At 57.6% G+C, this 56,848-nt stretch carries 57 protein-coding genes (2 of these 57 only partly in view); 50 read left to right on the top strand and 7 right to left on the bottom strand.

The genetic code is table 11. From position 1 onward, the window contains the following. The 38 genes from ACYZT4_RS07130 to ACYZT4_RS06945 form a co-directional block, all read left to right on the top strand. On the top strand, window positions 1–197 hold the final stretch of the coding sequence (locus tag ACYZT4_RS07130) for an SDR family oxidoreductase (RefSeq protein WP_461986443.1). It extends 655 nt beyond the left edge of the window; the window shows 197 of its 852 coding nt (coding positions 656–852); the start codon falls outside the window, past its left edge; its stop codon occupies window positions 195–197. A 2-nt stretch (window positions 198–199) separates the two neighbouring features. Beyond that, window positions 200–1,345: a CaiB/BaiF CoA transferase family protein gene (locus tag ACYZT4_RS07125; protein WP_461986441.1), complete on the top strand. Its 1,146-nt coding sequence runs from the start codon at window positions 200–202 to the stop codon at window positions 1,343–1,345. A 14-nt stretch (window positions 1,346–1,359) separates the two neighbouring features. Next, complete coding sequence (locus tag ACYZT4_RS07120) at window positions 1,360–2,556, top strand: acyl-CoA dehydrogenase family protein (RefSeq protein ID WP_461986440.1); 1,197 nt, start codon at window positions 1,360–1,362, stop codon at window positions 2,554–2,556. 2 nt (window positions 2,557–2,558) lie between these two features. Then, entirely contained in the window at window positions 2,559–3,713 is a 1,155-nt protein-coding gene (locus tag ACYZT4_RS07115) for an acyl-CoA dehydrogenase family protein (protein WP_461986439.1), read from the top strand. 20 nt (window positions 3,714–3,733) lie between these two features. Continuing rightward, complete coding sequence (locus tag ACYZT4_RS07110; RefSeq protein ID WP_461986437.1) at window positions 3,734–4,897, top strand: acyl-CoA dehydrogenase family protein; 1,164 nt, start codon at window positions 3,734–3,736, stop codon at window positions 4,895–4,897. A gap of 12 nt (window positions 4,898–4,909) precedes the next feature. Further along, window positions 4,910–5,734 (top strand): enoyl-CoA hydratase, encoded by an 825-nt coding sequence (locus ACYZT4_RS07105; RefSeq protein ID WP_461986436.1) that lies wholly within the window; start codon window positions 4,910–4,912, stop codon window positions 5,732–5,734. Between the two features lie 91 nt (window positions 5,735–5,825). Beyond that, entirely contained in the window at window positions 5,826–6,743 is a 918-nt protein-coding gene (locus ACYZT4_RS07100) for an SDR family oxidoreductase (protein ID WP_461986435.1), read from the top strand. A gap of 48 nt (window positions 6,744–6,791) precedes the next feature. Further along, complete coding sequence (locus ACYZT4_RS07095; protein ID WP_461986434.1) at window positions 6,792–7,661, top strand: MaoC/PaaZ C-terminal domain-containing protein; 870 nt, start codon at window positions 6,792–6,794, stop codon at window positions 7,659–7,661. A gap of 9 nt (window positions 7,662–7,670) precedes the next feature. Further along, on the top strand, window positions 7,671–8,867 hold the full coding sequence (locus tag ACYZT4_RS07090; RefSeq protein ID WP_461986432.1) for an acyl-CoA dehydrogenase family protein: 1,197 nt from the start codon (window positions 7,671–7,673) through the stop codon (window positions 8,865–8,867). 80 nt (window positions 8,868–8,947) lie between these two features. After that, window positions 8,948–10,078, top strand: a complete 1,131-nt coding sequence (locus ACYZT4_RS07085; protein ID WP_461986430.1) for an acyl-CoA dehydrogenase family protein — start codon at window positions 8,948–8,950, stop codon at window positions 10,076–10,078. Between the two features lies 1 nt (window position 10,079). After that, complete coding sequence (locus ACYZT4_RS07080) at window positions 10,080–10,946, top strand: alpha/beta fold hydrolase (protein ID WP_461986428.1); 867 nt, start codon at window positions 10,080–10,082, stop codon at window positions 10,944–10,946. A 1,207-nt stretch (window positions 10,947–12,153) separates the two neighbouring features. Continuing rightward, window positions 12,154–12,903, top strand: coding sequence for an electron transfer flavoprotein subunit beta/FixA family protein (locus ACYZT4_RS07075; RefSeq protein WP_461986427.1), 750 nt, complete (start codon window positions 12,154–12,156; stop codon window positions 12,901–12,903). A 1-nt stretch (window position 12,904) separates the two neighbouring features. Continuing rightward, complete coding sequence (locus ACYZT4_RS07070) at window positions 12,905–13,834, top strand: electron transfer flavoprotein subunit alpha/FixB family protein (protein ID WP_461986425.1); 930 nt, start codon at window positions 12,905–12,907, stop codon at window positions 13,832–13,834. A gap of 97 nt (window positions 13,835–13,931) precedes the next feature. After that, the gene (locus tag ACYZT4_RS07065; protein WP_461986423.1) at window positions 13,932–14,714 is read left to right on the top strand and encodes an SDR family NAD(P)-dependent oxidoreductase; all 783 of its coding nucleotides are present in this window, start codon (window positions 13,932–13,934) and stop codon (window positions 14,712–14,714) included. Window positions 14,715–14,752: 38 nt separating this feature from the next. After that, window positions 14,753–16,303 (top strand): class I adenylate-forming enzyme family protein, encoded by a 1,551-nt coding sequence (locus tag ACYZT4_RS07060; protein ID WP_461986421.1) that lies wholly within the window; start codon window positions 14,753–14,755, stop codon window positions 16,301–16,303. A gap of 183 nt (window positions 16,304–16,486) precedes the next feature. Continuing rightward, window positions 16,487–17,848: an aromatic ring-hydroxylating oxygenase subunit alpha gene (locus tag ACYZT4_RS07055; protein ID WP_461986419.1), complete on the top strand. Its 1,362-nt coding sequence runs from the start codon at window positions 16,487–16,489 to the stop codon at window positions 17,846–17,848. After that, window positions 17,845–19,551, top strand: a complete 1,707-nt coding sequence (locus ACYZT4_RS07050; RefSeq protein ID WP_461986417.1) for an FAD-binding protein — start codon at window positions 17,845–17,847, stop codon at window positions 19,549–19,551. The genes ACYZT4_RS07055 and ACYZT4_RS07050 overlap by 4 nt, the downstream gene beginning before the upstream one ends. Window positions 19,552–19,593: 42 nt before the next feature. Next, window positions 19,594–20,577, top strand: a complete 984-nt coding sequence (locus tag ACYZT4_RS07045) for a thiamine pyrophosphate-dependent dehydrogenase E1 component subunit alpha (RefSeq protein WP_461986415.1) — start codon at window positions 19,594–19,596, stop codon at window positions 20,575–20,577. Next, window positions 20,574–21,569, top strand: a complete 996-nt coding sequence (locus tag ACYZT4_RS07040; RefSeq protein WP_461986413.1) for an alpha-ketoacid dehydrogenase subunit beta — start codon at window positions 20,574–20,576, stop codon at window positions 21,567–21,569. Before ACYZT4_RS07045 ends, ACYZT4_RS07040 begins: the two co-directional genes overlap by 4 nt. A 22-nt stretch (window positions 21,570–21,591) precedes the next feature. Next, the gene (locus tag ACYZT4_RS07035; RefSeq protein ID WP_461986411.1) at window positions 21,592–21,822 is read left to right on the top strand and encodes a biotin/lipoyl-containing protein; all 231 of its coding nucleotides are present in this window, start codon (window positions 21,592–21,594) and stop codon (window positions 21,820–21,822) included. 27 nt (window positions 21,823–21,849) lie between these two features. Beyond that, complete coding sequence (locus ACYZT4_RS07030) at window positions 21,850–22,647, top strand: 2-oxo acid dehydrogenase subunit E2 (protein WP_461986409.1); 798 nt, start codon at window positions 21,850–21,852, stop codon at window positions 22,645–22,647. A gap of 110 nt (window positions 22,648–22,757) precedes the next feature. After that, the gene (locus tag ACYZT4_RS07025; RefSeq protein ID WP_461986407.1) at window positions 22,758–24,293 is read left to right on the top strand and encodes a class I adenylate-forming enzyme family protein; all 1,536 of its coding nucleotides are present in this window, start codon (window positions 22,758–22,760) and stop codon (window positions 24,291–24,293) included. Between the two features lie 22 nt (window positions 24,294–24,315). After that, the gene (locus ACYZT4_RS07020; RefSeq protein ID WP_461986405.1) at window positions 24,316–25,206 is read left to right on the top strand and encodes a crotonase/enoyl-CoA hydratase family protein; all 891 of its coding nucleotides are present in this window, start codon (window positions 24,316–24,318) and stop codon (window positions 25,204–25,206) included. Further along, complete coding sequence (locus ACYZT4_RS07015; protein WP_461986404.1) at window positions 25,187–26,011, top strand: enoyl-CoA hydratase/isomerase family protein; 825 nt, start codon at window positions 25,187–25,189, stop codon at window positions 26,009–26,011. The genes ACYZT4_RS07020 and ACYZT4_RS07015 overlap by 20 nt, the downstream gene beginning before the upstream one ends. Before the next feature lie 40 nt (window positions 26,012–26,051). Then, a complete protein-coding gene (locus ACYZT4_RS07010; protein ID WP_461986402.1) occupies window positions 26,052–27,278 on the top strand; it encodes an acyl-CoA dehydrogenase family protein in 1,227 nt (408 codons plus the stop codon). A 9-nt stretch (window positions 27,279–27,287) separates the two neighbouring features. Then, window positions 27,288–28,406 carry an acyl-CoA dehydrogenase family protein gene (locus ACYZT4_RS07005; RefSeq protein WP_461986401.1) on the top strand — a complete coding sequence of 373 codons (1,119 nt, stop codon included), beginning with the start codon at window positions 27,288–27,290 and terminating at the stop codon, window positions 28,404–28,406. A 64-nt stretch (window positions 28,407–28,470) separates the two neighbouring features. After that, entirely contained in the window at window positions 28,471–29,013 is a 543-nt protein-coding gene (locus ACYZT4_RS07000) for a nuclear transport factor 2 family protein (RefSeq protein ID WP_461986399.1), read from the top strand. Window positions 29,014–29,046: 33 nt separating this feature from the next. After that, entirely contained in the window at window positions 29,047–30,057 is a 1,011-nt protein-coding gene (locus ACYZT4_RS06995; RefSeq protein WP_461986397.1) for a zinc-dependent alcohol dehydrogenase family protein, read from the top strand. A 368-nt stretch (window positions 30,058–30,425) separates the two neighbouring features. Continuing rightward, a complete protein-coding gene (locus ACYZT4_RS06990; protein ID WP_461986395.1) occupies window positions 30,426–31,178 on the top strand; it encodes an SDR family oxidoreductase in 753 nt (250 codons plus the stop codon). Then, window positions 31,175–31,957 (top strand): SDR family NAD(P)-dependent oxidoreductase, encoded by a 783-nt coding sequence (locus tag ACYZT4_RS06985; RefSeq protein ID WP_461986393.1) that lies wholly within the window; start codon window positions 31,175–31,177, stop codon window positions 31,955–31,957. The genes ACYZT4_RS06990 and ACYZT4_RS06985 overlap by 4 nt, the downstream gene beginning before the upstream one ends. Window positions 31,958–31,975: 18 nt before the next feature. Then, the gene (locus ACYZT4_RS06980; protein ID WP_461986391.1) at window positions 31,976–32,788 is read left to right on the top strand and encodes an SDR family NAD(P)-dependent oxidoreductase; all 813 of its coding nucleotides are present in this window, start codon (window positions 31,976–31,978) and stop codon (window positions 32,786–32,788) included. A gap of 7 nt (window positions 32,789–32,795) precedes the next feature. After that, complete coding sequence (locus ACYZT4_RS06975) at window positions 32,796–33,374, top strand: nuclear transport factor 2 family protein (protein ID WP_461986389.1); 579 nt, start codon at window positions 32,796–32,798, stop codon at window positions 33,372–33,374. Window positions 33,375–33,394: 20 nt separating this feature from the next. Next, a complete protein-coding gene (locus ACYZT4_RS06970) occupies window positions 33,395–34,567 on the top strand; it encodes an NADH:flavin oxidoreductase (protein ID WP_461988578.1) in 1,173 nt (390 codons plus the stop codon). Between the two features lie 59 nt (window positions 34,568–34,626). Beyond that, a complete protein-coding gene (gene folE / locus ACYZT4_RS06965; protein WP_461986388.1) occupies window positions 34,627–35,250 on the top strand; it encodes a GTP cyclohydrolase I FolE in 624 nt (207 codons plus the stop codon). Between the two features lie 14 nt (window positions 35,251–35,264). Then, the gene (locus tag ACYZT4_RS06960; protein ID WP_461986386.1) at window positions 35,265–36,017 is read left to right on the top strand and encodes a pteridine reductase; all 753 of its coding nucleotides are present in this window, start codon (window positions 35,265–35,267) and stop codon (window positions 36,015–36,017) included. 171 nt (window positions 36,018–36,188) lie between these two features. Continuing rightward, window positions 36,189–37,157 carry a phytanoyl-CoA dioxygenase family protein gene (locus ACYZT4_RS06955; protein ID WP_461986385.1) on the top strand — a complete coding sequence of 323 codons (969 nt, stop codon included), beginning with the start codon at window positions 36,189–36,191 and terminating at the stop codon, window positions 37,155–37,157. Window positions 37,158–37,167: 10 nt separating this feature from the next. Beyond that, window positions 37,168–37,992: an SDR family NAD(P)-dependent oxidoreductase gene (locus tag ACYZT4_RS06950; RefSeq protein WP_461986383.1), complete on the top strand. Its 825-nt coding sequence runs from the start codon at window positions 37,168–37,170 to the stop codon at window positions 37,990–37,992. A 29-nt stretch (window positions 37,993–38,021) separates the two neighbouring features. Then, the gene (locus ACYZT4_RS06945) at window positions 38,022–38,441 is read left to right on the top strand and encodes a carboxymuconolactone decarboxylase family protein (protein WP_461986381.1); all 420 of its coding nucleotides are present in this window, start codon (window positions 38,022–38,024) and stop codon (window positions 38,439–38,441) included. Between the two features lie 59 nt (window positions 38,442–38,500). On the opposite strand, the gene ACYZT4_RS06940 is transcribed toward ACYZT4_RS06945, so the two are convergent. The 3 genes from ACYZT4_RS06940 to ACYZT4_RS06930 form a co-directional block, all read right to left on the bottom strand. Then, entirely contained in the window at window positions 38,501–38,821 is a 321-nt protein-coding gene (locus ACYZT4_RS06940; protein ID WP_461986379.1) for a 2Fe-2S iron-sulfur cluster-binding protein, read from the bottom strand. 25 nt (window positions 38,822–38,846) lie between these two features. Continuing rightward, window positions 38,847–40,103, bottom strand: coding sequence for an NAD(P)/FAD-dependent oxidoreductase (locus ACYZT4_RS06935; RefSeq protein ID WP_461986377.1), 1,257 nt, complete (start codon window positions 40,101–40,103; stop codon window positions 38,847–38,849). A gap of 161 nt (window positions 40,104–40,264) precedes the next feature. Beyond that, window positions 40,265–41,170 (bottom strand): LysR family transcriptional regulator, encoded by a 906-nt coding sequence (locus tag ACYZT4_RS06930; protein ID WP_461986375.1) that lies wholly within the window; start codon window positions 41,168–41,170, stop codon window positions 40,265–40,267. 357 nt (window positions 41,171–41,527) lie between these two features. On the opposite strand from ACYZT4_RS06930, the gene ACYZT4_RS06925 reads away from it, so the two are divergent. The 6 genes from ACYZT4_RS06925 (at window position 41,528) to ACYZT4_RS06900 (ending at window position 48,063) form a co-directional block, all read left to right on the top strand. Further along, window positions 41,528–42,775 (top strand): cytochrome P450, encoded by a 1,248-nt coding sequence (locus ACYZT4_RS06925; RefSeq protein ID WP_461986373.1) that lies wholly within the window; start codon window positions 41,528–41,530, stop codon window positions 42,773–42,775. Between the two features lie 73 nt (window positions 42,776–42,848). Next, window positions 42,849–44,450, top strand: coding sequence for a GMC family oxidoreductase (locus tag ACYZT4_RS06920; protein WP_461986371.1), 1,602 nt, complete (start codon window positions 42,849–42,851; stop codon window positions 44,448–44,450). Then, window positions 44,447–45,208, top strand: a complete 762-nt coding sequence (locus ACYZT4_RS06915; RefSeq protein ID WP_461986369.1) for an enoyl-CoA hydratase/isomerase family protein — start codon at window positions 44,447–44,449, stop codon at window positions 45,206–45,208. Before ACYZT4_RS06920 ends, ACYZT4_RS06915 begins: the two co-directional genes overlap by 4 nt. A 22-nt stretch (window positions 45,209–45,230) precedes the next feature. Then, window positions 45,231–46,388, top strand: a complete 1,158-nt coding sequence (locus ACYZT4_RS06910; protein WP_461986368.1) for a serine hydrolase domain-containing protein — start codon at window positions 45,231–45,233, stop codon at window positions 46,386–46,388. Further along, window positions 46,389–47,243 carry an HTD2 family dehydratase gene (locus tag ACYZT4_RS06905; RefSeq protein ID WP_461986366.1) on the top strand — a complete coding sequence of 285 codons (855 nt, stop codon included), beginning with the start codon at window positions 46,389–46,391 and terminating at the stop codon, window positions 47,241–47,243. It begins immediately after the preceding gene. Window positions 47,244–47,271: 28 nt separating this feature from the next. Then, complete coding sequence (locus tag ACYZT4_RS06900; protein WP_461986364.1) at window positions 47,272–48,063, top strand: HpcH/HpaI aldolase/citrate lyase family protein; 792 nt, start codon at window positions 47,272–47,274, stop codon at window positions 48,061–48,063. A 54-nt stretch (window positions 48,064–48,117) separates the two neighbouring features. Here ACYZT4_RS06900 and ACYZT4_RS06895 read toward each other — a convergent pair whose 3' ends face one another. Next, the gene (locus tag ACYZT4_RS06895) at window positions 48,118–48,894 is read right to left on the bottom strand and encodes an IclR family transcriptional regulator (protein WP_461986362.1); all 777 of its coding nucleotides are present in this window, start codon (window positions 48,892–48,894) and stop codon (window positions 48,118–48,120) included. Window positions 48,895–49,259: 365 nt separating this feature from the next. On the opposite strand from ACYZT4_RS06895, the gene ACYZT4_RS06890 reads away from it, so the two are divergent. The 5 genes from ACYZT4_RS06890 (at window position 49,260) to ACYZT4_RS06870 (ending at window position 53,235) form a co-directional block, all read left to right on the top strand. Further along, the gene (locus tag ACYZT4_RS06890) at window positions 49,260–50,174 is read left to right on the top strand and encodes an SDR family NAD(P)-dependent oxidoreductase (RefSeq protein ID WP_461986360.1); all 915 of its coding nucleotides are present in this window, start codon (window positions 49,260–49,262) and stop codon (window positions 50,172–50,174) included. A 106-nt stretch (window positions 50,175–50,280) separates the two neighbouring features. After that, window positions 50,281–51,480, top strand: a complete 1,200-nt coding sequence (locus tag ACYZT4_RS06885; RefSeq protein WP_461986358.1) for a cytochrome P450 — start codon at window positions 50,281–50,283, stop codon at window positions 51,478–51,480. 9 nt (window positions 51,481–51,489) lie between these two features. After that, a complete protein-coding gene (locus tag ACYZT4_RS06880; protein WP_461986356.1) occupies window positions 51,490–51,654 on the top strand; it encodes a rubredoxin in 165 nt (54 codons plus the stop codon). A gap of 62 nt (window positions 51,655–51,716) precedes the next feature. Further along, window positions 51,717–52,514: an enoyl-CoA hydratase/isomerase family protein gene (locus ACYZT4_RS06875; RefSeq protein WP_461986355.1), complete on the top strand. Its 798-nt coding sequence runs from the start codon at window positions 51,717–51,719 to the stop codon at window positions 52,512–52,514. A gap of 28 nt (window positions 52,515–52,542) precedes the next feature. Next, a complete protein-coding gene (locus ACYZT4_RS06870) occupies window positions 52,543–53,235 on the top strand; it encodes an SDR family NAD(P)-dependent oxidoreductase (RefSeq protein ID WP_461986353.1) in 693 nt (230 codons plus the stop codon). Window positions 53,236–53,374: 139 nt separating this feature from the next. Here ACYZT4_RS06870 and ACYZT4_RS06865 read toward each other — a convergent pair whose 3' ends face one another. Both ACYZT4_RS06865 and ACYZT4_RS06860 read right to left on the bottom strand, forming a co-directional pair. Then, complete coding sequence (locus ACYZT4_RS06865) at window positions 53,375–54,178, bottom strand: SDR family NAD(P)-dependent oxidoreductase (protein WP_461986351.1); 804 nt, start codon at window positions 54,176–54,178, stop codon at window positions 53,375–53,377. A gap of 27 nt (window positions 54,179–54,205) precedes the next feature. Beyond that, a complete protein-coding gene (locus ACYZT4_RS06860) occupies window positions 54,206–55,015 on the bottom strand; it encodes an SDR family NAD(P)-dependent oxidoreductase (protein WP_461986349.1) in 810 nt (269 codons plus the stop codon). Window positions 55,016–55,144: 129 nt separating this feature from the next. On the opposite strand from ACYZT4_RS06860, the gene ACYZT4_RS06855 reads away from it, so the two are divergent. Continuing rightward, window positions 55,145–56,146, top strand: coding sequence for a LysR family transcriptional regulator (locus ACYZT4_RS06855; RefSeq protein WP_461986347.1), 1,002 nt, complete (start codon window positions 55,145–55,147; stop codon window positions 56,144–56,146). Window positions 56,147–56,158: 12 nt separating this feature from the next. Here the strand turns inward: ACYZT4_RS06855 and ACYZT4_RS06850 are convergent, their stop codons facing one another. Continuing rightward, a protein-coding gene (locus ACYZT4_RS06850) for an NAD(P)H-dependent flavin oxidoreductase (protein WP_461986346.1) crosses the window boundary here: on the bottom strand, window positions 56,159–56,848 show its 3' portion. 291 nt of this gene lie beyond the right edge of the window; only the last 690 of its 981 coding nucleotides appear in the window; its start codon lies beyond the right edge, outside the window; the stop codon is at window positions 56,159–56,161.

Genomic DNA, 56,848 nt, shown 5'->3' with positions numbered 1-56,848 from the left:
GGCGCTTTGGCGAACATCAAGAACTGGCGGATTTGTACAGCTACCTGGCCTGTGACGGCTCCGGTTATATCACTGGTGAAATGATTGTGATCGACGGCGGCCGCTGGATGCAGGGAGTGGGCGGACCGACTGCCCGAGCCATGCAGGACTGGTCGGACGAGCAGTGGAACTCCATGCGCAACAAGGGACGGAAATAACCATGGCCGGTCCGCTGACAGGATTCAAGGTGGTCGAACTTGCCGGCATCGGGCCAGGGCCGATGTGCGCGATGTTATTGGCAGATCTGGGCGCCACCGTGATTCGGGTCGACCGCAAGGAGCCGGTCAAGCTGGGTATCGAGCGCCCGCTGCAATACAACACACTTTTGCGTAACCGCTACGCCATTGCCGTGGACTTGAAGGACCCGATGGGCGTGGAGACCGTGCTCAAGTTGGTCGAGCAGGCCGATGCACTGATTGAAGGATTCCGCCCCGGCGTCACCGAGCGGCTGGGATTGGGTCCCGATGAATGCCTGGCGCGAAATCCTCAGTTGATCTATGGGCGCATGACTGGCTGGGGCCAGACCGGTCCGATGGCGCAGTACGCCGGCCATGACCTCAACTACCTGGCATTGACGGGGGTGCTCGATGCGATTGGTCGCGAAGGTCAGCCTCCGACGATTCCGCTCAACCTGTTGGGTGACTATGCCGGCGGGTCGTTGTACCTGGCACTGGGTATTTTGGCCGGTGTGCTTGAAGCACGACAATCTGGCAAAGGCCAGGTGGTGGACGCGGCCATCGTCGATGGCGCCGCGCACCTGGCAACCACCTTTTTCGGCATGCTCGCTGCGGGCATATGGAAAGAGGGGCGGGGCACCAACATCACTGACAGCGGTTCACCCTTCTATGACTGCTATCCCTGCAAAGATGGCAAGTTCATCAGCATCGGGCCGATCGAAAGCAAGTTCTACGATCAACTCTTGAGGCTGATGGACATTGACCCCGTCAGCCTTGGCGCACAGATGGACCGTAGCGCCTGGCCAAAAGCCAAGCAGATCATCACCGAGCGGTTCCTCAGCCGCAGCCGTGAAGAGTGGGTCAATCTGCTGGAAGCCAGTGACGCATGTGCGGCTGGCGTCCTGAGTTTCACTGAAGCTGCAGAGCACCCGCATCTCAAGGCGCGAGGCACGTTCGTCAAGGTCGATGGCGTGGTGCAGCCGTCTCCTGCACCGCGTTTTTCCCGCAGCGTGCCATCGACCCCGACTGCGCCAAAACCGATTACCCCTGAGAACACCAATGCCGCGCTCGCCGCGTGGTTCAGTGCCAGCGAAATTGCCGCGTTGCGTGGCGACGGCATCATCGACTGAGAAGGAATGTTTCCATGGATCTACGCTTTACGGCTGAGGAAGTTGCCTTTCGCGATGAAGTGCGGGCATTTCTCAAAAGTGCGCTCCCGGCGTCGTTGCGGCGCAAGGTTGAACTAGGCCAACGCATTTCCAAAGAAGAAATGGTCGGCTGGGTTCGTATTCTCAACGCCAAAGGCTGGGCGGCCCCGGCCTGGTCAGCGCAATGGGGTGGTCAGGGCTGGACCGCGATCCAGCAATACATCTTCAAGGAAGAACTGCACATGGCCCCGGCGCCAGAACCGATCTCGTTCAACATGAACATGATCGGTCCGGTGTTGATTGCCTTCGGCAGCGAGCAGCAGAAGCGCGAGTTCCTGCCCCGTGTGGCCAATATGGATTACTGGTTCTGCCAGGGCTTCTCGGAGCCGGGCGCGGGTTCAGACCTTGCGTCGTTGCGCACCAGCGCTATCCGTGACGGTGACGAATACGTGATCAACGGCCAGAAAATGTGGACCTCGACCGCGCACCATGCCGATTGGTGTTTCATGCTGGTTCGTACCGATGCCACGGCAAAGAAACAACAGGGCATCACCTTTCTGCTGATGGACATGCGCACGCCGGGTATCACGGTACGGCCGATCATTACTCTGGACGGGCATCACGAAACCAACGAGATGTTCCTTGACAACGTCCGGGTGCCAGTGGCCAACGTCATTGGCGAAGTGGACAAAGGCTGGGATGTCGCCAAGTTCCTGTTGGGCAGCGAGCGCGGTGGAATTGCCCGTGTGGGCCTGTCGAAGTTTCGCGTAAGGCGGGCCAAGCAACTGGCGCGCGGCGTGGTCATCGGCGATGGCTGCCTGGCGGATGAACCGCGCTTTCGCGAACGGGTAGCGTCCATCGAGGTGGAACTCAAAGCGCTGGAGATGACCCAGATGCGCGTCATTGCCGACAGTGACAAGTATGGGCACGTCCCGGATCCACGCAGCTCGATACTGAAGATGAAAGGCTCCGAACTGCAACAGGCGGCTACTGAATTGTTGATGGAGGTCGCCGGCTACAACGCTCTGGAGTTCGATCTGTCGTTCGTCACCGGAGAAAGTGATTCGCCCAGTGACCATGACTGGGCCCTGACCATCGCGCCGAATTACTACTGGGCCCGCCATGTGTCGATTGTCGGCGGTTCCAATGAGGTTCAGCACAATATCCTCGCCAAGACGTTGCTGGGGCTTTAAGCATGAATTTCGATCTCAACGAAGAACAACGCATGCTCAAGGACGCGGTCGAGCGTCTGGTGGCCGATCAATACAGCTTCGAGCAGCGTGCGCGCTACCAGGTCCAACCGGTTGGCTGGAGCCGGCGGTTGTGGGCGCAGTTTGCCGAGCTGGGGCTGCTCGGGTTGCCGTTTTCCGAGGCGGACGGCGGCTTCGACGGTGGCTCGGTGGAGACCATGATTGTCATGGAGTCCATGGGGCACGCATTGTTGCTCGAACCCTACTTGGCAACGGTGGTGCTGGCGGGCGGTCTGTTACGCGCAGCGGCCAGCCCTGCACAACGTGCGGACTTGCTGCCAGCGCTGATCGGCGGCGAGTTGCTGCTGGCCTTCGCCCACAGTGAGACCCAGTCCCGTTATGACCTGGCTGATGTAGCGACCACGGCTCAGCGTGACGGCGATGACTGGATACTCGACGGCGCCAAGCGTTTCGTGCTGCACGGTGACTGCGCCGACAAGCTGCTGGTATCAGCCCGTGTCAGCGGTGGCCGCTGTGAGCGTGAGGGAATCGCCTTGTTCCTGATCGACGCCGAAGCTGAGGGCGTTGCACGTCGCGGCTACAAGATGCAGGACCAGTTGCGCGCGGCCGACATCACCTTTAGCCAGGTTCGGGTCAGCTCGGCAGCGCTGGTGGGTGAAGCCGGGCAGGCACTGGTGTCGATTGAGCAGACGGTCGATGCCGCGATTGCGGCCCTGTGCGCCGAAGCGGTGGGTGCCATGGAGCAAGCGCAGACCCTGACCGTGGAATACCTCAAAGTGCGCAAACAGTTTGGGGTGGCCATCGGTTCATTCCAGAGCCTGCAGCACAAGGCGGTGGATATGCTGGTGATGACCGAACAGGCACGCAGCATGGCGCTTTATGCCAGCATGATGAGCAATGATCCGGACCCGCTGGAGCGCCGTCGGGCGATCTCCGCAGCGAAGGTGCAAATCGGCCGTTCGGCACGTTTCGTTTCGCAAACAGCGGTGCAGTTGCATGGCGGCATCGGTGTCACAGAAGAGTGCCAGGTCGGCCACTACATGCGTCGGTTGTCGATGCTCGAATTCATGTTCGGTGATACCGATCACCACCTGGCTCAGTTGGCCCGCGATGGCGGCCTGATCGCAGAGAACGCCTGATCTTTCCGGAGAATAACAAGATGAAACACGCAAACAACGATCCGTACCGCGATCTGCGCGACTCACTGCGCGACTTGTGTGCTGAGTACCCGAACGACTACTGGCGCAAGATCGACCACGAGCGCACCTATCCGGAAGCGTTTGTTGATGCCCTGACCCATGCGGGCTGGATGGCGGCGCTGATTCCGGAGCAATACGGTGGCTCAGGTCTTGGACTGACCGAAGCGTCGGTGATCATGGAAGAGATCAACCGTAATGGCGGCAACTCCGGCTTCTGTCACGGCCAGATGTACAACATGAACACCTTGCTGCGTAACGGCTCTGAAGCTCAAAAGCAGCGGTACCTACCGAAGATCGCCAGCGGTGAATTGCGCTTGCAGTCGATGGCGGTGACCGAGCCTTCGACCGGTACCGACACGACCAAGATGAAAACCATGGCCGTCAAGAAGGACGGTCGTTACGTGGTTAACGGGCAAAAAGTCTGGATCTCCCGGGTACAGCATTCAGACCTGATGATTCTTTTGGCCAGGACCACGCCGCTGGCCGATGTGAAGAAGAAGTCAGAGGGCTTGTCGTGCTTTCTGGTCGACCTGCATAGCGCCATCGGCAATGGCCTGACCGTGCAGCCCATTCCGAACATGGTTAACCACGAAACCAATGAGTTGTTCTTCGACAATTTGGAAATCCCCGAGGAAAACCTGATTGGCGAGGAGGGCATGGGCTTCAAGTATATCCTTGATGGCCTGAACGCCGAGCGGGCGCTGATTGCTGCCGAGTGCATCGGTGATGGTTACTGGTTCGTCGACCGTGCAACCCAGTATGCCAATGACCGCATCGTGTTTGACCGGCCAATCGGCAAGAACCAGGGCATCCAGTTCCCTATTGCCGAAGCCTACATGGACATCCGCGCCGCTGACCTGATGCGCTACCAGGCCTGCTCGCTGTTTGACAGCCATCAACCTTGCGGCGCCGAAGCAAACATGGCCAAGCACCTGGCGGCGACCTCGTCCTGGAAAGCCGCCAATGCCTGCCTGCAGACCCACGGCGGCTTTGGTTTCGCCTGCGAATATGACGTCGAGCGAAAGTTCCGGGAGACGCGTCTGTATCAAGTTGCGCCGATCTCCACCAACTTGATTCTTTCGTATGTGGCCGAGCACATCCTCGGCCTGCCACGTTCTTTTTGACAGGAGTCGCGCATGAGCATTGAAACCCCGCGCTACGAAACGATTCTGTATGACGTCAAGGATCGGATCGCGACCATCACCCTTAACCGTCCCGATCAGCTCAATACCTGGAACGACGCAGTTGCTACCGAAGTTTACGACGCGATGCAGAGGGCTGGGGCCGACAAAGGCGTGCGGGTCATCGTATTCACCGGTGCGGGAAAAGCCTTCTGTGCCGGGGGCGACATCAACAGTTTTGGCGGCGACCCCAATAAGCTGATGACCAAGTTGCCGCGCCCGTTCGACATGCGTCAGCGGCCGGATTGGCAAACGCGCTGTTCCTACTATCCGGCGATTCCGAAACCGGTGATTGCCATGCTCAATGGCGCCACCGTCGGGATCGGCTTGATCCACGCGCTGTTTTGCGACATTCGTTTCGTGGCCGAAGACGCCACCATCACCACCGCGTTCTCCCGTCGCGGGTTGACGGCGGAGTACGGCATGGCGTGGATCCTTCAACGCCACGTCGGCCATGCCCATGCCCTCGACCTGCTGTTGTCGGGGCGCAAGATCAAAGGCCGGGAAGCCGAGCGCATGGGGATGGTCAACCGGGCTATCCCGGCCGATCGGTTGGTCGAAGAGACGTACGCCTATGCCCGGGACCTGGCAGAGAATTGTTCCCCTCGTTCAATGCGGGTGATGAAGCTGCAACTGTGGGAAGTGCCATTCCAGACCTGTCATGAAGCGGTGATGAGTGCCGGGCTGGACATGCCGATTGCCAATCAGGGCCCCGACTACAAAGAAGGCATCGCCAGTTTCATGGAGAAACGCCAACCCCAATTTCCGGACGACCTGTAAGCGACTCCTTGGGGTTCAGGTGATACGTGTGACAGCGATAGCGTTGCGGGAACTGCTCCCGGCGCTCGAATAATGACAAGAGGACGCAGACATGAGTGCAATGCTGGAAGGGAAGGTCGTAGTGGTCAGTGGTGCCGGTAACGGTATCGGTCGTGCCATCGCTCTGGAAATGGCCGCTGAGGGCGCCCGCGTGGTGGTCAACGACCTCGGCTCTTCGGTGCACGGCGAGGGTGAGGATGCCGGTCCTGCGCAGCGCGTGGTTAATGAGATCAAGGCGCTTGGCGGTGAAGCCGTAGCCAGTATCGACAGCGTGGCGGGCTGGGATTCAGCACACCGCATCGTGCAGACCGCCATGGACACCTTTGGCCGCATTGATGTCGTGGTCAACAATGCGGGCATCCTGCGTGACCGCATGTTCCACAAGATGGACGAACAAGAGTGGTTGGCGGTGCTCAACGTTCACCTCAACGGTTCGTTCTTCCTGGCGCGTGCCGCTGCTCCGCACTTTCGCCAACAAAACGGCGGCTCATACATCCACATGACCTCCAACACCGGTCTGGTGGGTAACGTCGGACAGGTCAACTATGCCGCGGCCAAGCTGGGTATCGTTGGCATGTCCAAGGCCATTGCGCTGGACATGGCAGCCTTTGGCGTGCGGTCCAACTGCATCTCGCCGGCCGCCTGGAGCCGCATGATTGGAGCCGTTCCGACCGACACGCCGGAGAAGAAGCTGCAAGCCGAACGCATGGAAAAAATGATGCACCCGTCCAAGCAGGCGCCCTTGGCGGTGTTTCTGGCCAGCGACGCGGCCAAAGACGTATCAGGGCAGATTTTCTACGTGCGCTCCAACGAAATCATGTTGGTCAGCCAGCCACGGGTGGTTCGTTCGGTGCACCGCGATGCCGGCTGGACCGCGCAATCGGTCGCCGAACACGCCATTCCAGCTTTGCGCGCGAGTTTTCTGCCGCTGCAGCAGACCCATGAGGTCTACAGCTGGGACCCGATCTAAGCCGTCGGTTATTCCATCACTGCGTCTGGACACTCTGAGGATCGGAACATGCTGAACTACGACAAAGTCAAACACTGGCCCATTGAAGAAGTCACCCAGACCTGGACCGAGCGCGACAGCATCATCTATGCCCTCGGCTTGGGCGTGGGCGGCGATCCGATGGACGCCACTCAGTTGCGCTTCACCTACGAAAAAGACCTGCAGTCGGTGCCGACCCTTGCCGCGGCGATTGCCTGGCCAAAGTCCTGGATGCGCATCCCTGAGACCGGTATCGACTACCTCAAACTGGTTCACGGCGAGCAAGACACCCGGTTGTTCAAACCGATGCCTGCCAGTGGCACGGTGACCAGTCGAACCCGTGTCAGCCGGATCTGCGACAAAGGCGCCGGCAAAGGCGCTATTGTCGAACTGCTGCGCGACATCATCGATACCGCCAGCGGTGAACGGATTGCCGAAACCCGACAGATCTCGTTTCTACGGGGCGACGGCGGCTTTAGTGAGGCCTCGGGCGTCAGCGACGAGCCTCCGGCGGGGTTGCCAGCGGCACCGGAACGGGCCCCAGATGCAGAGTTCGAGTTGACCTCTCCTGTCCAGGCGGCGCTGATCTATCGATTGTCGGGGGACTCCAATCCGCTGCATGCCGACCCCGAGATAGCGGCTAAAGCCGGCTTCAGCAAGCCTATTTTGCACGGCCTAGCCACTTACGGCATGGCCGCGTTCGCGGCGATCAGTTGCCTGGCCGCTGGCGATGCCAGCCGCCTCACGCGTATTGCCTCGCGATTTACAGCACCGGTCTACCCCGGCGAAACCTTGCGTTTTCAGTTTTGGAAAGGTGACAACGGCCAGTGGCACTTACGCGCTCGGATCGATGCACGCGATGTCGTGGTGCTCAATAACGGCCTGATTGAACTGAATTGAGATAACCCCATGAATCTTAATGAAAGCTCGGAAGACAAAGCCTTTCGTCAGCAAGTGCGTGAGTTCGTTGCCGCCAAACTACCGACCGATATCCGCGACCGTGTGCTTAATTTCCAGCATCTGGTGCGCGAGGATTACGTCCGCTGGCAGCGTATCCTCGCGGCCCAGGGCTGGGGCGCCCCGGCATGGCCGCAGCCCTTTGGTGGTGCCGGCTGGAACTCGGCGCAACGCAATATCTTCGACGAAGAATGCTTCTGTGCCGGCGCGCCCAGACAAATGCCGTTCGGTCTGTCGATGGTCGCGCCGGTGCTGCAAAAATTTGGCACTGCAGCTCAGCAAGATCGCTTTCTGCCCCGCATTCTCAGCATGGAGGATTGGTGGTGTCAGGGTTATTCGGAGCCGGGCGCAGGTTCCGACCTGTCATCGCTGAGTTGCCGGGCCGAACGCGACGGCGATTTCTATCGCGTCACCGGGCAGAAAATCTGGACGTCGTTTGCCCAATGGGCGAACTGGATCTTCTGTCTGGTGCGAACCGATGCGTCGGGGCGCCAGCAGGAAGGTATCTCGTTCCTGTTAATCGAAATGAGTACGCCGGGCATCCAGGTACGCCCGATCAAGACCCTCGACGGAGGGCATGACGTCAATGAAGTGTTCTTCGATAACGTCAAGGTCCCGGTCGAAAATCTGGTGGGCGAAGAACACCGTGGCTGGAGCATCGCCAAATATTTGCTGGGCCATGAACGCACCAACATTGCCGGACTGGGTAACTGCAAGCGCTTCATGCGGCGCTTGAAGGAAATTGCCGCCAGCGTCAGCAAACACGGTAAGCCACTGATTGAAGACATGCGCTTTCGCGACAAAGTCGTGCGTATCGAAATGGAGCTACTGGCCCATGAATGGTCCTTGCTGCGTTTAATCGACCAGGAGCAAAAACAGCAGGGCAAGGGCATTGAAGCTTCACTGTTGAAGGTGCGTGGCTCTGAAATCCAGCAAACCCTGACCGAACTGATCATGGAATGTGCCGGTCCTTACGCGGTGCCGTTCTCCAGCGAGGCGATGGACGCCGATTCGCAGGTCGACACGGCCAATGGCGAGTTGCTCAACGCCTTGGCTCCACATTACCTCGACTGGCGCAAGATCTCGATCTATGGCGGTTCCAACGAGGTACAGAAGAACATCATCGCCAAGTTGACCCTTGGCCTCTGAATGTCGACGGATCAGCCGATTCGCTTGACCCGTGCGGGCGCAGAGCCTGCAAGGGGCGGGTTGGCCATGAGGGTACTGCCATGGATTTTTCGCTGAACGAAGAACAGAGAATGCTGACCGACCTGGTCAATCGCTTCATAGAGCGCGAGTACGCCTTTGAAAGCCGCCGCAAACTGGCGGAGACCGCACAGGGTTGGTCCACGGAAAACTGGACCGCGCTGGCCGACACTGGTTTGTTGGCTCTGAACGTTGCCGAAACCTGCGGTGGCTTGGGCGCCGGGCCCGCAGAAATAATGATGGTCATGGAAGCCTTTGGTCGGGGTTTGTTGCTCGAACCTTACCTGCCCACCGCCGTGGTCGGGGCAGGACTGATTGGTAGATCGGCAACCGACGCGCTTAAAAGCGATTTACTCGGCGAATTGGCATCTGGCTCGTTGCGAGTAGCACTGGCGGCACTTGAGCCACAAGCACGCTTCGACCTGAGCGATATTTTGACCGAGGCCAAGCGCTCAGGTGATTGTTTTATCCTCAACGGCCAGAAAGCGGTGGTGGCGCATGGTGACTCGGCTGACTGGCTCATCGTTTCTGCGCGTACCTCTGGCCAGCAGCGCGAACGGCAGGGTATCAGTCTGTTTCTAGTACCGACGGCGGCCACCGGTGTTGAGATCAGGGGCTTTTCCGGGCTCGACGGCCAACGTGTCGCCGAGATCAAATTGAGCAATGTGCAAGTAAATGCTGAGGCCTTGCTTGGCCAAGTTGATCTCGGTTTCGACGACCTGGAGTGGGCAGTCGATCGTGCGCTGTTTGCGCTGTGTGCCGAGGCAGTGGGCTGCATGGCCCGGCTGATTGAACTGACAGTCGACTACTTGCAGACCCGCAAGCAATTTGGCAAACCGATTGGCAGCTTTCAGGCGCTTCAGCACCGCCTCGTCGACATGCTGAGCTATGTCGAACAGTCACGGTCAATCACCCTGTACGCGGCATCCTGTCTCGACGGGCCGGCCGTGGAACGACGCAAGGCGGTGTCCGCGGCCAAAGCCTTGATCGGTCGGGCAGGGCGCTTCATCGGACAGCACGCGGTGCAACTGCACGGTGGGATGGGCATGACCGATGAACTGGCGGCAGGCTGGTATTTCAAACGCTTGACCTGCATTGACATGACCTGGGGTGATTCCGATCACCATGTCGAACGCTACAGCGAATGGCTTTGATATGACGGCCTTCACTGAACAAGCACCGGTCTGGTTCGACCAGGCTACCGGCTGCACCGCGCAATCCCATTACGCGTCGAGTGACGGGGTCGCGGTGCACTATCTGGCCTGGAATGAGGAGGATCGGCACAAGCCGGCGCTGCTGTTTGCCCATGGTTACCGTGGCCACGCACATTGGTGGGATTTTATCGCGCCGTTCTTTTGCGAACACTATCGTGTGTACGCCTTGGACTTCAGCGGCATGGGCGACAGTGCCTGGCGGCAAGACTACAGTGCAGAAATTTTTGTCGATGATCTGCGGGCGGTGATCGAGCACGCCGAAATGGGCGCGGCTACCCTGATCGGTCACAGCTATGGCGGCACCCGCGTACTTCGGGCGTGTTCGGTGTTTCCCGAGCTGATTGATCACGCCATCGTGGTCGACAGTTTCGTAGCCTTTATCAATACAGACACGCCGCCTATGCCGCGTCAGTACGGCGGCAATGTCTATCCGGATGCCGCAACGGCGATTCAACGCTTCCGTCTGCTACCTGAACAGCCCGCGCATGATTGGGCCCGCGAATACATTGCCGGTCACTCGCTACGCGAGACTGATCAGGGCTGGACCTGGAAGTTCGACCCCAGCCTGCCGTTTGCGATATTCGAGCGCGACGGTGAATCCGTGTTGAAAGGCATTACTGTGCCGCTGGATTTCGTCTGTGGCGAGCACAGTGAAGTTGTGAACGGCGTTCGGGCAAAAAGAATTGGCGAAGTCTTGGCGACGCTGCCCAATGCCAGAGGGCCGGTAATCATGCCGGATGGATATCACCACTTGATGCTGGATCAACCGCTGGCATTGATCAGTACCCTGCGCGCTCTTTTGTCGTGACCACCAAGCGAAGTCTTGGTGGTCCGGCTTGCATCGACTCTCCTTCAGAAATCCAACAATCCGTTGTTCGCGTAGTTGTGAGCGATGCGATTGGCTGTCCGCGTTTGTGTAGAGCTGAACTCCTGCGAGTACGGGTCACCTGCGCAGGTACCGTGCACGCAGCAACATAGCACACGAATGAAAATAATGTTCGCCAGTGAACCAAGCAAGGTGCTGGCCTGATGCGCATCGCCTATCACTTAGCTAACCCGCCAGCAAAGCTCTGTAGTCCGCAGAAAGAGTCAGGTGTAACGCGGTGAATGTCTCTGCCCATCGCGGGCTTCTGAACAAACCCGCCATTTTCAGGATCTATGGGTGGATCTGTAGGTGTCCGGAAATGCTCCACTGGGCAGAGCCATTCCGCTACTGGCGCCGTCGCATGCATAAGCGCCCAACACAGGCGCTCATGCATAGATACGCCACCAGGATCGGGAAGCGCACTTATCGTTTGTGAATAAGTCATTACTTATGTATGTTCTGACCACTGGACAGGGGCCCTGTGCTGCAGAATGGGTTCAGGGCATCCCTCAGTGAAGCGACGCAAAACTCATAGACGGGTTTGCACACTGGTAGAGGTTGACCCGGCAATCGGTCATTGCCGCCCGAAGGTCCGCGATCCGCATTTCATTAAGGGCGACCGCAAACACCATGATCGAGAGAAATAAAAAACACGCACTTATTATTATTTTCATGTCTTTACCTGCCTGTAAGCAGTGTTATCAGGGAGTCCAGCGCCTGTTCGAATTGCAACCGGCGCCAGTCTGGATGGAATCTTAAACGTGTTCATTCTGCCATCTTGTTTGTATATTGTGAACATCGTTTACAAATATAAATAGCATGCCGCAGATTTCACGCAAGGTTGGCCCGACATACGGCTGAAAGTGGCACAGGTGCTTGGTTGACATCAGTAAAAGGACGAGGTCCATCCCTCAGTGCTTAACCGATCTCCAAGTGCCTGGATCTGCACATCGATGTCAGTTCTACGGTCTCGCGCGCATGGCTCACAAGCTTCAATTTGCTTCAAATCGCGCCGTTCTGTGGGCATGGCTTCGGTATTGGGCGCGAAGATAGTGGCTGCTTGATTCGGACATAGGCTTTTCAGGATTGACAGATATCCTGAACGCAGTTCAGTATGGTGAACGACATTCAAGTATTTGGTGAGTCCGTTATGAAAGTGCTGGTCGCCGTTAAAAGGGTTCTCGATTACAACGCCAAACCCCGGGTCAAACCGGATGGTTCGGGGATCGACCTCAGCAATTTGAAAATGTCGATGAACCCTTTCGACGAAATCGCCATTGAAGAAGCGGTCAAGCTGAAAGAGGCTGGCATCGCAACGGAAATAGTTCTGGTGTCGATCGGCACCCAAGCGTGTCAGGACGTGCTGCGCACAGGGTTGGCCTTAGGTGCGGACAGGGCCATCCTGATGGATACCGACATCCAGGTGCAGCCGCTGGGTGTGGCTAAGGCGCTCAAGGCTATTTGCGAACGGGAGCAGCCGAAGTTATTGATTCTTGGCAAACAGGCCATTGACGACGATGCCTGCCAGACTGGGCAAATGGTCGCCGCGATTTTGGGGTGGCCTCAAGCGACGTTCGCCTCCAAGGTTGAGCTGTCGGGTGACACCGTAGTTGTCACACGAGAAGTCGATGGCGGCTTTGAAACCCGGGAGTTGTCCCTGCCCGCCGTGATCACCACCGACCTGCGCCTCAACACGCCCCGTTATGCCTCGTTGCCCAACATCATGAAAGCAAAGAAAAAGCCACTCGAAACGCTCTGTGCTGCCGAGCTTTCAGTCGATCTTGCTCCGCGTCTCAAGACCTTGAACGTTCGCGAACCAGCGGCGCGCAAAGGCGGTGTACGGGTACCCGATGTAAAAGCGTTGATCGATAAACTCCGTTTTGAAGCCAAGGTGATTTGATATGGCCGTTCTGGTAATTGCCGAACACGACAATACCGCGCTCAAGAGTGCTACGTTCAATACCGTGACCGCGGCCTTGCAGATGGGCAATGAGGTGCATGTGCTGGTGGCTGGGCACCAATGCTCGGCCGTAGCCAAAGAGGCGGCGAGCATTATTGGCGTCACCAAGGTATTGCAGGCCGATGACCCAGGCCATGGCTATGCGCAAGCGGAAAATCTCGCGGCTCAGGTGCTTGATCTGGCCCGGAATTACAGGCACATCGTCACCGCAGCCAGTGCGGTGGGCAAAAGCTTTATGCCGCGCGTAGCGGCCTTGCTTGATAGCTCACAGATTTCCGATGTCATCGAAGTGTTGGCGAGCGACACCTTCGTCCAGCCAATTTACGCCGGCAATGCGTTGGCCACTGTTCAGACCCTCGATCCTGTTATCGTCGTGACCATTCGCTCCACGGGATTTGATGCTGCCCCGCGTGGCGGACAAGCCTCCATCCAGCAAATTCCGGTGGCCGCGAGTTGTTCCTCCTCGCGGTTTATCAATCAGCAGCTGACGCGTTCGGATCGCCCGGAACTGACGGCCGCGGCCATTGTGGTCTCAGGTGGTCGCGGCATGGGCAGTGCGGACAGCTTCAAACTGCTGGAAAGACTCGCGGACAACTTGGGCGGCGCTGTCGGTGCCTCTCGGGCTGCCGTCGATGCGGGTTTTATGCCCAACGATTATCAGGTTGGGCAGACCGGAAAGATCGTCGCACCTGATCTCTATGTTGCCGTCGGAATCTCCGGAGCCATCCAGCATCTGGCCGGTATGAAAGACTCCAAAGTCATCGTTGCGATCAACAAGGACCCTGATGCGCCGATTTTTCAAGTGGCGGATTACGGGTTGGTCGCTGACCTGTTTGAAGCGGTGCCTGAGCTGACAGGTGCTTTAGGGTAAGTTTTTCTACGGCTGCGACGGTAAATAAAACGGGTGAGGTTTGCTGCCAGAGACCGGCGGTTTAGCGGGCTTATAACGATAAGAAGGTGGGCGTTCTATGCAGCTCTTTTCGCTGGAAGGCAAAGTGGCGCTGGTCACCGGAGCTTCACGTGGCTTGGGCAAAGCCATGGCCTATGGGCTGGCGGAAGCAGGTGCTCATGTGGTGCTGGCCGCCCGCGATCACGCTGCGCTATTGGCGGTTGTCGATGACATTCGCCATATAGGCGGCCAGGCGGATGCCCAGGCATTTGACCTCAGTGACGAAGTGGCCGTTATGGCCGCCATCCCATCGATCATCGCTCGACACGGCCGCCTGGATATTTTGATCAACAATGCCGGCATCTGTATTTGGCAACCGCTGCTCGACTCCTCGCTGGACGACTGGAAGAGGACGCTGGGCACCAACCTGACCGCTCCCTATCTGCTGGCTCGCGAAGCCGCCCGCCCCATGCTTCGCCAGGGCAGCGGTTCAATCATCAATATCGGTTCATACGTATCGCGCATCGGTCGAGAGAAATTGCAGGCCTATGTGGCCAGCAAGCACGGCGTTATTGGCCTGACCAAGTCCCTGGCCGGTGAGTTGGGCGCCAGCGGTGTCCGCTGCAATGCCATCTGCCCCGGCTACTTCCTGACTGACATGGCTGAGCCGGTGGTCGCCAACCCTGCGTTGATGGAGACGGTGCGCAGTCATATCTCGCTGGGGCGCTGGGGTGATCCGAAAGAACTTCAGGGCGCTGCGATTTTCCTTGCCAGTGAAGCCAGCTCTTATATCAATGGGCATGCCCTGATGGTAGATGGCGGCGTATCCGAGGTGCTTTGTTTGCCAATGTCCGTGACCTGAGGGCAGGTTAAACAGGTCGTTTTTTTGGGAGAGTCACTTTGAAAACGCTCGCAGAGCTGCTGGAACGCAACGCTCGTCTGTTTCCAACGCAGGAAGCAGTGGTTTATCAAGAACGCCGCATCACCTACGCCCAGTTACTGGAGCGCAGCCAGCGTCTGGCGTCGAGCCTGCATCGCTTGGGCATGCGTCATCAGGATCGCGTGGCAATTCTGGCAATGAACTGCAATGAGTACTTTGATGTATTTGCTGCATGCCAACTGACCGGGTTTGTTTGCGCCACCGTCAATTTTCGGCTGGCTGCACCGGAATTGCAGTACATCCTCAGTGACAGTTCGCCGTCGGTGCTGATCTTTGAAGACCAATACGCCGAATTGATCGATTCGTTGCGTCCCGGCTTGCCTGACATCGAGCATTACGTGTGCATCGGCCAATGCCCCGCGTGGGCGCAACCTTACGAACAATGTCTAATAAATGGGGACCCTGCCGGGCCTGGGTTGCGCGCACTACCGGAGGACATCGTTCATCTCGTCTATACGAGCGGCACCACAGGTCGGCCCAAAGGTGCGGCGCGCTCGCAACAGGGTGATTTAGCCTTGGCTCAGAACCAGTCTGCCACTATGGATATCCGCACTAACGGCCGAATGCTGGTGATGATGCCGATGTTCCACGCCGGTGGGATCTCGATGATGCTATCTGAGTTCTGGCACGCCGGCTGTGTGGTTTTGCATCGCAAGTTTGAGCCCGAGGAAGTCTTGCGGACCATCGAGCGTGAGCGCATCGAGACCGTCCATATGGCTCCGACCATTGTCCAGCAAGTAATGGACCTGCCGACGATCCGGGATTTCGATCTGTCGAGTCTGAAAACTATTCTCTACGCGGCAGCGCCTATGCCAGTGGCCGTCCTCAAGCGCGGCGTCGAGTTGCTTGGCCCGATATTTGTCAATTCATGGGGCATGACCGAGACCAGCGGTACGGTCCTGCACAGGCATTTGCATAAACTCGAAGGTAACGAGGAAGAGGTACGACGCCTGGGCTCGATTGGCCAGGCGATGCCCTATTGCGACATCCGCGTGGTGGACGAGCATGATCAGGATTGCCCCTGCGGTACGCCGGGCGAGATTTTGGTGCGTTCGCCCGCCAACATGGCGTACTACTGGAATAACAGCGCAGCGACTATCGAAACGCTTCGCGACGGCTGGTTGCGCACGGGAGATATGGCCTGGATGGATGAAGCCGGTTTTCTGTTCCTGGTAGACCGCAAGAAGGACATGATTATTTCCGGTGGCGAGAACATCTACTGCCAGGAGGTCGAGCAGGCGCTGATGCATCACCCTGCAGTGGCTGACGTCGCGGTCATCGGCGTAGCGCATGAAAAGTGGGGGGAGGCGGTAAAAGCCGTGGTCGTGCGCAAACCGGGCATGACTATCACCCAAGCCGAACTGATCGAGTTCTGCACCACCCGCATTGCCCGCTATAAGAAGCCGGCAAGTGTCGACTGGGTAGAAGAGCTGCCTAGGCTGCCTAGCGGAAAGGTGAACAAAATGCTGCTGCGTGAACTTTATCGTGGGGCGCCTGGTAAAGCGCTCTAATTCAGGGTTTTTCAGCCAATGCTTAGCTTGCGAAGTACGTTGACACTCATTTGTGCGCTGTTTATAGTTATGAACACCGTTCATAAAACAGCCAATTGCACCGTTCCGATGATGATTTAGATCGATAGTCCTGTACCGAAAACAATAAAAGGCAGTGAGCTGCCAGATACCGGAGGATTTCTGATGACTGTTCATGAAACGGCCCCTCAGCCGATTCGAGAAGATTTTGTCCCACGTGACGGGTACATCTCTCCCAAGTTCCTGCAGCTCGAAAACGAGCGTATGTGGCCGAAAGTCTGGCAGGTCGCCTGCCGGCTTGAGGAGATCCCGAATGTTGGCGATTACGTGACCTTTGATGTCATCGGTGACTCAATCATCATCACCCGCCTGACCGGCGATAAAATCAAGGCCTACTACAACGTTTGCCAGCACCGTGGCCGGCGGCTGACAGCGGGCTGTGGGCATGCCACCAAGTTCCATTGCAATTACCACGGCTGGCAGTGGAACCTGGATGGCAGTGTGCTGCGAATTCTTGATGAGAGTGATTGGGCGGGGTGCCCGAGCATGAACAAGGAAGACCTGGCGCTCAAAGAAGTGCTGGTCGATACCTGGGGCGGCTTCGTGTTTATTAACATGGACCCGCTGGCCGAGCCTTTGGCCCAGTACTTGGCGCCGGTCCCAGAGATTACCGATTGCTACGAATTCGAAAAAATGCGCTACCGCTGGTACAAGTCGGTGAAGCTGCCTTGCAACTGGAAAGTGGCGCAGGAAGCCTTTACCGAGGGCTACCACGTGGCCGCCACGCACCCGCAGATTCTCGATACCCAAGGTGACGACGTGACCCGCAGCTTTGCTTTTGGCAAGCACGGCATGTTCGGCTATTCCACCGCTACGCGTATGCCAGGTACGCCTTCTTCGCGTACTGGCAAGCCAATCCCGGACGACATCCGTCCCGGATTGGTGAAGTTCTATCAGCTGATGGAAGACCAGTTGAAAGCTATCTTCACCGACCGCGACAACGAAGCCACCAAGCGCCTCATGACCGAACTGGAGCCCACTCAGGACCAATTCCTGGTCCTGTCCAAAGCCATGGAATTTCAGCGGGAAGCGGCTATTGCTGATGGCGCCGGTTGGCCGGATATTTCCTTTGAGCAAATGGGTCGCGCGGGCACGGATTGGCATGTATTTCCAAACCTGGTGTTCCTGCTGTATCCGGATGGCGCATTGTTCTACCGCGCCCGCCCGGACGGCGATAACCCGGACTCGTGCATCTTTGATATCTGGTCGCTCAAACGCTACGCGCCGGGCACGGAGCCAAAGCTTAACCGTGAGTTGTATCACGGCGTGGATGACTGGAAAGTCAACACGGTAGAAAACTTTGGCGTGATCCTCAGTCAGGACTTCATGAACATGGGGCAAGTGCAGCAAGGCATGAAGTCACGTGGCTTTAGTGGTTCCCGGACCAATCCGCTGCAGGAAACCTCCATCTCCAATTTCCATCGCGAGCTGGCCGAGTACATCAATGGTAAGGAGACCACCCGATGAGTGATTGGCATGATAGCTATGATCTGTTGATCATTGGCAGCGGTGGTGGCTCGATGTGCGCTGCACTGATGGCGCAGCAACTGGGCAAGAAAGCCTTGATCATTGAGAAGCAATCCCAGGTCGGCGGTTCGACCGGATATTCGGGCGGCGTGTGGTGGGTACCTAACAATGCCGTAATGAAGCGCCACGGTGTGCAGGATTCCTATGAGCGCGCTCGGCAGTACATGGACAGCACCGTTACTTATGACGGGCCGTCAACATCGCCGATCCGCCGTGAGGCGTTCCTCAAGACCGGTCCGATCATGGTCGATTTTCTCGAGCGCAAAGGCATGGCGTTCGAGTACGCCGATGGTTGGTCCGACTATTACGATGAGCTTCCGGGGGGTGAACCTCGCGGTCGTTCGTTGATCGCCAAGCTGTTCAACATCAATGAACTGGGGCCGTGGACCGAAAAGCTTTCGCGCTATCGCGGTGCCGGCATTCCAGCCACCACAAATGAATACCCGACATTGTTCCTGATGAAGCGCACCTGGGCCGGCAAACGCATGGCGATGAAACTGGGCCTGCGCATACTCAAACAGAAGCTGCTCAAACAAGTGGTGCTGGGCGGCGGCGCGGCGATTCAGGGGCGGATGTTGCAAATGACCCTGCAGAATAACCTGCCGATCTGGACCGATACCCCGGTCACCGATCTGGTGGTCGAAGACGGTCGGGTGGTTGGGGTGTTGGCGCAACGCGACGGCAAATCCGTGCGCATTCAAGCGCGCGAGGGTGTTCTGATCAATGTCGGTGGCTTTTCGCGCAATGAAGCCATGCGCAAGCAATACCAGCCGCAGCCGTCCTCGGCCGGTTGGACCAATGCCAACCTGGGTGATACCGGTGAGATCATTCAGGCAGCGATGAAGCAGGGTGCTGCAGTGGATTGCATGGACGAGTCCTGGTGGGTAGTGACCTCCCTGGGGCCAAACGAAAGTTTTCCAGAAGGAGCGCTGACGCCGGATGGCAAACCATTGCCGTTCATGCACCACCTGGATTTGTCGCTGCCGTATTCGATCATGGTCGACCAGGATGGCCAGCGGTTTTGCGACGAAGCCGGCGCCTACATGGAAATCGGGCAGCGCATGTACAAACGCCAGGCCGAGACCGGCAAGGCAGTTCCGGCGTGGGTGGTCATGGACAGTCGTCAACGCAAATTCTACCCCTGGGGCACTGCAATGCCTGGGCAGATCCCACAGCAGTGGCTGGACAGCGGCTACATGATCAAAGCCGACACCCTCGACGAATTGGCCCGCAAATGCAGCATTGATCGCGCCGGTTTAGCGGCGACGGTGGCACGATTCAATGGCTTCTGCCAAAGCGGTGTCGATGAAGACTTCGGACGCGGTTCCCGCGCCTTTGACCGCTGCCACGGCGACCCGACGGTCAAGCCTAATCCAAATATGGGCAGCATTGAAGAAGGGCCGTTTTACGCCGTGCGCATGTACCCGGGCGACGTGGGGACCGCGGGTGGCTTGATCACCGATGAGTATGCTCGGGTCCTAAAAGAGGACGGCAGTACCATCCAAGGCCTCTATGCCACTGGCAACTCGACGGCAGGTGTCACCGGGCGTTGTTATCCGGGGGCGGGAACCAGCATTGCGGCCTCGTTCATTTTCGCCTACATCGCCGCGCAGCACTCGGCGGGCGTAGAAAAGATCTGGTAACCCTCGAACCCATTCGCCACCGCTTCAACGGAGATTCATATCATGGCAGGCACACTTCCAGACAGTGGCACGCTGGTTGATATCTACCAGCGCATGACCCGTATAAAACAGAACGATGAGCGGTTCCGTGCCGTCATCAAGTCCGGCAAATTAGTCATGCCGTACTACTCGCCTCGCGGCCAGGAAGTCATCCCTTCGGCAGTGTCGGCCAACCTGACTGATGACGATTATATCTGCACAATTTACCGTGGCGTGCACGACATGATTGCCAAAGGCATCCCGCTCAAAGACCTGTGGGCTGAGTTCGGTGGCCGTGCTACCGGGACCTGCAAAGGCAAGGGCGGGCCGATGCACGTGACGCACCCGGCGACGGGCGTGATGGTCACCACTGGCATCGTCGGCAGCTCGATGCCGATCGCCAATGGCCTGGCTCTGGCAGCACAGATTCGCGGCGAAAAGCGTGTGGCAATTGCCTACTTCGGTGATGGCGCCAGCAACATTGGTGCATTCCATGAGTCATTGAACCTGGCCTCGGTGTGGAAACTCTCGGTGGTATTCGTTTGCCAGAACAACGGATACGGCGAGCACACCAAATACGCCTATAGCACCGCGGTAGCGAATATTTCCATGCGCGCTGCGGGTTATGGCATGCCCGGTATCACGGTCGACGGCAATGATCCGATTGCGATGTACAACACCGCTAAAGACGCCATTGAGCGCGCCCGCAATGGGGGTGGCCCGACGCTTATCGAAGCCAAAACTTTCCGCTTCCATGGTCATGTGTTTGGCGATGTCGATGCCTACATGGACAAGGGTGAAAAGGACGCCTGGATCGCGAAGGATCCGGTACCACTGTTCCGCGCCTGGTTGATCTCGACGGGTAATGCCAGCGAAGACCAACTTGCTAGTTTTGAAGCTGCCGTCGAACGCGATATTGACGAAGCCGTCCAATTCACACTTTCCAGCCCGTATCCGGATCTCGCCGAACTGAACCGCGATATCTACAAGGATGAGGTGAGCGTATGAACCAGAAAGTAGAGACCAAGCTCAACACGATCCAGGCCGTTAACTTGGCCCTGGATGACGCCATGGCCGCTGATGAGAATGTGATCGTACTCGGCGAAGACGTCGGCGATAAGGAGGAGGGCGGCATCGTAGGCGTCACCCGCGGTCTGTCGACTAAATACGGCGACTCACGAGTGCGCTCCACGCCAATTTCGGAGCAGGCAATCATCGGCGCAGCGATTGGTGCCGCGATTGTCGGCATGCGTCCCGTGGCCGAGATCATGCTGATGAACTTCACCACCGTGGCCATGGACATGATCGTCAACCACGCTGCCAAGCTGCGCTTCATGTCGGGCGGCCAAACCCACGTGCCTATCGTCATTCGGACCATGACCGGTGCCGGTTTTGGGACCGGCGGCCAGCACGCCGATTACCTGGAGGCCTGGTTTGCTCACGTCGCCGGGATCAAGGTAGTCGCTCCTTCCAGCCCCGCGGATGCGTATGGACTGATGCTCTCGGCAATTGAGGACGATGATCCCGTGCTGTTCATTGAAAACATGCCGACGTATTGGACGCCCGGTGCGGCGCCGGAACGCGGCAAAAAAATACCGTTGGGCAAGGCCAACATCTTGCGAGAAGGCAAGGACGTGACGCTGATTACCTATAGCCGTCGGGTGCTGGAAGCCAGCGCAGTGGCTCACAAATTGGCCGAAGAAGGGATCTCTGTGGAGCTAATCGATCTGCGCACCATCGCGCCCATGGACACCGACACCATTTTGGCCTCGGTGGCGAAGACCGGCCGTGCCGTGATCGTGCACGAGGCGGTGAAACCCTTCGGCGTGGGTGCCGAGATTGCCTCGCGTATCTACGAATCACTGTTCACGCAACTCAAGGCGCCTGTGCAACGGGTGGGTTCGCATTTCTCGCCCGTGCCTTTCTCCAAACCGCTCGAAGACGCCTATGTCCCGGGTCTGGAGCAAATCGAGGCGGCGATCCGCGCCACGTTGAAGTGATCAACCGAAGGAATACACCGCGATGACAACACAAGTACTCATGCCCAAGCTCGGCTTTTCGATGAATGAAGGAACCATCAGTGAGTGGCTGATTGACGACGGGGCGACAGTCACGGAAGGACAAGCGCTTTACTCGCTTGAAAGCGACAAGTCGGTCCAGGAAATCGAAGCACCGGTCAGCGGTACATTGAAGATCTTCGCCCAGGAGGGCGAAGTCTACGAAGTCGGCGCCGTGCTGGCCGAGATCGTTTAAGCCTTTTGGCACGCAAGGGGAAGTCTGATGAGCGGTGAAACAGTGATAGATGTCCCGAAGCCGACGGCCTTCGGCAGTGACTTGCCGCAATGGCCACAGGTGGATTTCAGCGAGTTCGGAGAAGTCGATAGCAAACCGCTGTCGCGAGTACAGAAGCTGACCGCGCAATACATGTCGCGCAATTGGGTGATGATTCCTCATGTGACCCACAACGACGAGGCGGACATCACGATCCTTGAGTTGCAACGCAAGGCGCGCAATGCGGCCGGCGAAGCGACCAAACTCACGTTGCTGCCATACCTGATCAAAGCCGTCGTCGCTGCGCTTAAAGCGTTTCCGCAATTCAACGCGTCGCTCGACGGCAGCGGTAAACATCTGGTGTTGAAAAAGTATTTTCACATCGGAGTGGCGGTCGACACGCGCTTCGGACTGTTGGTGCCCGTATTGCGTGACTGCGACAAGAAAAGCCTGGCAGAACTTGCCGCCGAGCTGCAAAGCATTTCCAGCAAAGCTCGGGATAAAGGCTTGAGCATGGCCGAGATGTCAGGTGGCTGTTTCACCATCAGCTCGCTTGGCAGTTTTGGCGGCACTTCGTTCACCCCCATTATTAACGCGCCGGAAGTCGCCATTTTGGGTGTGACTCGCGCTGACGAAAAGCCACGGCGAGGTTCCGATGACGCGATTGATTGGCGTCTTACATTGCCGCTTTCGTTGAGCTATGACCATCGAGTCATCAATGGTGCCGATGCTGCTCGCTTTACCGCAAAGCTGGCTCAACTGCTCGCCGACGTCACGGCACTGGAGTCCTGGATGTTGCAAAAATAACCGCGGCACTGTGGTTGCCTGTTACCGACAAACAACCGCTCGCTTAACGAACCCGCTCTTCGTTAGGGCTTTTTCGAACCGTTCAACAACATAATAAAGACGGAATTTCGATGAATACACTGGGTGAGATGATCGAGCGAAATGCTCGGTATTTTCCTGATAAAGAAGCCCTCGTTTCGGCTTCACGCAGGATCACTAACCACCAGCTCGCGGAACGTGCCAAACGCCTGTCCAGCCATTTATATATGCAGGGGCTGCGTCGACAGGATCGGGTGGCCATCCTGTCGATGAACAACATTGAGTACTTCGAGACCTATCGCGCTTGCGAATGGGCTGGTTTGATTGCCGCGACGGTCAACTTTCGTCTGGCGCCTCGCGAAATGCTCTACATCCTGCAAGACGCCTCGCCCAAAGCGCTGGTATTTGAAGCCCAATTTGCTCAAGTGGTGGGGCAACTGCGTGAAGACCTGCCGAGCATTGAACATTTCATCTGCATCGGAGAAGGACCTGAATGGGCCGAGTCGTTTGAGAGTGCAATGGACCGAGGCCATATTGACGGGCCGCCAATCCGCTCTTGCGCAGAAGACTACGCCTATCTGATGTACACCAGTGGCACTACTGGTCGCCCCAAAGGCGTAGTGCGTACCCATCATGCAATGTGCGGCACTGCGGAAAGCTGTGCGCTGGTATCGGAGTTCAAAGGCTCCACACGGGTATTGCAGACGACACCGGCGTTCCACATCGGCGGTGTCGGTTTCGTCAATGCGGCCGCCTGGCTAGGCGGTACCACGATTATCCATCAAGGCTTTGATCCAAGGGCCGTAGTGCAGGCCGTCCAGGAGGAGGGCGTGACCTTTACCTTCATGGTCGCGGCAATGCTGCAAGCGTTGCTGGATGTACCAGGCGTGGCTGATTTCAATTTGCGCTCGCTTGAACATGTGGTCACCGCAGCGGCACCGATTCCTGTGCCATTGCTCAAACGCGCCATGGACCTGTTGGGTCCGATTTTTTCCATTCAGTACGGAATGACCGAAAGCAACGCCTGTTTCCTGCCGCGCCATGAAGTGGTCGCAGAAGGGACGCCAGTGCAGCTTCATCGGCTGGAGTCCGTCGGATATCCCTGCCCAGGTATCGAACTTAGAATCGTCGATGAGCAGGGTCAGGATTGTCAGGTCGGTGCGCCGGGCGAAGTCGTGCTGCGTTCCAGCACACAACTGAGCAACTACTGGAACAACTCGGTAGCGTCCGTCGAGGCCTTGCGCAACGGTTGGTACCACACCGGAGACATGGGCTATCAGGATGCCCAGGGCTATGTGTTTCTGGTTGATCGCAAGAAAGACATGATCATCTCCGGTGGTGAAAACATTTATAGCCGGGAGGTTGAAGTTGCCCTGGAACTGCACCCGATGGTAGTCGAATCGGCAGTGATTGGCGTAGCGGATCCACGCTGGGGTGAGTCGGTCAAAGCCATCGTTGTGCTGACACCCGGTGCAGCCCTTTCCGAGCAAGACCTGATTGCCCATTGCAAAGCGGTGCTCGCCAGCTACAAGTGCCCGAAAACCGTCGAGTTCATCGACGAACTGCCACGCATGGCCACCGGCAAGATCAACAAAGTCGTTCTGCGCGAACGTCAACGCAGCGTCTAAAACGCATTGAGCGGAGAAAAACATGGCTAAGTGGCTGCAGTCCAATGAGTGCGTAACATTCGAGGTGGCTGATCGCGTGGCCCGGATCACCCTCAACCGTCCTGAAAAGCGCAACGCAATCAATAATGTCCTGCTTCGCGAATTGAAACAGGCGCTGCTTGAGGCAGACGACCTGAAGTCAGTCAACGTGATTGTGCTTCAAGGCGCTGGCAAAGACTTCTGCGCAGGCTATGACCTGGTCAGTACCTATGGCGACATCTCTGAAGCGAACCCGACGGACTATCGCGGTACGCAGAAAAATTTTGATGACGACTGCTGGTCAATGGAGCGGCAGAACGAAACCATCAATTTGTTCGCCGAAATCCACAAGCCGATCATCGCCCGGGTCCATGGCAATTGCCTGGCGGGGGGTACTGATCTGGCGCTGGCCTGCGACATGGTGCTGGCTGCCGACAACGCCAAGATAGGCTTTCCAGCCACACGGGCCAATGGGTCGCCACCGGCGCACATGTGGTTCTACCACTTGGGCCCGCAGTGGGCCAAACGCATGCTGCTGACCGGCGATTCACTGTGGGGGCGCGACGCGGCCAAGCTGGGTCTGGTGCTGGATGCGGTGCCGTCTGACCAGCTTGACGAGGCTGTCGATGAACTGGCCCGACGCTTGTCCTTCGTCGACGCCGATCTGCTGTCCGCCAACAAGCGCATCGTCAACCTCGCCCTTGAGTTGTCTGGCTCAAAAACCCTGCAGCGGCTAGCGGTTGAGAACGATTCCCGTGCCCATCAATGTCAAGGACCGCGCCGTACGCAGTTCAAAGAAGACATGCAAAACTTGGGCTTGAAGGATGCCCTCAAACGCCGCGACGAACCGTTCGGTGATGGAATGATCAAGCTCTATGCCCGTGGCCAAGAGTGAATTGGAGAGCGTTGCTATGGTTGCTATGGATGTTGAATTGACGATTGATGGTGCTGTGGCGACCTTGACTCTGAATCGCCCGGACAGCTTGAACGCGCTGACACCGCAGATGCTGGAGTTGATCATCGAGCATCTGGACCGCGTGGAGAGTGACCCGGAGATCCGTGCCTTGATTTTGACCGGGGCCGGCCGCGCCTTCTGCGCCGGTGCCGACGTCAAGGGCTCAGGCTCGGCGCCCGCACGGATGAGCGTCAGCCATGCTCGACGGTCGTTGGTGCCTTATCAGCAGGTCGCGTTAAAGCTCTACAACCTGAATAAACCCGTGGTCTCGGCGGTGCGCGGCGCAACGGTGGGCATTGCCTGGTCGTTTGCGATGTGCGCCGATCAACTGATTGCGTCTGAGACCACAAAGTTCATCCCGGCGTTTCTCGCTAGGGCCACCGTTCCCGAGGGCGGCATGCTGCACCTGTTGGCGCGCCATTGCGGTGAGTTTCGCGCCAAAGAAATTATGTACCTGAACCGTACACTGAGCGGTCGGGAAGCTTTTGAGGTGGGATTGGCGAGCAAGGTCGTGAAGGATGATCAATTGATGATTACCGCAAAAGCACTTGCCCAAGAACTGGCTGAGGCCCCGACTTTTTCCATCGGTTTAGCCAAGCAACTGTTTCGCGCCACCTCGGGTAATTTTGAAGCATACCTGGCGCTAGAACTGAACGCTGTTGCGTTGGCCGTCAACTCGGCTGACGCATCAGAAGGTCGTCAAGCCTTTCGCGACAAGCGCAAACCCGAATTCAAAGGGCAGTAGGCCCGATGTCCTAGACGTTTCACCTGACAGAGGTCAGACCATGCAGTTCGAATTCAGCCCTGAAGATGAAGCTTTTCGCCAGGAAGTCCGGCAGTTCTTTAAGGACAACGTGAGCCCCGAGGTCGCGCACTACGGGTTCGAAGGTAGCCACCCACCACCTCGTGAGGTGTTGCGTCAGTGGCAGAAAACCCTTCACGCTCGCGGTTGGGGTGCTCCGCACTGGCCTGAAGCATTTGGTGGTACGGATTGGTCGCCTCTGCGCAAACATATCTTTCTGGAAGAACTAGTGAATGCCGACGGCCTGGATTATGGCTGGCAAGGAACGCACATGATGGCGCCAGTGGTTATCGCCTTTGGCAATGCATGGCAGCAGGAAAAATTTCTGCCGCCATTGTTGGCGGGTGACACATTTTGGTGTCAGGGCTTTTCTGAACCCAATGCCGGCTCCGACCTGGCGAGTCTGCGCACGCGTGCTGAGCTGGACGAGGCGGGCACCCATTACGTCGTCAACGGCCAGAAGATCTGGACCAGTGACGCCAAGATGGCGGATTGGGGCTTTTTCCTGGTCCGCACCGATGCGACCGTCAAGCCCCAGCGCGGTATCTCGTTCCTGTTGATCGACATGAAAAGCCCTGGCATTACCGTGCGGCCGATCATCTCCATAGATGGTGGCGACGGTCTGGCTGAAGTGTTTTTGGAGAACGTTCGTGTTCCGAAGGAGCATCTGGTGGGGGAGCCTGGCATGGGCTGGACTTACGCCAAATACCTGTTGGAAAAAGAACGTACATCCAGTGCTTTCATCTACTTCAACAAGCGGGAACTGGAAAAGGCCAAGGCCATTGCCCGGTACGAGAAGATCGATGGCGTGCCATTGATCGATACTCCGGCCTTCAGTCGCAGGCTGGCTTCGGTTGAGGTTGACGTTCTTGGCCTGGAATGGTCGGTATTGCGCATCCTCAGCAAGGAGACCCTGCGCGACAACCTCGATGCGGTGGTCTCGACCCTGAAGATTCGCGGCTCGGAATTGCAGCAGCAGGTCACTGAACTGCAGGTTGATGCGCTCGGCCCACGGGCACTGCGCTTCTATGACCACGGGCCAAACCGCAAGGTCCACGAGCCTGCCGTCGCCGGTGAGCTGGATGACCTCTGGCCAGCCTATGTGCCGGGGCGCAGCAATATGTACTTCTTCCAGCGCGCCTCGACCATTTATGGCGGGGCCCGTGAAGTACAGAAAAATATTATTGCCAAGCTTGCCTTCGGGCTCTGAGGACGCACCATGGATTTCAATCTATCGGAAGAGCAGGCGATGCTGCGCGATGGCGTAGAGCGCTATATCAAGGATGCTTACGGGTTTGAGGAACGCCGGCATCAGGCCGCCAGTGATGAAGGTTTCAGCCGCGAGCACTGGCGGCAGTTTGCAGACCTTGGTTGGTTGGGCCTGAACCTGCCGGAAGACGTGGGCGGCCTGGACTGTTCATTTGCCGAAACCACCATCGTGCTTGAATCCTTTGGGCGCGGCATGGTGCTTGAACCCTTCGTCAGCAGCGCAGTGTTATGCGCCCGCATCATCGACCGCTCTGGCAATGATTACCATCGACAAGACCTGCTCCCGGCGCTGATCGAAGGGCGTTTGTTGCTGGCGTTGGCCGACAGTGAAAACGGCTCGCGTTTCGCCGTTGGATGTTGCGCCGAGACCTTTGCGGTGAAAACGGCCCAGGGCTATACCCTCAGCGGACTGAAAACCCTGGTTGTCGCTGCGGCTTCAGCGGACAAACTGTTGGTGACCGCCAGCCTGGACGACTTCAGCGATCCAGCGGTGTTTATCGTCGACCGCGCTGCGCCTGGTGTCAGCCTTGAGAGCTACACCTTGATCGACGGTACCCGAGCCGCCGACGTGCGTTTCAACGCTGTTCAGTTGCCAGTGTCTGCCTTGCTGCTGGAGCCATCGGGCAGTCGGAAGGTGTTGGATGAGGCTCATGATCGCGCTGCCTTGGCGGTGGTCGCGCAGATCCTCGGTGTGATGCACGGGGTCATGGACCTGACGGCCGAATACATCAAGACCCGCTCTCAATTCGGTCAGCCCATCGGCAAATTTCAGGCCCTGCAACATCGGATGTCCGAGATGTTCGTCGAGGCCATCCATACACGATCGATTCTGTTCCGGGGCATGGCGTACCTGGAAAAAACACCGCAAGAGCGCCGCAAGGCGATTTCAGCCGCTAAAGCCGCCGCGAGTAAATCCGGTCGATTCGTTTGTGCTCAGGGGGTGCAGTTGCACGGCGGTATCGGTCTGACCGAGGAGTATCAGGTGGGTCATTACTTCCGCTTGATGACATTGCTGGAAAAGCAGTTTGGCGATATCGACTATCACTTGGCGCGCTTTGCCGCGAGCTGATGACCTTCACGCGAGTCTGTCCGCAGATTCGCGTGTCTTGATAATAAAAATGGAAGCCTTGCTCATGAATGTCACCGAAGAACTACTGGCAAATGTGCGGCTGTTGCTCGATCGCCAGGCCATTTCAGATTGCGTTACCCGTTATTGCCGGGCTGTAGACCGATTCGACCGCGACCTGTTGCGCACGGTTTACCACGAAGACGCCACGGATGATCATGGCGCGTTCTGCGGTGGCCGCGAAGCCTTCATCGATTGGGCGTTCGCCTACCACAATGAATACCAGATATCACACCATCACATCATCACCAACCACACGGCCGAGATCGAGGGTGATACCGCTCACGCCGAAACCTACTGGCTGTTCTTCGGTGAAAATCGCACCAAGCCCGACACGGTCGCGGTGGGACGCTACGTTGATCGTTTCGAAAAGCGTGACGGTCTTTGGGCCATTGCTTCTCGGGTGTGCGTCACTGAAAGCATCAATGAGCTGAAACCCGCGGAGCTACCGCAGGCTTTTCGACAGCTGCAGATGGGCAATGCCACCAGCACTCGTTCGAGCGACGACGTGTCCTGGATGCGGCCGCTTTCAGCACGCCAGCCTGGCTGAGTTTGTTCGTCCGTTAAAACCTCTGGAGGCATCATGCGTTCCTATGTCATCTCCCATTACGGCGGAGTCGATGGCTTGCGCCTGCGTGAAAGCGAGCCTCCGGGCGCACCAGCGCCGGGTCAGGTGCTGGTCAAGTTACGCGCCGCGTCCTTGAATTTTCGCGATCTGGCAATCCTCGCTGGCCACTATCAACAAATGTGTAAGCCGGATCTCGTGCCGTGTTCAGACGGCGCCGGTGAGGTGGTAGCAGTAGGCGAGGGCGTACATCGGGTCGGTCCGGGCGATCGCGTTGCGTTGACCTTTCACCCTTACTGGATCGCCGGAGAGCAGCCACAGGGGTTGGCGATTCTCGGCCGCGGCGGTTCGGTAAACGGAACACTGTGTGAATACGCCTGCGTGTCGCAGGACGAACTGGTGAAGGTGCCTCGGCATCTATCATTCGAGGAAGCCGCCACCTTGCCGTGTGCGGCGCTCACCGCCTGGTCGGCGCTGTGCGCGCAAAGTGTTTTGCTACCCGGGCAGCGCGTCCTGGTGCAAGGCAGTGGCGGGGTGTCGGTGTTTGCGCTGCAACTGGCCAAGCTGTTTGGTGCTGAGGTCATCGCCTTGTCATCCAGCGCCGAGAAGCTTGAACACCTGCGGTTATTGGGCGCGAATCACCTGATCGATTATCGAATCCATGGTGATTGGCATCAGCAGGTACTGGCCAGTACCGAAGGGCAGGGCGTCGACGTTACCGTTGAAGTCGGCGGTGGCGAGACCATAGAGCGCTCGGTGCAATCGACCTGTATTGGCGGGCGTATCAGTGTCGTCGGGCTGTTGTCCGGTAGCCCAGGACTCAGTGAGGGATTTTTCTACCGAGGATTGAGCGTCAATACCATTCGCGTCGGAAGTCGCGAGCAGTTCGAGCAGATGAATCGCGCCATTGCCTTGCATCAACTCAAGCCAGTGATCGACCGGGTGTTCGACTTTGAACAAGTACCTGAAGCGTTTACCCATCTGCAATCACGAAAACACGTTGGAAAGGTGGTGGTTCGCATCGACTGATTACCCAACGCAGACTCGCTCTGAGACTGAACGGCGAAGGAAAATACGTGGGCACGCGACACAGTCCACCGCTTGGGTAACGTAAACGCTACCACTGGCTCCAACAACGTCATCAAACGTCATCAACAGGGCATAGCCAAACACCCGCATATTCGCCAGATCGCTGGGTAAGCTCACGGTGTTGGTAACTGGCGGTGACAGGTCAGACGCCAGTAGCGTGAAAATCAGCACACCATGCAGATATTGGCGCGGGCTGGCTTGACTGTAAATATGAACACTGTTTACATAGATGAACACAAGTTGCCCGCAACACTAGCAACCCTTAACACCGCGACTCCGTAAAACAAACAATAAACGGGAGTGTGTGCATGACCATCAACGCAGCGTCCAGGGCACTGCAATATGCCAAGGATAGAAAAATCGTCGTTATCGCTGTGGGTTTCAGCGCGGCCGACAGTCTGGTCCAAGGACTGATCGCGCAGGGGGCCCGCGTTAGCCTGGCCACCGACGCTGCGCATGCAGCCACCGCAAATGCGCTCTGCCACAGCGATTTCAGCTCACGAGCCGGCTTGGCGTTGGTGCTCCAACAGGCGATGCAGCAGTTGGGTGACATTGATGCAGTGGTATTGGCCGTGACCCCCGCCGCCTCGCTAACTGCCCGACCGATCACCTCCATGTCTTCGGACGACTGGCAAAGCGCTTGTCTTAAGCCTTTACGCTTGGTGCGCCATGGTTTGCAGGAGGCGTTTGGGCTGTTCGCCGGGCGGCCAGGCAGTGTGGTTGTGCTCGGGGCCAATTTGTCATTGACCGGCAGCGCAGGCCTGACCGCATTTTCGGCCTTCAGCGAAGGGCAGCGCGGGCTGATGAAGTCAGCAGCCCGGCAGTGGGGCAGTAAGGGCATCCGCGTGAACTGGGTAGGGGTCGACTCGGTTACCCTCGCGCCGCCGCTGCAGGACGCGCCCATCCCTTTGAGTCCTGAGATGGGCCCACCGCCACCAGCCATGGGCTACGTCCCGACACTGGACAACGGTGTGGCTGAATCGATTGCGATGCTGGTCAGTGCAAGTGCATTGACGGGTGTTTCACTTCCTGTGGACGGCGGCTTGTGGATGGTCCCATGAACAATCAAATGACTCACATTCTTGACGGTAAGACCGTGTTGGTAACCGGCGCAGGCGGCGGGCTTGGCCGTGGCATCGCTCTGGCGATGGATGAAGTCGGCGCCCGGGTGGTGATCGCCGCACGCCGAGGCAGTACGGGTGAAGAAACGGCACAGTTGATCCGCGAGGAGGGTGGCGAGGCGCTGGCAATCGAGACCGACGTCACTTCACTCGACGACATGCGCCAGGTGGTAGCCGCTGCTGTCAGCCAATTTGGTGGCCTGGATATTCTGGTGCACAACGCCACGCATGGCGCCTCCGGCCACCCGAAAAACCTGGAAGACTTTGCAGATGACGATTGGGATAACCAACTGGCGGTGGATCTGGTTGGTGCCCACAACTGCGCCGTCGCCGCGTTCGACGCTTTGCATGCAACGGGGTGTGGCCGACTGATTCTGCTGTGTTCGGCGTTCGGTTTGCACGGCGCGGCACTCAATCCGGGTTATGCGGCCAGCAAGGGGGCCATTCGCGGCCTGACCAAAGCCCTGGCGCGGGAATGGGGGCCGTTCGGCATTACTGTCAATGCGGTTTCTCCAGCGGCACTGACCGCGGCGTCTGAGGCTTTTTTCGCCATGAATCCGGTTCTGCGCGATCAGTACATCGCCAACTTCCCGCTGGGATACATGGGCAGCGAACGGGAGGATGTGGGTCGAGCCATTACAGCCTTGTGCAACCCCAACCTGAGTTATGTGACAGGGCAAATCATCCAAGTCGACGGCGGCCTCTATACCGCGGTTTAACCTTCAGGGGTGCTATCAATGAACCGACTACAAGGCAAAGTTGCCATCGTTACGGGTGCGGCGTCAGGCATCGGCCTGGGCGCTGCCAGGCGTTTTGCAGAAGAGGGCGCGCTGGTGGTGTTGGCCGACCTTAATGGCAAAGGTGCACGCCGAGAAGCTGAACGCCTGTGTGAGGCCGGGGCGCGGGCGGCTGCTGTCACAGTGGACTTGGGCGATGAAACATCAATCCGCGCCATGATCGATTTTGCCCTCAGTACCTTTGGCGGTCTGGACGTGCTGTTCAACAACGCGGCTGCGACCCATTTGTCCCAGTTTAAGGACTCCCCCGTCGAGCAGATGGACACTCAGGTCTGGGATGACACCCTGCGTATTAACCTGCGTGGGTGCATGCTCGCCAGCCGGATGGCGATCGCTGCGATGCGTCAGGGTGGCGGTGGTTCGATCATTAACACCAGTTCCGACTCCGCCCAGGCAGGCGCCCTCGGTTATAGCGCCTACGCAGTCTCCAAGGCCGGGATCGAAGCCCTGACTCGGTACATCGCGACCCAGCACGGCAATGAAGGCATTCGTTGTAATGCCATCTCCCCCGGCTTGATCGTGACGCCCGCAACCGAGCAGGACTACGCCGGCCCTGCTGGCCAAATGATGCTTGAACATCACCTGACGCCACGCCTGGGTTCGGTGGAGGACATCGCCAGCGCAGCCCTGTATCTGGCCTCAGATGAAGCGGCATTCGTGACTGGCCAGGTGATCAACGTGGACGGAGGGCTTCTGGCGCACCAGCCTTATTACGCCGACGAGCGCCGAAGCATGACCACTGCTCAGGAGTAACCATTCTATGAGTCAACTTCAAACCCTTGAACAGCGCCTTGAACGGGTCGAGGCGCAACTGGCCATTCAGCAACTCCCATCGCGTTATGCCCTGAATGTCGACGGTCGTGACCTGGATGCGCTGGTCGCGCTGTTTACTGACGACGTGGACTGTGGCCGGCGGGGCAAAGGGCGGGCGGCGCTCAAGGACTTTTACGGTTCTGAGTCTATCCTCCAGGCGTTCTATCGCAGCGTGCACCAGATCTGCGGTCATACCATCGATTTTCAGGATGCCGACCACGCGACGGGTACTGTGTACTGCCGCGCGGAGCATGAAGACGGCGATCATTGGGTGGTCATGGCCCTCTGTTACTTCGACAGCTATGCACGACGTGACGGGGAATGGTTCTTCGAACGCCGCGACGAGCGCCATTGGTACTCCACCGACTGGCAGCAACGGCCCGGCGTACCGCAATGGCAGCACTGGCCGGGCAAATACACCGAGCCGCGATTTCAGCCACGGTTGCCGAGCAGCTTCCCGCATTGGGACTGCTTCTGGTCGCGCAGCTCCAGCGAGCTTCGTCAACGTCTGACGAAGCAGCCATGACTTCCTCCGAGGAGCGTTCCATGTCAAACCTTGTTGCACCTTTATTCGAACCCTTGCAGTTAGGGTCGCTGCGCTTGAACAATCGTATCGTGATGGCACCTATGACCAGGAATTTCTCCCCAGGCGGTGTCCCGGGTGAAGACGTTGCGGGTTATTACAGCCGTCGGGCGCAAGGCGAAACCGGTCTGATCATCACCGAAGGTGTTGGTGTCGATCATCCCTCTGCCTTGGGCGAAGCGGGCATAGGCGAAAGTGACCTCCCACATCTGTATGGCGACGCCGCGTTGGCCGGTTGGCGTCGGGTGGTCGAACAGGTGCATGCCGAGGGTGGGCGCATTTTTCCGCAACTGTGGCACCAAGGCGTAATGCGCTTGCAAGGCACCGGGCCTAACCCACACATACCGTCGTCGCGTCCCTCCGGAATATGGGGGCCGCCTGTCGGGTTGACCTCGTCGCCCGCGGACTACGTGGCGGCACAGTTGGTGCCGACCACGCCAATGAGCGAGGAGGAAATTGCCGATGTCATTGCTGGCTATGCGCGCAGTGCCGCTCATGCCAAGGCGCTGGGTTTTGATGGGATCGCCATCCACGGCGCCCACGGTTATTTGATCGATACCTTCCTGTGGAGCGTGACCAACCAGCGCACCGATACCTGGGGCGGTGACCGTAAGGCACGCAGTCGTTTTGCTGTCGAGGTGGTCAAGGCGATCCGCAAGGCGGTCGGTCCAGAGTTGCCAATTCTGTTCCGTTTTTCACAATGGAAACAACAAGACTTCAAATCCAGACTGGCAACCACACCGCAAGAACTGCAGGACGTTCTGCTGCCGATTGCCGAGGCCGGAGCCGATGTCTTCGATGCCAGCGTGCGTTACTTCAATCGCGCTGAATTTCCAGATATTAGCGGCAGCGATGGTGAATTGAATCTGGCGGGCTGGGCCAAAAAAGTCACCGGATGCATGAGCATGACTGTCGGTGGCGTGGGGCTGGATAACGGTATGTACGACAGCAACAAGCAAGGCGGTGCGCACTCCAGCAACAACCTGCAATTGCTCATGGCGCGCTATGAACGGGGTGAGTTCGACCTGGTCGGTGTTGGACGGTCCCTGTTGCAGGACCCCAATTGGGCAAGCAAGGCCCGACAAGGAAAAGTTTTCGAACCTTTTAACAATGAATCCTTGAGCGTGTTGACCTGATCGTTCCCGCGATTCAATTCGCCTGGATCGATCGGTAACGCATGAAGAAGAGTGGTGTGATGACGGTCAAAGAAGAGTTTAAAACCCAGGTACGCCCAACCCGTGACGAAGCCGAAGCGGCGGTACGGACATTAATTCGCTGGGCGGGTGATGATCCGGATCGTGAGGGGCTGCTAGATACACCGCGCAGGGTCGTCAAGTCTTATGACGAGTTTTATGCCGGATACTTGGAAGATCCACGTGAAATTCTTTCGCGTACTTTCGAGGAAGTCGAAGGTTACGACGAAATGATCGTGCTGACCGATATTCGTTTTGAAAGTCACTGCGAGCACCACATGGTGCCGATCATTGGGAAGGTGCACGTGGCCTATTTGCCGGACAAGCGTGTGGTGGGGATTTCCAAACTAGCGCGTTTGGTCGAGGTGTACGCCAAACGTCTGCAGATCCAGGAAAAAATGACCGTGCAGATTGCCGACACGCTCAGTGATGTTCTGCAACCGCTGGGCGTGGCCGTGGTCATCGAGGCCTCTCACCAGTGCATGACCACCCGAGGCGTGCACAAGGCAGGCGTTTCGATGGTTACCAGCCGGATGGTCGGCGCGTTCCGCGATCATGGCGAGACTCGCCGTGAACTACTTTCGATCATCGGCCTGACCGCTCACCCACGGTTTGCCAACAGCTGAGCAGGAGATGAGCAATGTCCCATTCATCCCTTCAGGGCAAGGCGATTCTGGTCACCGGTGGTGCAAAGCGCATCGGTGCGGCCATTGTCAGGGCCCTGCATGATGCCGGAGCGTCGATCATTTTGCATTATCGCCACAGCGATGGGGAAGCCAGCGAATTGGCGGACCGGTTGAACTGGGAGCGTCCAGATTCTGTCGCCTTATTGCAAGCCGACCTGCTGGACACTCACACCCTAGCGGCACTGGTCCAATCGGCTGCGCAATGCTTTGGCCGTCTTGACGGGCTTATCAACAACGCATCCAGTTTCTATCCGACCCCACTGGGAAGTATTGACGAGGAAATCTGGACAGACCTGGTCGGCAGCAACTTCAAAGCTCCATTATTCCTCTCCCAGGCGGCTTGGCCACACCTGAAGGAAACGGGTGGCGCCATAGTCAATATCATCGACATCAACGCTGAGCGACCTATTGCGGGCTTCTCGACCTATTGCGCGGCAAAAGCCGCGCTGCTGGGCCTGACCAAGGCGTTGGCCATCGAAATGGGACCGCACGTGCGGGTCAATGGTGTCTCGCCCGGCGCCATCGAGTGGCCTGCTGATGGTTTATTCGACGCGCAAACGCGGCAGAGGGTTATTGACTCGACGTTGCTCAAACGCACGGGCGAACCACATGACATTGCTCGCACCGTATTGTTTCTGCTGGCGGACGCACCTTATATCAGCGGCCAGATCCTGGCGGTGGATGGCGGGCGTTCAGCCCATCTTTGATTGTGTTGATATAGCTGCGGTATCCCAAACGATTGCTCAAAAAAACTGAAAGGTGTTTTGACCGTAAGGCGGATTATCCGGGGCTGCCATCTCAGTAATATCAGTCCAGTGCTGGTTTACCGATGCGTGTAACCGTGCGTTCCCACTACAACAAGAAAGGGGCTGCAATCGATGAGTATTTCTTCGCCTGTATCAAACCAACCGCAGATGCGTGAACTCAATATTTCCAACAGCCTGCTCGATGACCGCGAGGCTCTGAACGCAGCTTGGGAACGAGACGGTTACTGGTTCTTCCGTGACGTCCTCGACCAGGCTTCAGTGACCAGGCTGCGCGGGGTTTACATGGAGTTGCTTGATCAGCTGGGGGTTACCCAAAAGGACGACGCCGAGGCGCGCTACAGTGGTAAAAGTCTCGACGGCTTCCCGTTTCGAATGGAGCCGTTGGTCGAACGTGAAATCTGGCGCCCCTTTGTTCAGGAGGCGCCGATTCACGCCTTCTTTCAGCGTTTGCTCGATGACCAACCGTTTTGGATTCCAACCGTGGAGTACCGTGCCACGCCGCCGACCGCAGAGCGCAGACCCAGCCGTCTGGATTACCTGCACCAGGATGGTTTTTACAACGTCGGTATCCCGTTCCTGATTTGCTGGATTCCGTTGTCTGTGATCACCGATGAGGTGGGTGGTCTGATCCTGGCTGAGGGCATGCACAAAGGCCCTTATCTGCACGATGTGAACACGCCTCCGTTGTTTCCCATCCCCAATGGCTCGGTCCCTGATCACGCCTGGCGTCGAACCACTTACCGGCCCGGCGATGTGCTCCTGATGCACATCAATACCCCACACAGCGGGTTGGCCAACTACTCGGACCGTTTTCGTTTGTCCATGGACATTCGCATCATGGGCGCCTCGGGACATACACCGATCATTGGCAAGTTGACGGCGTTATCCAGCAGCTCGGTCAGTGTGGTTGGCGACGATGGACGCACGGGGACTTTCGTGGTCGATGAGCAAACCTATTGCCGGGGTATCGATGGTAAGAAAGTCCCTCTGGCTGAAATTCCCCAGCACATGAAAACCGGTGATTCCGCCATTGTTGCCTTCAGTGATAGCCGCGCCACCCTTATTCGTCCGCCGCACTGAGGAGACTTCAATGCCATTACCGAGTGTTTTTAGTGCACGGCTGGCCGGCAAGGTGGCCATCGTCACCGGCGCGGGTTCGCAGGGCAAAGGCGTAGGCACCGGAAAGGCCATTGCCTACCGATTCGCACGTGAAGGTGCAAAGGTCTGCCTGATAGACCAGCACCCCGAGCGCGCCGAAGAGACCTTGGCAATGATAACCGGGGCGGGCGGCGACGCGTTTGTTTGCGCTGGCGATGTCACGTCCGATGAGGATTGTCAGCGTTTCGTCACTGAGACCGTCGAGCGTTACGGCGCTCTGCATATTCTGGTCAACAACGTGGGCATTGCCACGGGGCCGCAGCGCTTTGAAGTGCACCCCATCGAATTGTGGCAGCGCGTGCTGGATGTAAACCTGAAAAGCGCTTTTTTGATGAGTCGGCATGCCTTGCCTCACCTACTGGTGAAGCCAGGTTCGGCGGTGCTGAACATTGCATCGACTGCCGGTTTGCAAGGGCACGGCTCTGTAGCCTACGGGCCATCAAAAGCTGCGATGGTGCAAATGACCCGTGAGCTGGCAGTAATGTATGGCCGTCAAGGCCTACGCGCCAACACCGTCGCGCCTGGGCATATTTTTACGCCGCTGGTAGATGGTCTGCTCGACGAAAGCATGCGTACGCTTCGCCGCGGCATTGCGCCATTGAATATTGAAGGTGACGCCTGGGATGTTGCAGCTGCTTGCCTGTTTCTGGCCAGCGACGAAGCGCGATTCATTACCGGAGTCTGCCTGCCAGTCGATGGCGGCGTGACGCAGGTTGCGCCACTGACCGCGTACGGTCAGGTTCAATCTGAAGTCTGACATTCAATTTCACGACGAGAACAATAACAATGAACGATAACTGGCAAGCCGGCCATGAGTTGATGGTGCAGATGATGGGCCCTGATTTCGCCAAGGCGATCGAAGCTGGGGCAACGTCCGGTAGATTTGCCGCCGATGTCGCGCGCATGGCTATCGAGCATGCGTTTGGCAGCGTCTGGTCACGGCCTGGATTGGAACTCAAGTACCGAAGCGCTGTGGTCATCGGCGCGTTGATCGCTCAACACCAACCCGCAGAATTGAAGAACCATCTGCGCTTCGGGCTGAACAATGGCCTGACAGTGTTGGAGCTACAGGAAATCATCATCCAGACGTTGCCGTATGTGGGTTTCCCTGCAATTTCCAGTGCGCTGACGGTAACGATTGAAGTGTTGCGTGAGCGCGGCCTGGACGGTGGCGTGAAAAAGGCCGACGAAAGCGGCCTGTTGTAAGTGAAGCGTCGGCTCGTCGCGCCTTGATGTGCGGCGGGCTGATGGCAGGGTACGGATACTCAGGTCTGCGAAGCGGGCAGGCGAATGATCAAGCCATCCAGTTCCGGGGTCATATTGATCTGGCAGGTCAGTCGGCTTCGGTCATCGACGTCCATGGCGCAACTGAGCATGTCGACCTCATAGGAGGCAGCAGCAGGCATGTGCTCAGCCCACTCAGGCTCGACATAGCCGTGACAGGTTGCGCAACTGCAACTTCCGCCACAGTCCCCTAGAATCCCTGATATCTGGTTGTCCACAGCGATTTGCATCACTGATTGGCCAACTTCGGCCTGCACGGTTTGTTCAGTGCCATCGTTTTGGATAAACGTGAGCTTCGGCATCGTTGTTATTCTCTGGCCAAGGAAATCAAGGGGTCGGTAACAGGCTTTTCAGCGGGATGCTGTCGTCTGCCAGCAGTGCAGGGTCCAACAGAATGTGTTCGGCAATGATGCGTTTGGCAAGCATGAATTCAGGGGGACGATTGACGGTGTCGGCTGCCAGCACCAGGCCGTTCTTGAGGTAAAAGGCACTGAACGAATCGCTGTCCAGGGAGCCTCGCACAACCAGCTGATCGTAACCCTGCGACAGACCGACCATCTTCAGCTTCAGGTCATATTGATCGGACCAGAACCAAGGCACGACGTTGTAGGGCTTGTGCTTGCCGCAGATAGCTGCCGCCGCAGTACGGGCCTGCTCCAGCGCGTTAGGCACCGACTCCAGGCGCAAACGCCGGCCCAACGAGGCATTCGGATGATTAGTGCAGTCGCCGGCAGCGTAGATATCCGGGTCACTGGTCTGCGCATGCTCATCGACCAGAATGCCGTTGTCGACGTCGAGGCCTGCATCCTCGGCCAACTCTGTGTTGGGGATCAAGCCGATACCGACCACCACCAGGTCCGCTGGGACTCGAGTGCCGTCAGCACACAGCACCGCCGATACCGCGTCGCCGGAACGGTCCATCTCCAGGTCGCTGACTTGCACGCCCGTACGAATCTCGACCCCGGCTTCACGGTGTTTGCGTTCGTAGAAGGCTGACAGTTCCGGCGCAGTGACCCGTGCCAGCACCCTGGGAAAGGCTTCCAGCACGGTGACCTTGAGTCCCACTTTGACCGCCACGGCCGCGACTTCCAGGCCGATGTAACCACCGCCAACAATGACCAGGCGCATGTTGGGTTCGAATTGACGCCGCATGGCATCGACATCAGCCATGGTTCGCAAGTAATGAAAATTACCCGACTGCTCAGCAAGCGGCGACTGCGGAACCGACAGCGGGCGAGGGCGACCACCGGTGGTCAACACCAGTTTGTCGTAGCTAATAAATTCGCCGTTCGCTAACTCCACGGTTTTGGCTTGTCGATCAATGCGCGAAACCCGCATGTTATTGATGATATCGACGTTGGCTTTTACATAGGTGGCAGGGGATTTGATCAGGAGGCTTTCTGCCGTTGCCGCACCGGACAAGTAGGTCTTGGACAGCGGAGGGCGGTGATAGGGCAAATGCGGTTCATCACCGATCAGGATTATTCGTCCACTCCAACCGTTGTCTCGCAGGCTAGTCGCCAACTCCCCGGCAGCATGCCCGGCACCAATGATTACAGCAGTGCGATGGATTTCTTCAGTCATTGTTCACCTGACCTGTTTACGTCTGCGCCGAGAAGGGCAGCGTGGCTGTCATTGTTGGAGTTATTATGAACGTCGTTACGTATACTGAACGCCATATGTGGCGACTGTCAAACCACTTCATGCACTGGCTGCCGGAGTATCAGGGCTTAAGCCACATTTTTTCAGTGGCTGCGAACCGGCGCAATAATCTCCTGCCCTGAGGGGTAATGTTCGAGTAGAAAATCAACAAACGCATGGACCTTGCGCGATTCCCTGCGTCCGCGAGGGTAAAGCACTTCCAGCGTAGGAGCCAATGAAACCCAATCTCCCAGCACCTGTTGCAACTGCCCCGAAGCCAGCAGGCTTTTTAAATGGAAAGCCATACCCTGAACAATACCCAAGCCATTCAAGGCAGCTTCGATGCGCGTGTTGCCCTGACTGATCGACAATCCCCCCGGAATCTGCATTTCGATCGCCTGCCCGGCGTGCTGGAAGGACCAAGGGAGCAAACGGCCGGTGCGCTCAATCAGGTAGTTGATGCACTCATGGCCGTGCAGGTCATCTGGCGTCCGCGGAATACCTCGTTGCGCCAGGTACCGGGGTGATGCAACGCTCAGCAAAGCCGAGTGGCCAAGCGCTCTGGCGATCATTCCCGAGTCCTGGAGCAAGCCCAGGCGGATCATGACGTCGTACTGGTTTTCCACGGTTTCGAGGATTTGCTCAGAGTCGGAAAAATCCAGGTGAATGTCCGCGTAGCGCCGGCGAAACTCTGGGAGCAGGGGCATGATCAGGTGTTGGGCGATGGTGCTGGGAATGTCCACGCGCAAGCGCCCACGCGGCGTGGCGCCCTTGCCGGCAAGATCGGATTCGACGCTGCTGATTTCATCGAGGATCTGTTGACAGTGCACATGATAAATCGCGCCTTCGTCGGTCAGGCTCAGTCGTCGGGTGGTGCGGTTCAACAGCCGGACGCCAAGCTCTGTCTCCAGGTTGGTCAGGTGAGTAGACACCATCGATGGGGACAGTCCCAAGCTCGCAGCCGCTGCGCTCAGGGTCCCGCGATCAACGACGGCAAGAAATACTTCCATGCAGCGCAACTTGTCCAAGGGGCACCCGCCGATTCGTCAAGATAACTGAAAGATTAATTCAGTTTATGCGGGTTCATCCATTAGTTAAGCGTGCATATATTGGATGGAGGGAGCAGTGGCTATCGTTATATTGTGTGGGTGTCCTGGCGATGGACTGCCCCGCTTGGCGCGGCCAAATTTTCTTCGAGGAGCCGCTTGCCGCCGCGGGGCAGTGTGATTATAGTGAATGAAGTTCGCATATATGAATGATGTTCAAGTATGTTGGCGAGACGCGACCTCTGAAGCGGCTTCCTATCTTCTTCGGCGACGTTGTGGCCAGCGCACACCAATACGTGACGCGATCCGGAGATAATAATAATGGGTGCAAAACTGAATATTGAAGACTTCGACGATCCTTCCTTTGACCCGTTCCTGGAAGACGCGTTGATGTTTGGCGATCACCTTGATCCCTACGCCAAAATTGCCGAAATGCGCCGCCAAGGCTCGTTGCACAAAGGCGAATACCGGACGTTGATGGGCTTGTATGCAGACATTACCAAGCCAGCGGATGCGCAGTACTACAGCGTCTTCGGCTACGACGAAGTGGCTCAGGTGTTGGGCGATCCAGCCACCTACGGCAACCACGCGTACGACTACAACATTGGCATCAGCTTCGGCCAGAGCATTTCGACCATGGATGCTCCGGAGCATCCTCGTTTTCGCCGGATTTTCCAGAAGGCGTTTTTGCCGCAGACCGTAGCCGCCTGGGGTGAGTCGCTGGTCGACCCAGTTTTAAAGGACTTGATGAGCAAGTTCGAGGGCAGGGGCGAAGCGGACTTGGTGCAGGAGTTCACCTTGCACTATCCCTTCCACATCATTTATCGCCAACTGGCGTTGCCTCCAGAAGACGCCAGAATTTTCCATAAGCTGGCGATTGCCCAGACCCTGGTGTCGGTGGACATCGAACACGGAACGGAAGCGTCCCGCAAGTTGGGCGAATATTTCACCAAGCTGGTGGCCGAGCGCCGCGCCAATCCGGGGGATGATCTGGTCAGTTCCCTTGCCTTGGCAGAAGTCGAGGGCGAATACCTGCCGGAAAATGTCCTGATTTCCTTTTTGCGGCAACTGGTCAATGCAGCAGGCGATACCACGTATCGCGGCACCAGCGTTTTGCTGACCGGACTCTTGAGCAATCCAGATCAGTTGGAGGCGATTCGCAATGATCGCTCGCTGATCCCGCAGGCCATTGAGGAAGCCTTGCGTTGGGACGGACCGGTGGTGGTACAAAGCCGCTATGCCCGCTCTGACGCGGTTCTGGGAGGCGTGAATATTCCTGCCGGGACCTTCATTGATGTGGTAGCCGGATCGGCCAACCGTGATGAGAGCAAATTCCCCGACCCGGACGTGTTCAATATCTTTCGCAAGCCACAGCATCGGCATTTTGCGTTCTCCTTTGGTCCGCACGTGTGCATCGGTCAACACCTGGCGCGGGTCGAAATGACCCGCGCCTTGACAGCGGTCCTTGATGGCCTGCCAAACCTGCGTCTTGATCCGGATAAGCCAGCTCCCCAAGTGCGTGGAACGATGATGCGGGTTCCGCATTCGATTCATGTGAAATTTGGCTGATAGCTTCCGCGCACTGGCTCCAGCCCCGTCATGGTCAATGCGGCCAAGACGGGCTTTTGAAGAGTTAAGCCCTATGAAAGATTTCGATTACATCATCGTCGGTGCGGGATCGGCTGGCTGCGTATTGGCCAACCGCCTCTCTGAAAGTGCACAGAACAACGTCTTGCTGATCGAAGCGGGACCTGAGGACCGTAACCCACTCATCCATATGCCAAAAGGCTTCGGCAAATTGCTGTCGGACCCTAAACACGCCTGGTTTCTGCCGGTGACGACCGACCAAAGCACCGGGCGCAGCACCGAGATGTGGGCTCGTGGCAAAATGTTGGGCGGCTCCAGCGCCATCAACGGCATGGTCTACATGCGCGGCCACCCACAGGATTACGATGACTGGGAAGCCAACGGCGCAACCGGCTGGGGTTGGAAGACCATGGCCAAGGCATTCCGCAGTATCGAAAACCATGCGCTGGGTGAGAGTGAACTGCGCGGCGGCAAAGGCCCGTTGAAAGTTTCCAACTACAGCGATCGCAATGCGTTGGGTGATGCGGTGATCAATGCTTGCAAGGCGCTCGGGCTCAAGCTCAAGGACGATATCAACGGTCTTGATCACGAAGGTGTGGCGTACTTGACGTACACCATCAGTGGCGGTGTCCGGCAGAGTGCCGCGAAAGCCTTTCTCAGCCCGGTGCGTCAGCGCAAGAACCTGACCATCGTCACTGATACCCAAGTGCGACGAGTGCTGTTCGAAGGCACGCGAGCATCGGGTGTCGAGTGCACTCAGGGCGGGACCCTGGTGTCTTACACCGCGCGACGCGAGGTCATTCTCAGCGCCGGGGCACTAGAGACGCCACGCTTGTTGCAACTTTCTGGAATCGGGGACAGTGAACACCTGACCCGCCTGGGAATCCCTGTGATTGCACACAATCCGAACGTCGGTCGCAACATGCGTGAACACCTCCTTTATTTTCTGCAGGTGCGACTGCGCCATTGGCGCGACAGCCAGAATCGAGAGTTTGGCGGCGTACGTCTGATCAAAAACGCGTTGCGCTATTTCCTGACCAAAACCGGACTCATGGCTTTGGGTTCTTATCAGATCGGCGGTTTTTTTAAAAGCCGGCCTGGCTTGGACCGGCCCGACGCGCAATTGATGATGGCGCCGTATTCGCTGGATTTTTCGTCGCCAAACTATGGCTTTGAAACCTTCCCAGGCATGCAGTTATTTGCCTATCCGTTGCGTCCGCGCAGCCTGGGAAGCGTGCAAATTACTTCATCGGACCCGGCTCAACCGGCACAAATCATCACCAATTACCTGGCCGATCCTTACGACCGCGAGGTCTCGGTGGCCGCGTTCCGTTTCATGCGCAAAGTCGTTAACAGCGCTTCGATGAATCACATGGTTCTGGAAGAAACGCACCCAGGTCCGACAGTGCAGACAGACGAGGAAATTCTCGCTGAGTTTCGTCGTCGCGGACAGTCGGGATTTCACGCTTGTTCAACCTGCGCTATGGGTTCGGATGACGGTTCTGTTCTGGACCCAAAACTTCGGGTAAGAGGCGTTCAGGGATTGCGCGTCATGGACTTGTCGGTCATTCCGACGATGGTTTCAGGCAACACCAACGGACCAATAATGGCCATGGCCTGGCACGCCGCCGACCTGATTCTGGAGGATGCGTTATGAGTCGATTCGAGGACTATGCACAGCGCTTCAGCAACATTCGTCTGGAGCGCAGCGACGGCATCGTGCAGTTGTCGGTTCACAGCGATGGCGACTCGCTAACCTGGGGCGCGCTGGATGGCAGCATCCACACCCAGTTGGGTGATTGCTTTCGCGAGATTGGCCGAGATCCCGAAGTCCGCGTGCTGATCATTACCGGCACCGGTAATGCGTTTTGCGCGGCGATGAACATGGCCGAAATGCCCAGTGAACCCATGTCTCAGGGCTGGCACCGCTTGCAGCGTGAAGGCAAGGATTTGCTGATGAACCTGCTGGACATCGAAGTCCCGGTCATTGGCGCCATCAATGGCCCCGCATACATCCACGCCGAAATCCCGGTGCTTTCGGACATTGTATTGGCCAGCGACACCACGGAGCTGGCCGATCTGGCGCACTTCGTGTACGGCGTCGTACCCGGTGATGGCGTGCAAGTGGTGTGGCCAATGCTCTTGGGTGCCAATCGAGGACGCTACTTTCTCCTGACCGGTCAACGCCTGAGTGCAGCTCAGGCGCTGGCGTTGGGCGTTGTTGCTGAAATCCTGCCCTCAGACCAGCTATTGGCACGGGCCTGGGAGTTGGCCGCGCAACTGGCAAGCAAACCCCTGCAGACCCTGCGCTATACCCGCGTTGCCTTTACCCAGCCGATCAAGCGCCGACTTCTGGATGAGTTGGGCTACGGTCTGGCCATGGAAGGTCTTGCCACGATCGCGATGACCCACTAACGGCCACAGGAAGGATTTTTCAATGACTCACGCTCTAGATTCGCAAGCACAGGCTATCGTGCAAAAAGCACTGGATCTGGCCACCACCCAAGGCGGCGAAATCGGCGTCCAGGTCGCTGCTTACCTGAATGGCAAGCTAGTAATCGACGCCTGGAGTGGTTTTACAGACGAGACGCGGACACAGGCGGTCGATGGCGATACGCTTTTCAACGTCTACTCGGTGACCAAGGCCGTTGCTGCCACCGCCTTGCATATTCTCGCCGACCGGGGACAAATTGATTACGACGCCCCCGTCAGCCATTACTGGCCCGAGTACGCCGCCAATGGCAAGGAACTGACCACCGTTCGCGATGTGCTGACGCATCGCGCCTGTGTGCCGCAGATGCCGGCCGGTGTTACCCCGGAGCGGATGTGCGACTGGAACTGGATGACTGAGGCCATCGCTGATCTTGAGCCGTTGGCAACGCCTGGCACTAAAACCCTGTACCTGTCGATGACCTTTGGCTGGATCATTGGCGAACTGGTCCGTCGCGCGGATATCAAACACCGCTCCTTCAGCCGCTTTGTACGAGAGGAGATCGCTGAGCCGCTGGGCATTACCGACCTGTGGATCGGTATCACTGACGAGGTTGAGCCGCGAGTCGCAAAGCAAACCAATGCCATGGTGCCGGTGCCTGCCGAGTACCTGCCGCCGTTGTTCACCGCCTCCATGCCTGAACCCGTAGCACTGGTTCCCGAAGTATTCGAACGGGCCGATGTTCGGCGCGCTGAAGTGGCCGGGGTAGGGGGGATCTTCAATGCGCGCTCCGAGGCGCGGTTCTGGGCGTTTCTCGCAAATGGTGGCGAACTCGATGGCGTACGGCTGTTGTCCAGGCAGCTGGTCGCCACCCTTAACACGCCAAGAGCTAACAGTGAAGAACCTGACCCCGTAATGTTCGGCTTTCCGATTCCTATCACCATCGGTGGTTTCTGGTTTGGCGGCAACTATCCACCCGTGACCTGCGTACAGAACCCGCGCGCGATCTGCCATCCTGGCCAGGGCAATTCGATTGGCTGGGCTGACCCAGACATCAACCTGGCGGTTGCGATTTGTCATAACAAACTGTTCAACCCGACCAGCCCGGAAGAGGACCCTTTACTGCCTATCGCGCAAGCAGTGCGTGAGGCATTGGGGATTTAAATGGGCATTGACATCGAGCATCTTGGGACCTGGATCGGTCGGCGAGAGCACCAAATTGACTCACTCACGCGGGTGCCCATGACAGCGTTGGCGGCGACTCTTGACCGTGAGTCGGTTTCCGCGAGTCTGGGTGATGCACTGCCTGAGTTGTGGCACTGGCTGTATTTTTTACCGCTGGCGCAGCAGTCCGCCATAGGCGATGACGGTCATCCGCGACGGGGTGACTTCCTGCCGCCCATCGAGCTGCCACGCAGAATGTGGGCCGGTGGGCGACTGGAGTTTCATCGCAGTCCCTTGGTGGGTAGTTCGGTTGAACGTACCTCGACGATTCTTGACGTCAGTCACAAGAGCGGTCGCAGCGGTGAACTGGTTTTCGTCACCCTGGAGCACCAAATCGCAGACTCGGAAGGAGTTCTAATTCGTGAAGAGCAAGATTTGGTCTTTCGGGATCATCCGCAACCAGGGATGCCATCACTGGCGCCTATCCCAGCAGAGCGTAAACCCTTGTGGATCCGCGAGTTCACGCCGGACCCCGTGCTGCTGTTTCGTTACTCGGCACTGACGTTCAACGGACACCGTATTCATTACGATCGACCTTACGCGCAAGCGGTAGAGGGTTATCCGGGGCTGGTGGTACACGGCCCGCTGATTGCCACCTTATTGGTCGATTTACTCCATCGGCAGATGCCGAACGTCAGGCTCAAACACTTCAGTTTCCGTGCGTTGCGGCCGCTGTTCGATACCGCGTCGTTCACCCTCTGTGGATTACCCGATGATGAATGTGCAACGGTGCTGCTGTGGGCCCAAGGGCCGGACGGCAGTGTTGCCATGGAAGCGACCGCCACCCTCGCTTAAAGCAGCTACTGGATTTGAAGGAAACCCCATGCGCTCCTATTTGTTTGTTCCGGGAAATCGACCTGAGCGTTTTGCCAAAGCGCAGGCAGCAGGCGCCGACGTAGTGATTATCGACTTGGAGGATGCCGTTGCCGATGCCGAGAAGGCTCAAGCGCGTGAGCATGTGCAGACAGCCGTGGACGGCGGCGCTCGCGTCTGCCTGCGTATTAATGCTTACGGAACGCCTTGGTTCACTGACGACCTGGCGCTGTTGGCATCGATCACTGTCGACAGCGTGATGTTGCCTAAGGCAGAGACTCTGGCGCCATTCCTTGCCCTGCAGGAGGTCACTCAGGCGCCGATTATTGCGTTGGTGGAAACCGCGCTGGGCGTTCACCAAGTCTCGGCGGTGGCCCAGGCTCCCGGCGTGCAGCGTATCGCGTTCGGCTCAGTGGACTATCAACTGGACGTCGGTTGCAATGGCAGTGATGAGGCCTTGCTTTACGCGCGTTCCCGGATTGTTGTTGCGTCACGGGTAGCCTGTATTGAAGGGCCGATTGATGGTGTCAGCGTGGTGATCAATGACCAAGACGCGATCAACCGCGAGGCGGTACACGGCAAAGCACTCGGTTTCGTTGGAAAGATGTGCATCCATCCACGGCAGGTGCCTGTCGTCAATCAGGTGTTCAGCCCGTCCGAGCGCGAGATCGCCTGGGCCAATGAAGTCATTCAGGCCTTCGAACGCTCGAACGAGGGGGCGGTGCAGGTGAGGGGGGAGATGATCGATCTGCCTGTGTTGCTCAGGGCGCGAAAAATTATCGCCCAGCGTGAGCCCGCTTAGGGTGCAGGACAACATCCGATTCGCCCTGAACGAATCGGGTGTTTTAGTCGTCGGTCAGGCGTGACCGAGCAGCCCGGACGCAGCAGTCCCTACAGAAATCAAAAGCTCACGCAATTCATTGAGTTTGTGCTGCATGCGTTCGGCCGGTGCGGCGATCACCAACGCTGCCGCCACGGTACCGTCCGTATTATGCACCGGCACCGCAATACCGGCTGCGCCTTCGCTTAGCTCGCTGATGCTGATGGAAACGCCGCTTTCACGGATCTCTTTCAATTGCTTTTTCAGCGTACTGCGATCAGTGACTGTGCGCCAGGTCATGGCCTTAAGTTTGGCCGACTTGAGGTAGACATCCTGGCTGCGCTCATCCTGATAGGCAAGCAGCAAGCGGCCAGGTGCAGTGCAGTGCAGGGGACGGGGAGCACCAAGCGGTGATACGTAACGAACCGGGTTCTGCGAGTCGATACCGTCAATATGGGTCACCATTTGTGACTCCATGTCGATCACAGACAGGTACACGCTTTCTCCGGACTTGATGGCCAACTCTTCAAGATACGGCCGCATCAGCTTGGGAAAGTTTCGGGTGGCCAAGATATCTCCGGCCAGCCGGTAAATAAACGGGCCCAGGCGGTAACGATTGCTGCCGTGACTGAGATAACCTTCAGCCACCAGCGGACGCAGCAGCGTCAACAGACTGCTTTTCGGAGAGTCCAGAGTTACGCTCAATTCGGCAAGAGAAAGACCGTCGACGGCCTTGGCCAAGGTTTCGAACAGGCCCAGGATCCGCGTTACAGAGCGTGGACCCATCGATACTTGAGATTCAGCACTATCCACGTGTATTACCTTTTAAAAGATTAATCTAAACCGTCTTGATGATGTCTACGCATCGCATAAAACGGTATTGCTTGTAGTTGACGTGCATCATATCAAATACCGTTTAATAATTCATTTTGATCTTGAATTCCTCGCAAACATTGAGCCTTCGCTCAGAGTTCAACCATACCCAGGCCTATTTATAGAAGAAGTTTGCTCCGATCGCAGCTTTTTTTTGAGTTTTCTGAACGATTGATTTGTTTGCATATGTGAACATCGTTCAGTATTCTTGGGGGCAACGTCACCGCAGATTGACCGTTAGCTGCTCGCAGCAGGGGCCTGTCCGGGATAATGGGTGATGCGCATTCACGATCGAGGGATCAGGCATGACGGATATGGTTAAGGGTAAGGTGGTCGTAGTCACGGGCTCCGGTGGCGGCATTGGGCGAGACATTGCACTGCTCATGGCGAAATACGGTGCCAAAGTGGTGGTTAACGATGTGGGGGCCTCTGTCAGCGGTGAGGGCCAAGACGTCGGCCCCGCGCAGAAGGTAGTAGACGAGATCAGGGCGGCGGGTGGCGATGCTGTGGCCAATACCGACAGCGTTTCTGACCCGGCCGCGGCGGCTAGGCTGATCGAGCAGGCGGTGCAGGCTTATGGGCGTATTGACGTGGTGGTCAACAACGCCGGCATCTTGCGAGACCGCTTCTTCCACAAAATGACCGCTGAAGAGTTTGACGCGGTACTCAAGGTCCATCTCTACGGCACCTTCTATGTCAGCCGCGCTGCTGCCAATTATTTCAAGGAACAGGAGTCGGGGTGCTTCGTGCACATGACTTCGACCTCCGGCCTGATCGGCAACCTGGGTCAAGCCAATTACAACGCCGCGAAGCTGGGCATCATGGCACTGTCCAAGTCCATCGCCCTGGACATGCAGAAATTCAATGTTCGTTCGAACTGCGTCGCGCCTTTCGCGTTCAGTCGCATGATTGGCGCCATACCGACCGATACGCCCGAGCAACAGGCCCGCGTCGAAAAAATCAAACAGATGACGCCTGCGAAAATTGCCCCTATTTGCGTCTATCTGGCCAGTGATCAGGCCGCCGACGTCAATGCCCAGGTCTTCGCGGTGCGCAATAACGAGATCTTCCTGATGAGCCAGCCGCGACCGATCCGCTCGGTGCAGCGCTCGGAAGGCTGGACGCCTGAAACACTGGCCGAGCATGGTATGCCCGCGTTGAAGGGCTCATTCATCCCGATGGATCGCTCCGGCGATGTCTTTACCTGGGATCCTGTTTAAAGCTGGCAGTAGCGGTAACTGAAATCGACGTCTTCGCTAATGACGTTATAAAAAACAACAATAACAGCCGCTTTGCGAACCCAAGACGGCAAAGGAGGGAAGTAACGTGACTTACCCTGATCACTGGACAGTGCCTGCACATGTCCCACCCCATCTGGTCATTGATTTCGATTACCTTCACCCTGCAGGGGCCGAGACCGACGTACACCTCGCTTGGAAGGTACTGCATGACGGCCCGGACATCGTCTGGTCGCCTTACAACGGCGGACACTGGATCGCTACCCGCGCGGAGGACATCGAAGTCATCCAGAAGGATGGGGCTCGTTTCTCCCATCGCATCATCAACATCCCGCCCACGCCGCAAATAACCCTGGTTCCGCTGGAACTGGACGTGCCGGAACATACGGCTTATCGAGCATTGATCACTCCGTCTTTCCTGCCGCAGGCCATTGCCTCGATGGAAGACGATGTCAGGGCGCTGACGATCGAGTTGATCGAAGGTTTTCAGGCCGACGGCGAGTGTGAGTTCGTCAACGACTTCGCCAAGATGTTGCCGATTCTGATTTTTCTCCGCCTGGTGGATTTGCCCAGCAGTGATCGTATTGAATTGCTGACGATGGCCGAGATGGCCGTGCGCGGCACGTTGGAAGAACGCATTGAGTCGCAGGTCTTGCTGCAGCGATACCTTGGGAAGTGGATTCAGGAACGTACGCTCAACCCCGGCAATGACGTGATCAGTTTGATCGTCAATGCTCAGATCGATGGAGCGCCGATCCGGCCCGAGCGCATGTTTGGCATGTTGATTGTGGTGCTGTTTGGTGGATTGGATACCGTCGCTTCGATGATGGGCTTTATTTGCCGCTTCCTGGCTGAGCATCCTGCCAAGCGCCAACAACTGGTAGACGATCCGCAATTGATCAATACCGCGGTCGACGAATTGATTCGCCGACACGGGGTGACCAATACCGGCCGGGTCGTGACCGGCGATTTTGAGTTCAAGGGCGTGCCACTCAAGGACGGTGACCAGATTCAGGTGCCTAACGCACTGTTTGGAATGGACGAGCGTCGATTCAGCGATCCGATGGACGTTGACTTGACTCGTAAACCAGTGATCCACGCGGCCTTCGGCAATGGTCCGCATCGTTGCCCAGGCTCGTTTCTGGCCCGTACCGAAATCAAGGTGTTCCTGCAGGAGTGGCTCAAGCGCATCCCGGACTTCCGCATCAAGCCAGGCGATCAGCCACGTACCGCTTCAGGGTCGGTGAATGGCGTGCTCCATCTGCCGCTGGTCTGGGACGTAAATTAAGGAGTCGATATGAAACAGTGGCAATGCATTTTTTGTGGTTTTTTTTATGACGAAGCCTTGGGGCTGCCAGAGGAAGGCATTGCACCAGGGACGCGCTGGGAAGATATTCCCGAAGACTGGATGTGCCCTGAATGTGGCGCCGCCAAAGTCGATTTCACCATGGTCGAAGTGTGATTGCCCCGCACCTTGAAGTGATAGACGTCCGGACCTCAACCTACTGCCAAAAGGATGCCTGAATGGATTATTCAAGTTATAAAGCGCTGAAGCTGGAGCGCGATGAGAACGGTATTTTGACCATCACCTTCAACCGTCCCGACTCACTCAATGCAGTCGATGAGGTCATGGATGAGGAACTCGGCAGAGTGTTCACCGAAGCCGGTTACGATGATGAGACCCGTGTCGTGATCCTGACGGGTGCGGGACGCGCTTTCAGCGCAGGCGGCGACCTCGAAGTCATGCAGCAAGTCATCGACAAGCCCCAGCTATTCATCGATGGCATTCGTCGTGGCAAACAACTGCTTTTTTCGATGCTCGATTGCCCTAAACCGATCATTGCCAAAATCAACGGCCCGGCCATTGGCCTGGGCGCCACCGTGGCGCTCTTCTGTGACCTGACCTACGCCACGTTAACGGCCAAGATCGGTGACCCTCATGTCAGCGTCGGCTTTGTCGCGGGCGATGGCGGCGCGGCTATCTGGCCGCAGTTGATCGGTTACGCCAGGGCCAAGGAGTATTTGCTGACTGGTGAGCCATTGACCGGCGAACAGGCTGCACGTATAGGCCTGATCAACCATGCGGTCGCGGCCGAAGAGCTGGACGCAACCGTCCAGGCGATGGCGCTCAAGCTATCCCAAGGTGCCTCGAAAGCCATCCAGTGGACCAAGCTTGCAGTCAACATCAGCCTTAAGCAGATCGTCAATTCGGTGATCGATGCCTCGTTCGCTTATGAGGCCTTGTCCAACCAAACCGAAGACCACCAGGAAGCGGTCAATGCTTTCCGGGAAAAACGTAAACCTGTGTTTAAAGGCCGCTGACATTCAACGTATTGGCTGGAGCATTGACATGAGCAAGACCGTAGTAATTACCGGCGGCTTCGGAAGCTTGGGTGTTGCCGTAGGCCGATCATTTGCACAGGCTGGCTGGCAGGTGGCACTGGTGGACAGGGCCGCGCAGGCCCAGCCGGCGGTCAGCGCCGAATTCAGCACGCATCTGTTACTGGGCGATGTAGACCTGACTGACCTGACCGCGGCCCAGAGCGCCCTGGCCAAGGTGAAGGACCGCTTGGGCAGAGTGGATGCGCTGATCAATGTCGCCGGCGGGTTTCGCTGGGAGACTCTGGAGGACGGCGATTTGGCAACTTGGGATCTGCTGTACCAGATGAACCTGCGTACGGCCGCGACGGCCTGCAAAGCCTCGCTCGCGCATCTGAAGGCGAGTGGGGCAGGGCGCATCGTCAACATCGCCGCCGGTGCCGCGAGCAAGGCTGCATTGGGCATGGGGGCCTATGCAGCGTCCAAGTCGGGGGTTGTGCGATTGACCGAAGCGCTGGCCGAAGAGCTTAAGGATCACGGAGTCACCGTGAACGCGATCTTGCCTTCGATCATCGATACACCGCAGAACAGAACAGACATGGCCGAGGCTGACTTCACGCGCTGGGTGCAGCCGGTGCAGCTCGCCGAGGTCATTCTGTTTCTCGCTTCTGAAGGGGCTTCGGCAATTACCGGGGCGTCGATTGCGGTAAACGGCCGAGTTTGACCTGCCCGTTCACTCTTCCGTTCAGGGTGCGAGCCTGATCACCCGGGGAAATGCTCGCACTGCCTGCACTGGGCCGGATGGTTGTCAATTTTTCGTTCACCGTCGCTTATGCTTTGGCTGAATAATTTTAATTGTTTGCCTAGCTCAACAGAAACCCGCCATCAAGAACGAGTGACTGGCCGGTGATGTAGCCTCCTGCAGGACCGACCAGATAAAGCACGGCGCTGGCGATGTCTTGTGGGTCGCCGTAACCCATTGGCAAACGTCCAGGGTCGGTGCCGGGACCCGCCAAGGTGCCGCCGCTTTGCAAGGTTTGCAGGGTGCTTTCATGAAATCTGGTTTTGCCAACAAACGCGCCGGGCAGCACAACGTTGGCAAGAATACCTTCGCATACATTGTCCAGGGCGGTGCAGCGCGTCAGCATGCCGACGGCAGCCCGGGTTGCCGAGTACGCCTGGTTTCCGTGCAGGACCGGGTGCATCGCCCCCATGGTAGTGATGTTGACAATTCGACCACCCTGACCGGCTTTGCGCATCAGCCGCACCCCCTCACGCAGCAATAGAAAAGTCGCTCGCAGGTTCAGAGAGTTGACGGCATCAAATTGTTCGAGTGTCGCTGCGGTGAAGGGTTGGTTGGCATTCAGGCCGGCACAATTGACCAAGATGTCCAGGCGACCAAACCGCTGCTCAATCTGACCAAAGAGCGCGACGACCGAGCTTTCCGATTCAATGTCGCAGGGCAGGGCGTCGGCAATGCCTCCCGCGCCACGAATGCTGTGTACCAACGCTTCAAGTGCTTCAGGGTCGCGATCCGCGATCAGAACATGGGCACCTGCTTGCGCAAGTGCTGCACTGACTTCGAGACTGGCAAGGCCACCGCTGTCGGTGATCAGGGCGAGCTTGCCGGGGAGCCCAAAACGAGCGGCCAATGCGTCGATATTCATTGGAGCGTCCTCTGTGTGTGAACTACATCAGCCCACCAGATAACCGCCATCGATAAACAGCACTTGGCCGGTGATCGAGCGCGCCATGTCGCTGGCAAAGAACAACACCCCACGAGCGATTTCATCGGGATCCAATAAACCTATAGGCATCGCCATGCGGGCTTGCCAGTCCTGTCCCATTTTTTGCAGATCCTGGACCGAGATTTTGCCGGGCAGGGTGATCGACTCCGCCCCCCCTGGGCTTTGGGTGCCCCCTGGGCCAACAGCGTTGACCCGGATCATGTGGCTGCCAAGCTCACGCGCCAGCGAGCGGGTCATCATCGCCACACCGGCCTTCGCCATGTTGTAGTCAACTTTCCAGGCCACCGGTTGGGCAGCCGCTGTGGAAGCAATATTGATAATTGATCCTCCTGTGGCTTGCTGCACCATCTGCCTGCCAACGGCTTGGGAGAGGAAAAATACTGATTTACTGTTGACCGCCATGAACCGGTCCCACTCCTGCTCGGTCAAGGTATCCCAAGTGGACCAGCCCCGCAGCGCGGCGTTGTTGACCAGGATGTCGATGCTGGCGAAGTTGTCCAGGCAGGACCGAACAGCGTCTTCAATGCCTTGGGCATGGGACAGGTCACCCACAGCAGCGACCGCCTTGCCGCCTGCCGCGTGGATCAGGCCAACGGTCTGGGCGCTATCTTCGGCGAGCCTGTCGGCGACTACCACCGCGGCACCGGCTTCGGCCAGACGCAGGGCAATGGCTCTGCCGATACCGCGCGCAGCCCCGGTGACCAAGGCCACTTTTCCTGTCAGGTCTAGCAAGCTGGAGCTGGAAAGGTCGGTCATATCGCATTCCTTTTGTTTTTTTTATGAATGGTGGACATTCTGTTGAACAACTTTAAGGTGACGCAATGCTAGGATCAACCGACCGAAACGAAATGGTTTGATGAATAAAAGTAACGAGTAGGGTGGCGCGTGGACAACCTCAACAACCTTTCGGCCTTTGTACAAATTGTCAAATATGGCAGCTTTGCGTCTGCCGCCACGCACATGGGGGTTACTCCGCCCGCGATCAGCAAAAGCATTGCCAAACTGGAAAGTGAGCTAGGCGCGCGTCTATTCAATCGCACCACTCGCAAGGTGCATTTGACGCCGGAGGGGCAGGCCTTTTTCGAGCGAATCGATGGCTTGCTGGAGGGGATCGGTGACGCTGTGGACGCAATCAGCAGGACCAGTGTGTTGCCCAAAGGGACCGTGCGCGTATCGGTGGCATCCACCTTCGGGCGGCACTGTTTGCTACCGGTGATGGCCGATTTTTTCAAACAATACCCAGACATCCATGTTGAACTCTATTTCGACGATGGTCCCACGAGCCTCGTGGGGCAGGGCTTTGATCTATGTATTAGGCATGGCCAGGGTGATGCAATGAGCCCTATCTCCAGGTCGTTATGCCTGTACCCGATTATTTTGGTAGCCAGCCCTGAATACCTGGCAATTAAGGGGGTGCCTAAGTCCCCGGAGGATCTCAAGCATTTTGATTGCATTGGTGTACGCCTGCCCAATGGCACGCTGGGGCAGTGGAGTCTGGAACGTGCGGCGGCGATTGGCGTCGCGCACAACAAGCGTGTGTCACCGCCCCCATTTCTGTTCTCGCCAAAGAGTTCGCTGACCGTTGCCCAGCAGATCGACGCCAGCTTGGTTGCGTGCTTATCCAGCTGTGGCATCGCTCCTTCGGCCGTTCCTGTGGTCATGCCGCATTTGCTCGAAGGTCGGCTGAACGTCGTACTTCCTGACTACCGGTTACAGAGCGCTGGCCATATCATGCTGCAATACCCTCACCGAGACGCGGTAGCGCAGAAGGTTCGGGTCTTTGTCGACTTTCTTCTGGAACGGTTTCAGGAGTTTGGACTCACCCACGATCTCGAGCAGTTCACCTACGATAGGCGCGCATCTTCCCAGTGGTCGGGCGCGCTATGACTGCTGGCGGCCTCAACCCATCGCCAGCAACGACGGCAATCGGTTGTTGATGATCTCGCGAGCCTGCTGGACGATACGTTCTATCAACTGCGCACACGTGGGCAGGTCATCAATCAACCCGATGACCATGCCGATTGGCAGCGCTCCGCCGTTGATGTCGTCGTTCTCCATGGCCGTCATCCAGCGCTTGGCGCCGATCAGGAGTTGCAGCTCTGCGAAAGTCGGGGAACCATTCTTCTCCAATGCTACGGCTTGCTCACTGATGCTGTTACGCCAAACACGAATACTGTCGCCCTGGCTGCGCCCAACCAACAGGGTGTCGCGTTCACTGGCCTGAAGAAAGCTCTGTTTGATCGCAGTCGGCACAGGTGACTCATGAGTCATGAGGAACCGTGTACCCATCTTGATTCCTTCGGCGCCCAGAGCTAACGCGGTGACAAGCCCGCGTCCATCGTGGAAGCCACCCGCAGCGAGTACCGGTATCCGCAAGCGAGCAACCGAGGAAGGTATCAGCACCAGCCCTGGCACGTCTTCTTCGCCAGGGTGGCCTGCACATTCAAATCCGTCGATACAGACCGCGTCCGCACCAAGACTTTGCGCCTTGAGCGCATGCCGAACAGTGACGCATTTATGGATGACTGCAATACCAGCCGACTTCAATTGATCGATATACCGGGCGGGATTACTGCCGGAGGTCTCGAC

It is taken from the genome of Pseudomonas sp. GB2N2 (assembly GCF_054897705.1).
Note: the sequence above shows the minus strand (reverse complement) of the source record. Positions and strands in the feature narration are given on the sequence as shown.

Excerpts from the sequence above, each read along its gene's own strand:
- ACYZT4_RS07125 (WP_461986441.1), top strand. The coding sequence starts at position 200 with ATGGCCGGTCCGCTGACAGGATTCAAGGTGGTCGAACTTGCCGGCATC.
- ACYZT4_RS07120 (WP_461986440.1), top strand. The coding sequence starts at position 1,360 with ATGGATCTACGCTTTACGGCTGAGGAAGTTGCCTTTCGCGATGAAGTG.
- ACYZT4_RS07115 (WP_461986439.1), top strand. The coding sequence starts at position 2,559 with ATGAATTTCGATCTCAACGAAGAACAACGCATGCTCAAGGACGCGGTC.
- ACYZT4_RS07110 (WP_461986437.1), top strand. The coding sequence starts at position 3,734 with ATGAAACACGCAAACAACGATCCGTACCGCGATCTGCGCGACTCACTG.
- ACYZT4_RS07105 (WP_461986436.1), top strand. The coding sequence starts at position 4,910 with ATGAGCATTGAAACCCCGCGCTACGAAACGATTCTGTATGACGTCAAG.
- ACYZT4_RS07100 (WP_461986435.1), top strand. The coding sequence starts at position 5,826 with ATGAGTGCAATGCTGGAAGGGAAGGTCGTAGTGGTCAGTGGTGCCGGT.
- ACYZT4_RS07095 (WP_461986434.1), top strand. The coding sequence starts at position 6,792 with ATGCTGAACTACGACAAAGTCAAACACTGGCCCATTGAAGAAGTCACC.
- ACYZT4_RS07090 (WP_461986432.1), top strand. The coding sequence starts at position 7,671 with ATGAATCTTAATGAAAGCTCGGAAGACAAAGCCTTTCGTCAGCAAGTG.
- ACYZT4_RS07085 (WP_461986430.1), top strand. The coding sequence starts at position 8,948 with ATGGATTTTTCGCTGAACGAAGAACAGAGAATGCTGACCGACCTGGTC.
- ACYZT4_RS07080 (WP_461986428.1), top strand. The coding sequence starts at position 10,080 with ATGACGGCCTTCACTGAACAAGCACCGGTCTGGTTCGACCAGGCTACC.
- ACYZT4_RS07075 (WP_461986427.1), top strand. The coding sequence starts at position 12,154 with ATGAAAGTGCTGGTCGCCGTTAAAAGGGTTCTCGATTACAACGCCAAA.
- ACYZT4_RS07070 (WP_461986425.1), top strand. The coding sequence starts at position 12,905 with ATGGCCGTTCTGGTAATTGCCGAACACGACAATACCGCGCTCAAGAGT.
- ACYZT4_RS07065 (WP_461986423.1), top strand. The coding sequence starts at position 13,932 with ATGCAGCTCTTTTCGCTGGAAGGCAAAGTGGCGCTGGTCACCGGAGCT.
- ACYZT4_RS07055 (WP_461986419.1), top strand. The coding sequence starts at position 16,487 with ATGACTGTTCATGAAACGGCCCCTCAGCCGATTCGAGAAGATTTTGTC.
- ACYZT4_RS07050 (WP_461986417.1), top strand. The coding sequence starts at position 17,845 with ATGAGTGATTGGCATGATAGCTATGATCTGTTGATCATTGGCAGCGGT.
- ACYZT4_RS07045 (WP_461986415.1), top strand. The coding sequence starts at position 19,594 with ATGGCAGGCACACTTCCAGACAGTGGCACGCTGGTTGATATCTACCAG.
- ACYZT4_RS07040 (WP_461986413.1), top strand. The coding sequence starts at position 20,574 with ATGAACCAGAAAGTAGAGACCAAGCTCAACACGATCCAGGCCGTTAAC.
- ACYZT4_RS07035 (WP_461986411.1), top strand. The coding sequence starts at position 21,592 with ATGACAACACAAGTACTCATGCCCAAGCTCGGCTTTTCGATGAATGAA.
- ACYZT4_RS07030 (WP_461986409.1), top strand. The coding sequence starts at position 21,850 with ATGAGCGGTGAAACAGTGATAGATGTCCCGAAGCCGACGGCCTTCGGC.
- ACYZT4_RS07025 (WP_461986407.1), top strand. The coding sequence starts at position 22,758 with ATGAATACACTGGGTGAGATGATCGAGCGAAATGCTCGGTATTTTCCT.
- ACYZT4_RS07020 (WP_461986405.1), top strand. The coding sequence starts at position 24,316 with ATGGCTAAGTGGCTGCAGTCCAATGAGTGCGTAACATTCGAGGTGGCT.
- ACYZT4_RS07015 (WP_461986404.1), top strand. The coding sequence starts at position 25,187 with ATGCCCGTGGCCAAGAGTGAATTGGAGAGCGTTGCTATGGTTGCTATG.
- ACYZT4_RS07010 (WP_461986402.1), top strand. The coding sequence starts at position 26,052 with ATGCAGTTCGAATTCAGCCCTGAAGATGAAGCTTTTCGCCAGGAAGTC.
- ACYZT4_RS07005 (WP_461986401.1), top strand. The coding sequence starts at position 27,288 with ATGGATTTCAATCTATCGGAAGAGCAGGCGATGCTGCGCGATGGCGTA.
- ACYZT4_RS07000 (WP_461986399.1), top strand. The coding sequence starts at position 28,471 with ATGAATGTCACCGAAGAACTACTGGCAAATGTGCGGCTGTTGCTCGAT.
- ACYZT4_RS06995 (WP_461986397.1), top strand. The coding sequence starts at position 29,047 with ATGCGTTCCTATGTCATCTCCCATTACGGCGGAGTCGATGGCTTGCGC.
- ACYZT4_RS06990 (WP_461986395.1), top strand. The coding sequence starts at position 30,426 with ATGACCATCAACGCAGCGTCCAGGGCACTGCAATATGCCAAGGATAGA.
- ACYZT4_RS06985 (WP_461986393.1), top strand. The coding sequence starts at position 31,175 with ATGAACAATCAAATGACTCACATTCTTGACGGTAAGACCGTGTTGGTA.
- ACYZT4_RS06980 (WP_461986391.1), top strand. The coding sequence starts at position 31,976 with ATGAACCGACTACAAGGCAAAGTTGCCATCGTTACGGGTGCGGCGTCA.
- ACYZT4_RS06975 (WP_461986389.1), top strand. The coding sequence starts at position 32,796 with ATGAGTCAACTTCAAACCCTTGAACAGCGCCTTGAACGGGTCGAGGCG.
- ACYZT4_RS06970 (WP_461988578.1), top strand. The coding sequence starts at position 33,395 with ATGTCAAACCTTGTTGCACCTTTATTCGAACCCTTGCAGTTAGGGTCG.
- folE (WP_461986388.1), top strand. The coding sequence starts at position 34,627 with ATGACGGTCAAAGAAGAGTTTAAAACCCAGGTACGCCCAACCCGTGAC.
- ACYZT4_RS06960 (WP_461986386.1), top strand. The coding sequence starts at position 35,265 with ATGTCCCATTCATCCCTTCAGGGCAAGGCGATTCTGGTCACCGGTGGT.
- ACYZT4_RS06955 (WP_461986385.1), top strand. The coding sequence starts at position 36,189 with ATGAGTATTTCTTCGCCTGTATCAAACCAACCGCAGATGCGTGAACTC.
- ACYZT4_RS06950 (WP_461986383.1), top strand. The coding sequence starts at position 37,168 with ATGCCATTACCGAGTGTTTTTAGTGCACGGCTGGCCGGCAAGGTGGCC.
- ACYZT4_RS06945 (WP_461986381.1), top strand. The coding sequence starts at position 38,022 with ATGAACGATAACTGGCAAGCCGGCCATGAGTTGATGGTGCAGATGATG.
- ACYZT4_RS06940 (WP_461986379.1), bottom strand. The coding sequence starts at position 38,821 with ATGCCGAAGCTCACGTTTATCCAAAACGATGGCACTGAACAAACCGTG.
- ACYZT4_RS06935 (WP_461986377.1), bottom strand. The coding sequence starts at position 40,103 with ATGACTGAAGAAATCCATCGCACTGCTGTAATCATTGGTGCCGGGCAT.
- ACYZT4_RS06930 (WP_461986375.1), bottom strand. The coding sequence starts at position 41,170 with ATGGAAGTATTTCTTGCCGTCGTTGATCGCGGGACCCTGAGCGCAGCG.
- ACYZT4_RS06925 (WP_461986373.1), top strand. The coding sequence starts at position 41,528 with ATGGGTGCAAAACTGAATATTGAAGACTTCGACGATCCTTCCTTTGAC.
- ACYZT4_RS06920 (WP_461986371.1), top strand. The coding sequence starts at position 42,849 with ATGAAAGATTTCGATTACATCATCGTCGGTGCGGGATCGGCTGGCTGC.
- ACYZT4_RS06915 (WP_461986369.1), top strand. The coding sequence starts at position 44,447 with ATGAGTCGATTCGAGGACTATGCACAGCGCTTCAGCAACATTCGTCTG.
- ACYZT4_RS06910 (WP_461986368.1), top strand. The coding sequence starts at position 45,231 with ATGACTCACGCTCTAGATTCGCAAGCACAGGCTATCGTGCAAAAAGCA.
- ACYZT4_RS06905 (WP_461986366.1), top strand. The coding sequence starts at position 46,389 with ATGGGCATTGACATCGAGCATCTTGGGACCTGGATCGGTCGGCGAGAG.
- ACYZT4_RS06900 (WP_461986364.1), top strand. The coding sequence starts at position 47,272 with ATGCGCTCCTATTTGTTTGTTCCGGGAAATCGACCTGAGCGTTTTGCC.
- ACYZT4_RS06890 (WP_461986360.1), top strand. The coding sequence starts at position 49,260 with ATGACGGATATGGTTAAGGGTAAGGTGGTCGTAGTCACGGGCTCCGGT.
- ACYZT4_RS06880 (WP_461986356.1), top strand. The coding sequence starts at position 51,490 with ATGAAACAGTGGCAATGCATTTTTTGTGGTTTTTTTTATGACGAAGCC.
- ACYZT4_RS06875 (WP_461986355.1), top strand. The coding sequence starts at position 51,717 with ATGGATTATTCAAGTTATAAAGCGCTGAAGCTGGAGCGCGATGAGAAC.
- ACYZT4_RS06870 (WP_461986353.1), top strand. The coding sequence starts at position 52,543 with ATGAGCAAGACCGTAGTAATTACCGGCGGCTTCGGAAGCTTGGGTGTT.
- ACYZT4_RS06865 (WP_461986351.1), bottom strand. The coding sequence starts at position 54,178 with ATGAATATCGACGCATTGGCCGCTCGTTTTGGGCTCCCCGGCAAGCTC.
- ACYZT4_RS06860 (WP_461986349.1), bottom strand. The coding sequence starts at position 55,015 with ATGACCGACCTTTCCAGCTCCAGCTTGCTAGACCTGACAGGAAAAGTG.